General features: G+C 59.6%; 36 protein-coding genes and 3 pseudogenes. 20 read left to right on the top strand and 19 right to left on the bottom strand.

Features of this window, described 5'->3' with window-relative positions; genetic code table 11:
• Positions 1-1,041: 1,041 nt before the first annotated feature.
• Both ACOZK9_RS26050 and ACOZK9_RS26045 read right to left on the bottom strand, forming a co-directional pair.
• Entirely contained in the window at positions 1,042-1,332 is a 291-nt protein-coding gene (locus tag ACOZK9_RS26050; RefSeq protein ID WP_099235575.1) for a DUF3077 domain-containing protein, read from the bottom strand.
• Between the two features lie 328 nt (positions 1,333-1,660).
• On the bottom strand, positions 1,661-2,608 hold the full coding sequence (locus ACOZK9_RS26045) for a LysR family transcriptional regulator (RefSeq protein ID WP_099235574.1): 948 nt from the start codon (positions 2,606-2,608) through the stop codon (positions 1,661-1,663).
• Positions 2,609-2,739: 131 nt separating this feature from the next.
• Between ACOZK9_RS26045 and ACOZK9_RS26040 the strand changes: the two genes are divergently transcribed.
• Positions 2,740-4,257 (top strand): CoA-acylating methylmalonate-semialdehyde dehydrogenase, encoded by a 1,518-nt coding sequence (locus tag ACOZK9_RS26040; protein WP_421556889.1) that lies wholly within the window; start codon positions 2,740-2,742, stop codon positions 4,255-4,257.
• 15 nt (positions 4,258-4,272) lie between these two features.
• The gene (gene mmsB, locus ACOZK9_RS26035; protein WP_421556888.1) at positions 4,273-5,160 is read left to right on the top strand and encodes a 3-hydroxyisobutyrate dehydrogenase; all 888 of its coding nucleotides are present in this window, start codon (positions 4,273-4,275) and stop codon (positions 5,158-5,160) included.
• Positions 5,161-5,213: 53 nt separating this feature from the next.
• On the opposite strand, the gene ACOZK9_RS26030 is transcribed toward mmsB, so the two are convergent.
• The 3 genes from ACOZK9_RS26030 to ACOZK9_RS26020 all read right to left on the bottom strand — a co-directional run bounded on the left by ACOZK9_RS26030 (position 5,214) and on the right by ACOZK9_RS26020 (position 9,110).
• Positions 5,214-6,464: an OprD family porin gene (locus tag ACOZK9_RS26030; protein ID WP_421556887.1), complete on the bottom strand. Its 1,251-nt coding sequence runs from the start codon at positions 6,462-6,464 to the stop codon at positions 5,214-5,216.
• A gap of 141 nt (positions 6,465-6,605) precedes the next feature.
• The gene (locus tag ACOZK9_RS26025) at positions 6,606-8,006 is read right to left on the bottom strand and encodes an amino acid permease (protein WP_421556886.1); all 1,401 of its coding nucleotides are present in this window, start codon (positions 8,004-8,006) and stop codon (positions 6,606-6,608) included.
• Between the two features lie 207 nt (positions 8,007-8,213).
• A complete protein-coding gene (locus tag ACOZK9_RS26020) occupies positions 8,214-9,110 on the bottom strand; it encodes a LysR substrate-binding domain-containing protein (RefSeq protein WP_421556885.1) in 897 nt (298 codons plus the stop codon).
• Positions 9,111-9,298: 188 nt separating this feature from the next.
• On the opposite strand from ACOZK9_RS26020, the gene ACOZK9_RS26015 reads away from it, so the two are divergent.
• From ACOZK9_RS26015 to ACOZK9_RS26000, 4 genes are all read left to right on the top strand, one after another.
• Complete coding sequence (locus tag ACOZK9_RS26015) at positions 9,299-10,063, top strand: sulfite exporter TauE/SafE family protein (protein ID WP_058414172.1); 765 nt, start codon at positions 9,299-9,301, stop codon at positions 10,061-10,063.
• 123 nt (positions 10,064-10,186) lie between these two features.
• On the top strand, positions 10,187-10,777 hold the full coding sequence (mdaB, locus tag ACOZK9_RS26010) for an NADPH:quinone oxidoreductase MdaB (RefSeq protein ID WP_058414173.1): 591 nt from the start codon (positions 10,187-10,189) through the stop codon (positions 10,775-10,777).
• A gap of 30 nt (positions 10,778-10,807) precedes the next feature.
• Positions 10,808-11,704, top strand: a complete 897-nt coding sequence (locus tag ACOZK9_RS26005; protein ID WP_058414174.1) for a LysR family transcriptional regulator — start codon at positions 10,808-10,810, stop codon at positions 11,702-11,704.
• A gap of 78 nt (positions 11,705-11,782) precedes the next feature.
• The gene (locus ACOZK9_RS26000) at positions 11,783-13,228 is read left to right on the top strand and encodes a SulP family inorganic anion transporter (RefSeq protein WP_058414175.1); all 1,446 of its coding nucleotides are present in this window, start codon (positions 11,783-11,785) and stop codon (positions 13,226-13,228) included.
• A gap of 137 nt (positions 13,229-13,365) precedes the next feature.
• Here the strand turns inward: ACOZK9_RS26000 and ACOZK9_RS25995 are convergent, their stop codons facing one another.
• Complete coding sequence (locus tag ACOZK9_RS25995) at positions 13,366-13,746, bottom strand: lysozyme inhibitor LprI family protein (protein WP_421556884.1); 381 nt, start codon at positions 13,744-13,746, stop codon at positions 13,366-13,368.
• Positions 13,747-13,990: 244 nt separating this feature from the next.
• On the opposite strand from ACOZK9_RS25995, the gene ACOZK9_RS25990 reads away from it, so the two are divergent.
• The 4 genes from ACOZK9_RS25990 to ACOZK9_RS25975 are packed head-to-tail and all read left to right on the top strand — an operon-like array spanning position 13,991 to position 18,090.
• Positions 13,991-15,340, top strand: coding sequence for a GntT/GntP/DsdX family permease (locus tag ACOZK9_RS25990; RefSeq protein ID WP_235592441.1), 1,350 nt, complete (start codon positions 13,991-13,993; stop codon positions 15,338-15,340).
• Between the two features lie 26 nt (positions 15,341-15,366).
• Complete coding sequence (locus ACOZK9_RS25985) at positions 15,367-16,227, top strand: MurR/RpiR family transcriptional regulator (protein ID WP_421556883.1); 861 nt, start codon at positions 15,367-15,369, stop codon at positions 16,225-16,227.
• 1 nt (position 16,228) lies between these two features.
• Positions 16,229-17,692: an N-acyl-D-amino-acid deacylase family protein gene (locus tag ACOZK9_RS25980; protein WP_421556882.1), complete on the top strand. Its 1,464-nt coding sequence runs from the start codon at positions 16,229-16,231 to the stop codon at positions 17,690-17,692.
• 29 nt (positions 17,693-17,721) lie between these two features.
• Positions 17,722-18,090, top strand: coding sequence for a glyoxalase superfamily protein (locus ACOZK9_RS25975; protein WP_421556881.1), 369 nt, complete (start codon positions 17,722-17,724; stop codon positions 18,088-18,090).
• Between the two features lie 213 nt (positions 18,091-18,303).
• Here the strand turns inward: ACOZK9_RS25975 and ACOZK9_RS25970 are convergent.
• The 5 genes and pseudogenes from ACOZK9_RS25970 to ACOZK9_RS25950 all read right to left on the bottom strand — a co-directional run.
• Positions 18,304-18,897, bottom strand: a pseudogene (locus ACOZK9_RS25970) (methyl-accepting chemotaxis protein); the annotation flags it as partial.
• Positions 18,898-19,158: 261 nt separating this feature from the next.
• Positions 19,159-20,223 (bottom strand): annotated as a pseudogene (locus tag ACOZK9_RS25965) (methyl-accepting chemotaxis protein); the annotation flags it as partial.
• A gap of 165 nt (positions 20,224-20,388) precedes the next feature.
• Complete coding sequence (locus ACOZK9_RS25960) at positions 20,389-22,218, bottom strand: CocE/NonD family hydrolase (RefSeq protein ID WP_421556890.1); 1,830 nt, start codon at positions 22,216-22,218, stop codon at positions 20,389-20,391.
• Between the two features lie 19 nt (positions 22,219-22,237).
• A complete protein-coding gene (locus ACOZK9_RS25955; protein WP_421556880.1) occupies positions 22,238-23,665 on the bottom strand; it encodes a YfcC family protein in 1,428 nt (475 codons plus the stop codon).
• A gap of 109 nt (positions 23,666-23,774) precedes the next feature.
• On the bottom strand, positions 23,775-24,671 hold the full coding sequence (locus ACOZK9_RS25950) for a LysR family transcriptional regulator (RefSeq protein WP_058414184.1): 897 nt from the start codon (positions 24,669-24,671) through the stop codon (positions 23,775-23,777).
• 183 nt (positions 24,672-24,854) lie between these two features.
• Here ACOZK9_RS25950 and ACOZK9_RS25945 point away from each other — a divergent pair, with 183 nt between their 5' ends.
• Positions 24,855-26,078: an OprD family porin gene (locus ACOZK9_RS25945; protein ID WP_421556879.1), complete on the top strand. Its 1,224-nt coding sequence runs from the start codon at positions 24,855-24,857 to the stop codon at positions 26,076-26,078.
• A 106-nt stretch (positions 26,079-26,184) separates the two neighbouring features.
• Positions 26,185-26,802, top strand: coding sequence for a BamJ family beta-barrel-assembly machinery protein (locus tag ACOZK9_RS25940; protein WP_058414186.1), 618 nt, complete (start codon positions 26,185-26,187; stop codon positions 26,800-26,802).
• 149 nt (positions 26,803-26,951) lie between these two features.
• Here the strand turns inward: ACOZK9_RS25940 and ACOZK9_RS25935 are convergent, their stop codons facing one another.
• The 3 genes from ACOZK9_RS25935 to ACOZK9_RS25925 form a co-directional block, all read right to left on the bottom strand.
• Positions 26,952-27,209 (bottom strand): PA4570 family protein, encoded by a 258-nt coding sequence (locus ACOZK9_RS25935; RefSeq protein ID WP_003194088.1) that lies wholly within the window; start codon positions 27,207-27,209, stop codon positions 26,952-26,954.
• Between the two features lie 160 nt (positions 27,210-27,369).
• Positions 27,370-27,711, bottom strand: coding sequence for a zinc ribbon domain-containing protein YjdM (locus ACOZK9_RS25930; RefSeq protein ID WP_058414187.1), 342 nt, complete (start codon positions 27,709-27,711; stop codon positions 27,370-27,372).
• 214 nt (positions 27,712-27,925) lie between these two features.
• Positions 27,926-28,894 (bottom strand): polyprenyl synthetase family protein, encoded by a 969-nt coding sequence (locus ACOZK9_RS25925; protein WP_058414188.1) that lies wholly within the window; start codon positions 28,892-28,894, stop codon positions 27,926-27,928.
• Between the two features lie 239 nt (positions 28,895-29,133).
• Here ACOZK9_RS25925 and rplU point away from each other — a divergent pair, with 239 nt between their 5' ends.
• From rplU to ACOZK9_RS25890, 7 genes are all read left to right on the top strand, one after another.
• A complete protein-coding gene (gene rplU / locus ACOZK9_RS25920; protein ID WP_003176051.1) occupies positions 29,134-29,448 on the top strand; it encodes a 50S ribosomal protein L21 in 315 nt (104 codons plus the stop codon).
• Between the two features lie 34 nt (positions 29,449-29,482).
• On the top strand, positions 29,483-29,740 hold the full coding sequence (rpmA, locus tag ACOZK9_RS25915; RefSeq protein ID WP_003176049.1) for a 50S ribosomal protein L27: 258 nt from the start codon (positions 29,483-29,485) through the stop codon (positions 29,738-29,740).
• A 195-nt stretch (positions 29,741-29,935) separates the two neighbouring features.
• Positions 29,936-31,159: an Obg family GTPase CgtA gene (cgtA, locus tag ACOZK9_RS25910; protein WP_421556878.1), complete on the top strand. Its 1,224-nt coding sequence runs from the start codon at positions 29,936-29,938 to the stop codon at positions 31,157-31,159.
• A 111-nt stretch (positions 31,160-31,270) separates the two neighbouring features.
• Entirely contained in the window at positions 31,271-32,389 is a 1,119-nt protein-coding gene (proB, locus tag ACOZK9_RS25905) for a glutamate 5-kinase (protein WP_122252464.1), read from the top strand.
• A gap of 15 nt (positions 32,390-32,404) precedes the next feature.
• The gene (locus tag ACOZK9_RS25900; protein WP_058414191.1) at positions 32,405-32,869 is read left to right on the top strand and encodes a CreA family protein; all 465 of its coding nucleotides are present in this window, start codon (positions 32,405-32,407) and stop codon (positions 32,867-32,869) included.
• 101 nt (positions 32,870-32,970) lie between these two features.
• The gene (locus ACOZK9_RS25895; protein WP_058414192.1) at positions 32,971-33,453 is read left to right on the top strand and encodes a glutathione peroxidase; all 483 of its coding nucleotides are present in this window, start codon (positions 32,971-32,973) and stop codon (positions 33,451-33,453) included.
• Between the two features lie 211 nt (positions 33,454-33,664).
• Positions 33,665-34,768: an NADH:flavin oxidoreductase gene (locus ACOZK9_RS25890; protein WP_421556877.1), complete on the top strand. Its 1,104-nt coding sequence runs from the start codon at positions 33,665-33,667 to the stop codon at positions 34,766-34,768.
• Here ACOZK9_RS25890 and ACOZK9_RS25885 read toward each other — a convergent pair.
• The gene (locus ACOZK9_RS25885; RefSeq protein ID WP_421556876.1) at positions 34,737-35,939 is read right to left on the bottom strand and encodes a glycosyltransferase family 4 protein; all 1,203 of its coding nucleotides are present in this window, start codon (positions 35,937-35,939) and stop codon (positions 34,737-34,739) included. The genes ACOZK9_RS25890 and ACOZK9_RS25885 overlap by 32 nt on opposite strands.
• A gap of 54 nt (positions 35,940-35,993) precedes the next feature.
• Positions 35,994-36,758, bottom strand: a complete 765-nt coding sequence (gene cysZ, locus ACOZK9_RS25880; RefSeq protein ID WP_058414195.1) for a sulfate transporter CysZ — start codon at positions 36,756-36,758, stop codon at positions 35,994-35,996.
• 293 nt (positions 36,759-37,051) lie between these two features.
• On the opposite strand from cysZ, the gene trxB reads away from it, so the two are divergent.
• Positions 37,052-38,014 carry a thioredoxin-disulfide reductase gene (gene trxB, locus ACOZK9_RS25875; protein WP_058414196.1) on the top strand — a complete coding sequence of 321 codons (963 nt, stop codon included), beginning with the start codon at positions 37,052-37,054 and terminating at the stop codon, positions 38,012-38,014.
• Between the two features lie 212 nt (positions 38,015-38,226).
• Here the strand turns inward: trxB and ACOZK9_RS25870 are convergent, their stop codons facing one another.
• From ACOZK9_RS25870 to ACOZK9_RS25860, 3 genes and pseudogenes are all read right to left on the bottom strand, one after another.
• Entirely contained in the window at positions 38,227-39,996 is a 1,770-nt protein-coding gene (locus ACOZK9_RS25870; RefSeq protein WP_421556875.1) for a lipase family protein, read from the bottom strand.
• On the bottom strand, positions 39,959-40,432 hold the full coding sequence (locus tag ACOZK9_RS25865) for a hypothetical protein (protein WP_421556874.1): 474 nt from the start codon (positions 40,430-40,432) through the stop codon (positions 39,959-39,961). The genes ACOZK9_RS25870 and ACOZK9_RS25865 overlap by 38 nt, the downstream gene beginning before the upstream one ends.
• Positions 40,433-40,444: 12 nt before the next feature.
• Positions 40,445-40,893 (bottom strand): annotated as a pseudogene (locus ACOZK9_RS25860) (hypothetical protein); the annotation flags it as partial.

Genomic DNA, 40,893 nt, shown 5'->3' with positions numbered 1-40,893 from the left:
GCCCGCTCCCACACTTATTTGAATGTGGCGCAGAATTTTGCAGCTGCCGCAGTTCAACTGTGGGAGGGGGCTTGCTCCCGATGGCGGTGGTTCAGCTACTGATTTATTGACTGACCCACCGTCATCGCGAGCAAGTCCGCTCCCACACTTATTGGAATGTGGCGCAGAATTTTGCAGCTGTCGCAGTTCCACTGTGGGAGGGGGCTTGCTCCCGATGGCGGTGGTTCAGCTACTGATTTATTGACTGACCCACCGTGATCGCGGGCAAGCCCACTCCCACACTTATAGGAATGTGGCGCAGAATTTTGCAGCTGTCGCAGTTCAACTGTGGGAGGGGGCTTGCTCCCGATGGCGGTGGTTCAGCCAAAGATGTATTGACTGACCCACCGTGATCGCGGGCAAGCCCACTCCCACACTTATTGGAATGTGGCGCAGAATTTTGCAGCTGTCGCAGTTCCACTGTGGGAGGGGGCTTGCTCCCGATGGCGGTGGATCAGCTACTGATTTATTGACTGACCCACCGTGATCGCGAGCAAGCCCGCTCCCACACTTATTGGAATGTGGCGCAGAATTTTGCAGCTGTCGCAGTTCAACTGTGGGAGGGGGCTTGCTCCCGATGGCGGTGGTTCAGCTACTGATTTATTGACTGACCCACCGTCATCGCGAGCAAGCCCGCACACACTTATTGGAATGTGACGCAGAATTTTGCAGCTGTCGCAGTTCAACTGTGGGAGGGGGCTTGCTCCCGATGGCAGTGGTTCAGCCAAAGATGTATTGACTGATCCACCGTGATCGCGGGCAAGCCCACTCCCACACTTATTGGAATGTGGCGCAGAATTTTGCAGCTGTCGCAGTTCAACTGTGGAAGGGGGCTTGCTCCCGATGGCGGCGGTTTGGCTACTGATTTATTGACTGACCCAATGCCATCGCGAGCAAGCCCGCTCCCACACTTATTTGAATGTGGCGCAGAATTTTGCAGCTGTCGCAGTTCAACTGTGGGAGGGGGCAAGCCCCTTGCCACATTTTACAAACCGCGTTCGCTTAAGTGCCTGGCGTCATTGCTTGCGTCAGGTCATCCACTACTGCTTTGCCCATCTCACACAGGTAATGCGCGGCCCATGCGTATTGCTCGCCGCGTACATCCATGGCGGCTTCCATTGCGAGTTTCTTGGAGTAAAAAAGCAGGGTGGAGGCGTGCTCCAGGGCTTCGCCGATGGGCATGCCGGAATTGACGCGGAACAATGGTTTTTGATTTTCGCCGTAGTCGCCGAAGGTGACGATGCCGAGGGTAGTGACGGAGGAAAGCGGTGGATCGGGGACGATTTTGCTCATGATGATTGCTCTCTGCTGAAGTAGAGCCGCCACATCACATCGCTAAACATGAAGAGGGTGGCAGCTGTGTGCAGGTTAGCGATCCGGGTTGAGAGCGCCCCGGGTAGACTCAAGGTCTCCCGCACACAGCCGCCATAAAACGCTTAAAGCTGGCGGCTGCCAGCTGATTCGTTTGGTGCGGTGCCTCTCTTGACGTCCGGATCGCTAAACCCGATCGCTGATGTGCAGCGACCCAGAGAGGCTAGAGACCCAAACGGTAAGGCGCAATAGGCTAGAGAGTCTCTAGGAAACGTCCTGCAAGTTAAAGCGAAACGTCGTTGATGGCCCTTTAATCCGCAAACCGCATCTCGCGCGTTTCCCCCATCAGCAACCCCGCGTTCTGCTCCGTCACCTCCCGGATGTAATCCCACAACAACGTGATCCGCTTCAACTTGCGCAGATCCTCCCGGCAATACATCCAAAACTGCCGCGTAATCGCAATCTGCTCCCCCAACACCGGCAACAACCGCGCATCCTGCGCCGCCAAAAAGCACGGCAATATCGCCATCGACCGGCCTTGCTGCGCCGCGACGTACTGCGCGATCACACTGGTACTGCGCAAACTTGCGCTGGCGCCGGGCACCACGTTCGCCAGGTACAACAGCTCCGAACTGAAGGCTAAATCATCCACGTAGCTGATAAACGGATGCTCGGCCAAATCGGCAGGGCGTTGGATGGGCGGGTGTTGGTCGAGGTAATCCTGGGTCGCGTAGAGCTGTAATGTGTAGTCGCACAATTTGCAGCACACGTAAGGCCCGTGTTCCGGGCGTTCCAGGGCGATAACGATGTCGGCTTCGCGCTTGGACAGGCTGATGAAGTGCGGCAGCGGCAGGATGTCGACCGAGATGGCCGGGTAGGTGTCGACGAAATGGCTCAACTGCGGCGTGATGAAAAAGCTGCCGAAACCTTCGGTACAGCCCATGCGCACATGGCCGGAGAGCGCTACGCCGGAGCCGGAGACTTGCTCGCAGGCCATGTGCAAGGTGCTTTCGATAGACTCCGCGTAACCCAACAAACGTTGGCCCTCGGCGGTTAAGACAAAACCGTTGGTCCGCGATTTTTCGAACAGCAAGGTGCCGAGTGATACTTCCAGGGAACTGATGCGCCGCGACACGGTGGTGTAGTCCACCGCCAGGCGCTTGGCGGCGACGCTGGCTTTGCGGGTGCGCGCCACTTCGAGAAAAAACTTCAGGTCATCCCAGTTCAGGGAGCCCAAGGACGTGATGTTTTTTTGCATATAGGACCGGCTTTTATGTGCGTTCTTATTAGAAGTTTGCACATCTATACTCCAAAAACAGTCCGAACGCCTCATTCCCAAGGCGGTTTACGCGCCTTGTCTCTGCATAACTATAAGATTTGGAGACCCTCATGAACGCATCTGCCGACATTGCCGTGCAACAGGTCAAGCTGCTGATCAACGGTGAATGGCTCGAGTCCAGGACCACTCACTGGCAAGACGTCGTCAACCCGGCCACCCAGCAAGTGCTGGCCAAGGTGCCGTTTGCCACGGCCGATGAAGTGAATGCCGCCATCGACGCTGCCCACCGCGCCTTCCAGACCTGGAAGCTGACGCCAATCGGTGCGCGCATGCGCATCATGCTCAAGCTGCAAGCGTTGATTCGCGAACACTCCAAGCGTATCGCCGTGGTCCTCAGCGCCGAGCAGGGCAAGACCATTGCCGATGCCGAAGGCGACATTTTTCGTGGCTTGGAAGTGGTGGAACATGCCTGTTCCATCGGCACGTTGCAGATGGGCGAATTTGCTGAAAACGTCGCCAGTGGCGTCGACACCTACACCCTGCGCCAACCCATCGGCGTGTGCGCGGGCATTACCCCGTTCAACTTCCCGGCGATGATCCCGCTGTGGATGTTCCCGATGGCCATCGCCTGCGGCAACACCTTCGTTCTTAAACCGTCCGAGCAAGACCCGCTGTCGACCGTGCTGCTGGTGGAGCTGGCGCTGGAAGCCGGTGTGCCACCTGGCGTGTTGAACGTGGTGCACGGCGGCAAAGACGTGGTGGATGCGCTGTGCACGCACAAAGACATCAAGGCCGTGTCTTTCGTCGGCTCGACTGCTGTGGGCACGCATGTTTACGACTTGGCGGGCAAACACGGCAAGCGCGTGCAGGCGATGATGGGCGCGAAGAACCACGCCGTGGTGCTGCCCGACGCTAACCGCGAACACACGCTGAATGCGCTGGTCGGTGCCGGTTTTGGCGCGGCGGGCCAGCGTTGCATGGCGACCTCGGTGGTGGTGCTGGTCGGCGCGGCCAAGCAGTGGCTGCCGGACCTTAAGGCGCTGGCGCAAAAGCTCACCGTGAATGCCGGCAGCGAAGCGGGCACCGATGTTGGCCCGGTGATTTCCAGGCGCGCCAAGGCACGCATTTTGGAGTTGATCCAAAGCGGCGTGAAAGAAGGCGCCACGCTGGAGCTGGACGGCCGCGACATCACGGTGCCGGGTTTTGAGCAAGGCAACTTCGTCGGCCCGACGCTGTTCTCGAGCGTGACCACGGATATGCAGATCTACACCCAGGAAATCTTCGGCCCGGTGCTGGTGGTGCTCGAAGTCGCGACGCTCGATGAGGCCATCGCACTGGTCAACGCTAACCCGTTCGGCAACGGCACCGGTTTGTTCACCCAGAGCGGCGCGGCGGCGCGTAAGTTCCAGAGCGAAATTGACGTGGGCCAGGTCGGCATTAACATCCCGATCCCGGTGCCGGTGCCGTTCTTCAGTTTCACCGGTTCGCGTGGCTCCAAGCTCGGCGACCTCGGCCCGTACGGCAAGCAAGTGGTGCAGTTTTACACCCAGACCAAAACCGTCACCAGCCGCTGGTTTGACGACGACACGGTCAATGATGGCGTCAACACCACCATCAACCTGCGCTGAGTTCGGGAGACGACCATGAAAATTGCATTTATCGGCTTGGGCAATATGGGCGCGCCCATGGCCCGCAACCTGATCAAGGCCGGCCACGCGCTTAGCCTGTTCGACCTCAACCAGGCGGTACTCAAAGAGCTGGCCGAACTGGGTGGCCGCATCAGCGACTCGCCGCGTGATGCGGCGCACGGTGCTGAGCTGGTCATTACGATGCTGCCGGCCGCTGCGCATGTGCGCAGTGTGTGGCTGAATGACGACGGCGTTTTGGCCGGTATCGGCGAAGGCGTACCGGCGGTGGATTGCAGCACCATCGACCCGCAAACCGCGCGCGATGTGGCCGCTGCCGCCGTCAAACAAGGCGTGGTAATGGCCGATGCGCCGGTGTCCGGCGGCACCGGCGGCGCCAGTGCCGGCACGCTGACGTTTATGGTCGGCGCACCCCCGGAACTGTTCGCCACCTTGCAACCGGTGTTGGCGCAGATGGGCCGCAACATCGTGCATTGCGGTGACGTCGGCACCGGGCAAATCGCCAAGATCTGCAACAACCTGTTGCTCGGCATCAGCATGGTCGGCGTCAGCGAAGCCATGGCGTTGGGCGACGCGCTGGGCATCGACACCCGCGTGCTGGCTGGCATCATCAACAGCTCCACCGGGCGCTGCTGGAGTTCGGACACTTACAACCCGTGGCCCGGTGTGATCGACACTGCGCCGTCGTCGCGGGGTTATACCGGCGGTTTCGGCGCCGACCTGATGCTCAAAGACCTGGGCTTGGCCACTGAGGCCGCGCGCCAGGCCAAGCAGCCGGTGATCCTCGGCGCCGTGGCTCAACAGTTGTATCAATCGATGAGCCAGCGCGGGGAAGGTGGCAAGGACTTCTCGGCGATCATCAACAGCTATCGCAAGCCCGTGTAGGCGAATTTGCGAGAGCCCGCGTGGGTGGGCTCTCGTTTTTTACAGGCTACGCGTTACCACAGTGGCCGCTCATAACTGACGATCAAGCGCGTTTCGTCGACATTGCGTTCAAAGTTGGAACGCACCATTGCGTTGCGCAAACGTACCTTCACGTTTTTCAGCGTCGGGTTCTGGAACGCATACGTCACGTCGATATCGCGTTCCCATTCGTGGCCGTCCGAGCGCCCTGGGCCGCGGTCTACGTTGCTGCCCGATGCATAGCGAGTAAACAGCGAAAGGCCAGGCGCGCCGAGTGCGGTGAAGTCATAGTCGTAGCGAGCTTGCCAGGAGTTTTCATCTTTATTGGCGAAGTCGCTGTATTGGAAAAAATTCACCAGCGACGAAAAGCTTCCTCTCAGGGATGCGTATCCCGTATTGCCTGACATGGTTTGATAAGCGCCGGTCCATTTATGCGACCCCAATGAATAACTGAATAGCGCGCCCAACGCGGTGTTGTCGATGTTGCTGTTGCCGTTGTTGGTCGCGCGCGCGTAACGCAGTTCGCTCTTCAGGCTTTGGTTCTCGGCGATCGGGTAGGTATGTTGAACGGTGGCAGAGTGTTTTGTGTAAAGGTCATCCAGCGCGCTGTAGTAGTAACTGCCGGTGAGTTGTTTAGTGAAGGCGTAACTGCCGCCGGCGAAGTCGAACGCGTTCGATTGGTTCTTGCCCCGCACGACAATGTTCTTGCGTGAGCCGGTACCCACACCCAGCGCTTCATAGTTGGTGGAATTGCCTTGATTGACCTGGGTGATTCTGCCCGCATCCAGCGTCAGGTCTTGCACTTCCTGCGAGCGCAGGTAGCCCCCTTTGAACAGTTGCGGCTGCAAACTGCCGATGTTTTTTTCCAAAAACGGCAGTGGCGGCATCACCAGTGTGCCGATTTTCAGTGTACTTTTTGAGGCCCTCAGTTTGGCGGTAAAACCTACCTCGCCGTAGCTGTCTTCGGCTTTGCCGGATTCTCGCACCGGCAGCAGGCCGCTGCGGGTTCGGCTGGCACTTGAGTCGAGCTTGAACCCGGCCATGGCGAGCACATCGACGCCCACACCCACGGTACCTTCGGTAAAGCCCGACTCCAGTTGCAAGGCGAAACCCTGTGCCCACTCCTCGCGCTTGGATTGCATGGCATCGGGGTCGCGATAGTCGCGGTTGTAGTAGAAGTTTTTCAGTTCGAGCTTGCCGGTACTGTCACTGATGAAGTCAGCGAATACGCTGGGCGCAAGAAAGGAGCAAAGGGTTAAAACGCCTACGTTGATTGTTGTGTTCATTTAAGCAGCCTGCGTGAGTGGAAGTGCTCATCACAGGCTGCTGTAAACCCCTTTTAAACTGACCTAGGACTCGTTTGAAGGAGGGCAGGACTTATCTGATTCTGCGCGCGCCATGTCGCGGCAGAGGTCATGCAAATGGGGTTAGCGCACCACGGCAGAGTTCGCGTTTTTGACCCGCAACCGGTAGGCAATGTAGATAATCCCGATCCAGATGGGCATTGCAAACACCGACTCACGAATGCCCGGGATCGCCAGCATCACGCTGATGATCATTGCCATAAACGCCAGGCACAGGTAGTTGCTGAACGGGAACCAGAAGGTCTTGAACGACGGCACCACGCCTTGCTCGCCCATGGCTTTGCGGAACTTGATGTGGGTGATACTGATCAGCGCCCAGTTGATCATCAGCGATGCAACCGCCAACGCAAACAGCAGCCCGAGCGCATTCTGCGGCGCTATGTAGTTGACCACCACGCACAGCATCGTCACCAACGCCGAAACCGCCAGTGCGCGCAGCGGCACGCCTTGCTTGTTCAGCTTCATCAGCGCTTTGGGCGCATCGCCTTGCTCGGCCAGGCCGAACAGCATGCGGCTGTTGCAGTACACGCCGCTGTTGTATACCGACAGCGCAGCGGTCAGCACCACGAAGTTGAGGATATGCGCGGCGGTGTCGTTGCCGATCAGCGAGAAAATCTGCACAAACGGGCTGCCGCTGTATGCGTCGCCCGACGCGCCGAGGGTTTGCAGCAGTTGGTCCCATGGGTACAACGACAGCAGCACGGTCAGCGCGCCCACGTAGAAAATCAGGATGCGGTACACCACCTGGTTGATGGCTTTGGGGATCACTTTGCGCGGTTCGCTGGCCTCGGCGGCGGTGATACCCACCAGCTCCAGGCCACCAAACGAGAACATGATGAACGCCATCGCCATCAACAGCCCCATGCCGCCATTCGGGAAGAACCCGCCGTGGCTCCACAAGTTGCTGACCGAGGCTTGTGGGCCGCCGGTGCCGCTGAACAGCAGATAGCAGCCGAGCACGATCATGCCGACAATTGCCACCACCTTGATGATCGCAAACCAGAACTCGGTTTCACCAAAGAACTTCACGTTCAGGGTATTGATCAGGTTCACCGCCACAAAAAATACCAGCGCGCTGACCCAGGTGGGGATTTCCGGCCACCAAAACTGGATGTACTTGCCCACCGCCGTCAGTTCGGCCATGCCCACCAGTACGTAAAGTACCCAGTAGTTCCAGCCTGACAAAAAGCCTGCGTAACCGCCCCAATATTTATGCGCGAAGTGGCTGAAGGAGCCGGCCACTGGCTCTTCGACAATCATCTCGCCGAGCTGGCGCATCATCAGGAACGCGATAAAACCCGCAATCGCGTAACCCAGGATCATCGACGGGCCTGCCGACTTGAGCACCCCGGCCGAGCCAAGGAACAACCCCGTGCCAATCGCCCCTCCCAAGGCAATCAGCTGAATATGCCGGTTCTTCAGGCCACGCTTGAGGCCTACCGGTTTAACCATGTCATCCGCCATTAACTTTCCTATCGACTGGTATTTCTTGAGGGGGATTGCACGCCGCACCCGCCCTCAGAAGTGCTGAGGGGGCAGATATTACTCTGCGTAAACTTTTCGTAATACAGCTGAGCGCCATCAAGTGCCTGATCTGCTAGCCATTGCGGGGTCGACTCGACCATTGGCGCGAGCCTTTGGCAGGGCGCAAGCCCCACAGGGATCGCTGTACTACGGGGTTTTCCGCACGGGCAGGGCCAAGGCATCGAACAAGGCTTTGGCGTAACCGGGCAACTGTTCGAACGAACGCGCGCACAGCAGCAGCGTGCGACAGGCCCACGCTTCGCGTAAAGGTTGCACCTTGACGCGGCGTTCCAGCGGCCAACGTTGCAATGCGGCCTGGGGCACGATGCCCAGGCCGGCACCGTGGGCGACCATGCGAATCAGCCCGTCAAAGCCGTCGGCGCGGATTCGTGTTTGCAAGCGAAAGCCCGCGTGCAGCGCCTGTTCTTCCAGGTACACCGCCAGCGCGCTATGCGCGGCCAGGCCCACGTAGTCGTGTTGCAGGCTGTCGACAAAACTCACTGGCCCGCTCGCCAACGGGTGCTCCAGCGGCATGATCAGCACCAGCGGGTCGTCGCGAAAGGCCAGGGTCTGCAGGCCATGGGCGTCTACTGCGTCGGAAATGATCCCGAGGTCTGCCGTGCCCTGGCGCAAGGCTTGGGTAATGCGCAGGCTTGGCAGCGCTTGCAGCTCGATACCGAGGTTGGGGTGTTCGCGCAAAAAATCCGCGAGCAACTCCGGCAGGTATTCGCTGAGGGCGGTGGTGTTGCACAGCAGGCGCACCTGGCCTTTGATGCCATTAGCGTATTCCGCCAGGTCGTGTTGCAGGTGCTCAGCCTGTTGCAGCAGCAAGCGCGCGTGCCTGGCCAGCGCTTTACCGGCGGCAGTGGGCGTGACGCCTCGGCGCCCGCGCTGCAGAAACGCGGTGCCCAGCGACGCCTCCATCGCCCGGATGCGCGCGCTGGCGGCGGCCAGCGACAAATGGCTGCGGCTGGCGCCTGCGGTAATGTTGCCGGTGTCAAGAATATGCAGGTACAAGCGCAGGTCGATCAGGTCAAAGTGCATCGCGGGCTCCTCGGTTGGCTGGGCTGGCCCCATCGTGAGCAAGCCCACTCCCACAGTTTGATGTGTGAATACAGTCAAGTGTGGGAGCGGGATTGCTCGCGATGAGGCCCTCAGCCTCACAAAAAACAAGAGGCTGCCTCAGTATATGGCGAATGTGCGACCGCCTCTAAAACCTGCACACTGCGCGCATGAATACTTCCCTGGCGTTCTACCAAACGATCGGCCCCGCCTTGACCCTGCTGGTGTTCGGCACCTTCCTGCTGGCCGGCACCGTCAAGGGCGTGATTGGCCTAGGCCTGCCCACCGTTGCCATGGGCCTGCTCGGCCTGGCTATGTTACCGGCGCAGGCTGCCGCGCTGCTGATCATTCCTTCGACGGTGACCAACCTCTGGCAACTCACGTTCGGTGGCCACTTGAGGTCGCTGATCAAACGCCTGTGGCCAATGCTGCTGTTGATTTTCCTCGGCAGCGGGTTTGGCAGCGTATGGCTGGGCATGGACGGCGGGCATTGGGTGGTGCGCGCGCTGGGTGCGGCGTTGCTGGTGTATGCGCTGAGTGGGCTGTTGTTGCCCGCGTTCAACGTAAAGCCACACACCGAGCGCTGGCTGGGCCCGGTGTGCGGGTTGATCACAGGCGTCATCACCTCGGCCACCGGCGTGTTCGTGATACCCGCTGTGCCTTATCTGCAAGCGCTGGGTTTGACGCGAGACGAGTTAGTGCAGGCGTTGGGGTTGTCGTTCACAGTGTCTACGCTGGCGCTGGCGGCCGGTTTGGCTTGGCGCGGCACCCTGGGCGGCGGTGAAATAAATGCCTCACTGCTGGCGCTGGTGCCCGCGTTGCTGGGTATGTGGCTCGGCCAGGCGCTGCGCCAGCGTATCAGCGCGCAACTGTTTAAAAGGGTGTTTTTTATCGGCATGGTGTTGTTGGGGGGCCATTTGTTAATCAGCGGATAAATCAAAAGTACCGGTCTATTCGTGCGCTCAGGTCAAGTGTATTTTGCCGCGTCGAGGGTTATTCCGGGGCGCCCATCTCCGTAGTCTGCGGGCATACATTGATAACCCTCTGGACTCGCTCCCATGAAAAAAGTACTCCTGCTTAACGGCGGCAAAAAGTTCGCTCACTCCGACGGCCGCTACAACACCACGCTGCACGACGCCGCCTTGGCGGTGCTGGACCGTGGCGGTATCGACGTCAAAGTCACGCATATCGACGAAGGCTACGACGTGGCCGAAGAAGTCGCCAAATACCTCTGGGCCGACGTGATCATTTACCAGATGCCCGGTTGGTGGATGGGCGCGCCGTGGATCGTCAAAAAGTACATCGACGAAGTGTTCACCGAAGGCCACGGCAGCCTTTACGCCAGCGATGGCCGCACGCGTTCCGATGCGACGCAAAAATATGGCAGCGGCGGCCTGTTGCACGGCAAACAGTACATGTTGTCGTTGACCTGGAACGCGCCGCAGCAAGCGTTTGACGACCCGGCTGACTTCTTCGAAGCCAAGGGCGTGGACGCGGTGTACTTCCCGTTCCACAAGGCCAACGAGTTTCTTGGCATGCGCGCTTTGCCGACCTTTCTGTGCGTGGACGTGATGAAACGCCCAGCCATCGAGGCCGATGTGGCGCGCTACGAGCAGCATCTGGCGCAGGTGTTCACGCTCTCGGTGTAAGCTGCTGCGAACCGTTACCGAGGACCGCCCGTGAAAGCCCGATCCGATGAATTACAGATCTTCGTCAGCGTGATTGAGTGCGGCTCGATTTCTGCGGCGGCGGAGCAGGTCGGGCAGACGCCCTCGGGGGTCAGCCGCACCTTGTCGCGCCTGGAGGCCAAGCTCGACACCACGCTGATCAACCGCACCACGCGGCGCATGGACCTGACCGAGGAGGGCAAGTACTTTTTTGAGCAGGCCAAGGTGATTCTGGCGCAAATGGAGGAGTTGGAAGAGCGCCTGTCGTCACGCCAGAAAACCCCGGCGGGGCGGTTGCGCATCAACGCCGCCGTGCCGTTCATGCTGCATGGCATCGTGCCGTACATCGCTGAATTTCGTCGCTTGTACCCCGAGATCCAGCTTGAGCTGAACAGCGATGACGTGATCATCGACCTGCTGGAGCAGGGCACCGACATCGCGATTCGCATCGGTGCGCTGGCCGACTCGACCTTGCACGCCCGTTCCCTGGGCTGTACGCCGCTGCATATCCTCGCCAGCCCCGGCTACCTCAAACACTATGGCACGCCCGGCACAGTCGCCGAATTGGCGGACCACACGTTGCTGGGGTTCACCCAGACCGAAACCCTCAACCATTGGCCGCTACGTCACGTTGAGGGCGACCGCTGGCTGATTGCGCCAAGCATCGCCGCGTCCAGCGGTGAGACCTTGCGCCAACTGGCGCTGGAGGGGCAGGGCATTTGCTGCCTGTCGAACTTCATGACGGTTGAAGACATCAACGCAGGGCGCCTGGTGCCGGTGTTGGAGGCGTTCAACAGCGGCTATCGCCAGCCGATTCATGCGGTGTTCTACCGTAACTCGCAGTTGGCGCTGCGTATTCAGTGTTTCCTGGATTTCATCCAGACCAAACTGGCGCGGTATGCCTGCTGACCCCATAAGTTCACTGGCCCCACCCGCTGCAATTTCGTACCATTCCCGACCTTATTCCCCGCAATGCCTTGGTACTTCATGAACCTCACCCGTCTGCGCGCCGATGCTCTGGCCGGCCTCACCACGTCCTTTGCGTTGTTGCCCGAGTGCATCGCCTTCGCCCTGGTCGCTCATCTCAACCCGCTGATGGGCCTCTACGGCGCCTTTATCATCTGCACCCTCACCGCGTTGTTCGGCGGCAGGCCAGGCATGGTCTCTGGCGCAGCGGGTTCGATGGCGGTAGTGATCGTCGCGCTGGTAGTGCAACACGGCGTTGAATACTTGCTGGCGACGGTGCTGTTGGGCGGGCTGATCATGGTCGCGTTCGGCCTGTTGCGGCTGGGCAAGCTGGTGCGCATGGTGCCGCACTCGGTGATGCTGGGTTTCGTCAACGGCCTGGCGATCATCATTGCACTGGCGCAACTGGAGCATTTCAAAAGCGGCGACAGCTGGCTCAGCGGCACGCCGTTGTACGTGATGACCGGGCTGGTCGCGCTGACGATGGCCATCGTTTACCTGCTGCCGCGCCTTACCCGCGCCGTGCCGCCTGCGCTGGTGGCTATCCTCGGCGTCGGCCTGGCGGTGTACTTGCTCGGCCTGCCGACGCGCACGCTGGGCGACATGGCCCACATCGCCGGCGGCCTGCCGACGTTCGCGCTGCCGCAGATCCCCTGGTCGATGCACACCCTCAGCATCATCGCGCCTTACGCGTTCCTGATGGCCATGGTCGGCTTGCTGGAAACCCTGCTGACCCTGAACCTCACCGATGAAATCACCGAAACCCGTGGCTACCCCGACCGCGAAAGCGTGGCCTTGGGCGCGGCGAATATGGTCTCGGGGCTGTTCGGTGGCATGGGTGGTTGCGCGATGATCGGGCAAACCGTGATCAACCTGAGTTCGGGTGGGCGCGGGCGATTCTCCGGGGTGTTTGCCGGGGTGATGATCCTGTTGTTCATTTTGTTTCTGTCACCGCTGATTGAGCGCATTCCGCTGGCGGCGCTGGTCGGTGTGATGTTTGTGGTGTCGCAACAGACCTTCGCCTGGGCGTCGTTGCGGGTGATCAACAAGGTGCCGCTCAACGACGTGCTGGTGATTATCGCGGTCACCGTGATCACTGTGTTCACCGACCTGGCCACGGCCGTGCTGTGCGGCATCGTGATTGCGGCGCTGAACTTTGCCTGGCAACAAGCGCGTGAGCTGTATGCCGATGAGCATCTGGAAGCTGATGGCAGCAAGCTCTATCGTTTGCACGGCACCTTGTTTTTTGCGTCGACCACGCCGTTTTTGAACCAGTTCGACCCGGCCAATGACCCGGCCCAGGTGACGCTCGATTGCCGTCACCTGAGCTTTGTCGACTATTCAGCGATTGCCGCGCTGATGACCTTGCGCGAGCGTTACAGCAAGGCCGGCAAGCACCTGCGGGTGCTGCATTTGTCGGAGCGCTGCAAAAAGCTGCTCAAGCGCGCGAAGGTTCATCACGATTGAGTGTGTTTGCGTTGGATTGCGCAGCCGTTGCATTTTTGGGGCTGCTTCGCAGCCCAACGCGAGCAAGCCCGCTCGCCACACAAGCACGTTCACCACGCTTGCCCGCTCGTCACAGGTCCACTTGTGGCTGAGCGCGGTTATGGCCCAACCAGGTTTTCAAGTTCCTCGGCGCGGGTTTGGGTCATGTCCAGCATGCAGCCGGAACCATTGACCCGATCAATAGTGCCGCCAGTGGCACTGCCTATAAACTTGCAATTAGCGTCGCGGTAGGTGATCCACAGGCGCTGCACATCCTGCAGTTGCTTCTTCTGCGCACCCTCTTGGGCGGACAGCGCCGTTTTGTAGGCGCGGTTCAGGCGAGCGTCCTGCACCTTGGTTTCATTGACGTTGCAAGCGACCATATCTCCGGTCGTGTTGGCCGTGTCCATGCATTTGCTCTGTGCGGCGTTGTCGGCGGCTGCAGCGCTGCCACACACGGCAACCAACAGGGCGCTGACGGCGAGGGAGGTACGAAGCATGATCGGTTCCTGTCTGACTGAGTTCGCCTTCTATGACTCGATTGAAGCCATTGAGTTTCCAGCCCCAATTGATGCTGATGTAAGAACACCCCTCGAATTTTCATGCAGTGGCGTTGCACATATCCCCAGGCGACAGCGCGTACCTGTGGACGAAAATTACTTTCATAAAAATTGAAAATACTCATCGGGAATGATTTATGAGTTTCACAACCAATTCGACGTGACCCTTTCCGAGGAGTACCGCATGGCCGCATCACCGGGCTTTGGGCTATTGGCATACGCTGCCATTGCCATCATTGCATTGATCGTGCTGATTGCACGTTACCGGCTCAACCCGTTTATCGTCATCACGCTGGTGTCTATCGGGCTGGCGCTGATGGCCGGGATGCCGGCCGACACCATCATGGGCTCGTATGAGGCCGGCGTCGGTAAAACCCTGGGGCATATCGCCCTGGTCGTGGCGCTGGGCACCATGCTCGGCAAGATGATGGCAGAGTCCGGCGGCGCCGAGCAGGTGGCGCGCACATTGATCAACCGCTTCGGCGAACGCAACGCGCATTGGGCAATGGTGTGTATCGCGTTCCTGGTGGGGCTGCCGCTGTTTTTCGAGGTTGGTTTTGTGTTGCTGGTGCCGATTGCCTTTACCGTGGCGCGGCGGGTGGGCGTGTCGATCCTGATGGTCGGTTTGCCGATGGTGGCCGGTTTGTCGGTGGTGCATGCGCTGGTGCCGCCGCACCCGGCGGCAATGATGGCGGTGCTGGCGTATAACGCATCAGTCGGGCAGACCGTGCTGTATGCGATTTTGATCGGCATTCCCACCGCGATTATCGCCGGGCCCTTGTACGCCAAGTTCATCGTGCCGCGTATTCACCTGCCGGCGGAGAACCCGCTGGAGCGCCAGTTTATCGAGCGTGAACCGCGCGAAAGGTTGCCGAGTTTTGCGCTGACCATGGGCACTATCCTGTTGCCGGTGGTGTTGATGATGATCGGCGGCTGGGCCAACGTGATTGCCACACCGGGCACCGGCTTTAACCAGTTCCTGCTGTTTATCGGCAACTCGGTGATCGCGCTGCTGGTGGCGACCCTGGTGAGCTTCTACACACTGGGCCTGGCCCAGGGTTTTAACCGTGAGTCGATCCTCAAATTCACCAACGAATGCCTGGCGCCGACCGCCAGCATTACCTTGCTGGTGGGCGCGGGTGGCGGGTTGAACCGCATCCTGGTGGACGCGGGCGTTACCCACGAAATTCTCGGCCTGGCCCACGCGTTCCATCTGTCGCCGCTGGTGATGGGCTGGCTGTTCGCCGCGCTGATGCGCATCGCTACCGGTTCGGCCACCGTGGCCATGACCACCGCGTCCGGGGTGGTCGCGCCCGTCGCAATGGCGTTGGGTTATCCACACCCGGAATTGCTGGTATTAGCGACCGGGGCGGGTTCGGTGATCTTTTCCCACGTCAACGACGGCGGCTTCTGGCTGATCAAGGAATACTTCAATATGACGGTCATCCAGACCTTCAAGACCTGGACCGTGCTGGAGACCCTGATTTCAGTAGTCGCCTTCGGTCTCACTTATGGCCTTTCACTGGTTTTATGAGCCTTATCCTGTAACCCGGAGCCCCGATGGACATCCTCTACCAGATCCGCGCCCGCCAGGACTCTTTCAGTGCCGGCGAAGGGCGCATCGCCAAGCTGATGCTCGATGATGTGGGGTTTGCCGCCTCGGCCAGTCTGGACGCGTTATCGCAGCGCGCCGAGGTCAGCACGGCGACGTTGTCACGCTTTGCGCGCAGCGTGGGTTGCCGCGATTTACGTGATTTGCGCTTGCAGTTGGCGCAGGCCAGTGGTGTTGGCAGCCGCTTCCTCGACCCGGCGGGGTTGCCGGAACAGTCGGCGTTTCACCGGCAAATTCTTGGGGACATCGAAGCGACCTTGCGCCAGCACCTATCAGGTTTTAACCAAGCGAGTTTTGCTGATGCGGTCAGCCTGTTGGGCAAGGCACGCATGCTGCACGCGTTTGGCATGGGCGGCCCGTCGAGCGTGTGCAGCGACGAATTGCAGGTGCGGCTGGTGCGTTTGGGTTACCCGATTGCCGCCTGCCATGACCCGGTGATGATGCGCATCACGGCGGCGACGCTGGGCCCTGAGCAAGCGCTGATCGTGTGTTCGTTGACCGGCCTCACGCCTGAACTGTTAGAGGTGGTGACGCTGGCGCGCAACTATGACGCGCCCGTCGTCGCCATCACCCTTGCCGATTCACCGTTGGCGCAACTCGCGGATGTGGTGCTGCCGTTGCAACTGGCCGAAACCAGTTTTATCTACAAACCCACCGCGGCGCGCTACGGAATGCTGCTGGCCATCGACCTGCTCGCTACCGAGCTGGCGCTGACCCTGCCGGACGACAACCAGGAGCGCCTGCGCCGGATCAAACTGGCCCTCGACGATTACCGCGGCGGCCCCGACAGCCTGCCGCTTGGAGACTGATATGCAGTACGACACGCTGATTCGCCAGGCGCTGATCATGGATGGCAGCAACACCCCGGGATATATCGCCGACGTTGGGCTGCGCGGCGGGCGCATCGAGACGATTGGCGACTTGTCCACAGCGCAGGCGCAGCATCAAATCGACGCGCATGGCCGGGTATTGGCGCCGGGGTTTATCGACGTGCACACCCACGATGACACGGTGGTGATCCGCCACCCGCAGATGCTGCCCAAGCTCAGTCAGGGCGTGACCACGGTGATTGTCGGCAACTGTGGCATCAGTGCCTCGCCGGTGAGTTTGCGCAGTGATCCGCCAGACCCGATGAACTTGCTGGGCAAGCGTGAGGCCTTCGTTTATCCGCGTTTTGCCGACTACCGCGCCGCCGTCGAAAGCGCCCATCCGGCGGTCAACGTCGCCGCGTTGATTGGCCACACGGCGCTGCGCAGTAACCATATGGACGATTTGCAGCGCACCGCCACGCCCGAAGAAATCGCGGCGATGCGCGTGCAATTGCGCGAAAGCCTCGACGCCGGCGCGCTCGGTTTATCCACAGGCTTGGCGTATGCCAGCGCGTTCAGTGCCGAGACCGATGAAGTGCTGCAACTCAGTGAAGAACTGACGGCGTTCGGGGCGGTGTACACCACGCATTTACGCAGTGAGTTTGAGCCGGTACTGGAGGCGATGGATGAGGCGTTCCTGATTGGCCGACACGCCAAGGCGCCGGTGATTATTTCTCACCTCAAATGCGCGGGCGCGGGGAATTGGGGGCGTAGCCCGCAGCTGTTAGCGTCGCTGGAGCTGGCTGCGAAAACCCACCCTGTCGGCTGTGATTGTTATCCGTATGCGGCCAGTTCCTCGACCCTGGACCTCAAACAGGTCACCGATGCGTTTCGCATCACCATTACCTGGTCGACGCCGCACCCGCAAATGGGCGGGCGCGACTTGCAGGAAATCGCCGGCGAGTGGCAGGTTTCGCTGATGGAAGCAGCGCGCCGCCTGCAACCTGCGGGGGCGGTGTACTACGGAATGGATGAAGCCGATGTGCGACGCATCCTTGCGCACCCACTGTCGATGGTCGGCTCTGATGGCTTGCCTGAAGACCCGTTTCCGCATCCCCGGCTATGGGGCGCGTTTCCACGGGTGTTGGGGCATTTCAGCCGCGATGTGGGGTTGTTCCCGCTGCACACGGCGGTGCACAAAATGACCGGCTTGTCGGCGGCGCGGTTCGGCTTGGCCGAGCGCGGTGAAATTCGTCAAGGGTATTGGGCCGACCTGGTGCTGTTCGACCCATTGCGCGTGCGCGATGTGGCAGATTTTGAAGCGCCCGAACGCGCGGCGGAAGGCATTGACGGGGTTTGGATCAACGGGGTGTTGAGCTACAGCGATGGGCAGGCGAATGGTCTGCGGCCGGGGCGTTTTTTGCCGCGCAGTGGGGATTTGCGTCGAGGCTTTTGGTCTTTATAGTGGGCGCTCTCACACACGGAGCGGTCGCGATGCACTTAGGAAAAGTCACCCCCATTTTGCGGATTTTCGACGAGGCCAAGGCGTTGGAATTCTACGTCGACTTTCTAGGCTTCAAGGTGGATTGGCAGCATCGTTTCGAGGCGAATTTCCCGTTGTATCTGCAAGTGTCGTTGGGCGAGTGCGTGCTGCATTTGTCCGAACACCACGGTGATGCGTCGCCAGGCTCGGCGGTGCGGATTCAGGCGCAAGCGGTGGATGCGTACCAGCAGCAATTGCAGGGCAAGGGCTACCGTTATGCCAAGCCTGAAGCAGAGCAAACGCCTTGGGGCTCGCGCGAGATGAGCATCAAGGACCCGTTCGGGAATCGGCTGGTGTTTGTCGAGGAAGGCGAGGGCTGATCGGTAAAGTGCAGGCAATAAAAAACCGCCTTAGTAGGGCGGTTTTTTATTTGGAGGGCCGAGTATGTCTAAGTTTGCCTGTGGCGAGGGGGCTTGCTCCCGTTGGGTTGCGCAGCAGCCCCAAGGCGTTCACTGCGCTCCCTACCCCAAGCCACGATCACCTTCAGCAGGGCCGCGTCGACAAGCCCAATCGCCACTGATAACGCGTTGAGTTTAAACCCGGAAATGGCTGACCATCTGCTGCAACTGGCTACCCAAACGCGCCAGTTCCACGCTCGACTTGGCCGTCTCGTCACTTGCGGTAGCGGTCTGCTCCGACACATCGCGCACGTTCACAATGCTGCGGCTGATCTCTTCAGCTACGGCGCTTTGCTGTTCGGCCGCGGCTGCAATCTGCTGGTTCATCGACTGAATGTTCGACACTGTACGGGTGATGTTTTCCAGCGAGACGCCGGCCTTGCGGGTCAGCTCGACGCTGCTGTCGGTGAGGCTGCGGCTGTTGTTCATCACGCTGGCCACTTGTTGGGTGCCGTTCTGCAAACCGGCGACCAGGCCTTCGATTTCTTCAGTGGATTTTTGTGTGCGCTGGGCCAGGCCACGCACTTCGTCGGCAACCACGGCAAAGCCGCGACCGGCTTCACCGGCACGTGCCGCTTCAATTGCGGCGTTGAGTGCCAGCAGGTTGGTCTGTTCGGCCACGGCTTTGATCACATCCATCACGCTGCCGATCTTGTTGCTCTCTTGCTGCAGGTGCGTCATGGCGTCGGTGGAACGTGCCACTTCGGCAGCCAGGCGCTCGATCTGGGCGATGGCCTCGGCCACCACTTTGTCGCCGGCGCGCGCTTGACCGTCTGCCTCGGCAGCGGCAAGGGACGCCTGCTCGGCGTTACGGGCTACTTCCTGCACGGTGGCCGTCATTTCGTGCATCGCCGTGGCGACTTGATCCGTCTCGATCTTCTGGCTGTTTACGCCGGCGCTGGTCTGCTCGGTAACGGCCGACAGCTCTTCGGCGGCACTGGCGATTTGTGTCACGCCGTCGCGAATACCACTGATCAATTCACGCAGGGTCGTGCCCATGCGCTGGATGCCTTGTTGCAACACGCCCAGTTCATCGCGGCGGGTGATCTGGATGTTGTGGCTCAGATCGCCAGAAGCAATGCGTTCCACCACGGCCAGGGTTTCCTGGATAGGGCGAGTGATCTGGCGAGTAATGACCAGCGCCGCGATGATGCCGACCAGCAATGCCAGCAACGTGCTGATCAATTGCAGGCTGCGGGCCTGGGCGCTTTCGGCGTCGCGGCGATCGAGTTGAATATCGTAGAGCTTCTCACTGATAGACACGATGTCGCTGCCCTGAGTGGTCATCTCGGCGCGAGCAGTAACGATGTTGTTGTTGGCCGCTTTATAGGCCTGTACGGCACTGCGATACGCGCCCAGCGCGGTTTCCAGTGACGCCAGTGCGCTTTGTTGGCTGCTGCCGAACGCGCTGCTGAGGTTTTTCAAACCCGCGATGGCTTTCTCGATTTGCGCCGCGGCGCGGGCTTCGGTCTCGGCGTTGGCGTTAGTGGTGTAGCCACGCACGTCGTAGCGCGCCAATTGGAATTCTTCCTTGGCATTGGTCACGGCCTGGTATTGCGCGAAGCGCTCCGGACTGTCGGGCATCTGCTGCACGCTGGTGTCCAGGGCGTTGATTTGCTCATTGGCGATGGCTGCCTTGTCGCCCATGACTTGGCGTGAGCTATTACCGTTACGGTAGGCTTCGCGCATCTTGTTCAGGGACTGTTGATAGGCGGTGATGACGGCCTTCTGCTGGTTGAGCAGCTTGAGGTTTTCCGGGCTCTTGAAGCTGTCCAACAGCTTCTGTTGCTTGGCGGCAAAAGCATCCAGGTTAGTCTGTACGGTCTGTGCCACCGCTTCGTCGCCATCGGCCAGCATGTATTGCAGGCGCACGATACGCAGCTTGGTCAGGGACGCATTGAGCTGGGTGATGTCGCTCATCCAGTTGCTACGGTCGATCAGGCTGCCCAGGCTGGTCCAGCCGGTAAGGGCCAGGATGGACGTGAGGACCAGCACCAGGCCGAAGCCCAGGCCGAGTTTGAGGTTGACGCTGATGTTGCCGAACCAGCTATTCATCGAATGCTCCGCAAGAATGATGTCTGTCTGCTGGACGGTGTTGTTGTTTGAGCCAGCCAATTGTATGTAGCGCTGTATCGGCGGCAAGCGATGATTCTTAAATACTTTTCTTACGCGGGCGACGAAGGGGCGCCATCGCCGCGTGGCAATGGCGACCCTGCGCGCTCACAGTGCCGAGGCGTCAGGCATCACGGTCAGCCTCAGGTACGACGTGGCCCCGGGGCTCATGTGCACGGTGTTACGTGCGACTCGCGGGTGGTTGGCCTGGCCTGAAGGTTCGCCGCTGTTGGGGTTGACGTCAAAGCGCGGGAAATTGCTACTGGCGATGTCCAGGCGCAGCCGATGGCCGCGCTTGAACAGGTTGCAGGTGGCGAAGGGCTCGATCAGTACTTTGACCCGTTTACCAGGTATGAGGAGCGTCGGCTGTTCCCAGGATTCGCGATAGCGGCAACGGTGGATGCCATCGGTAATATTCATCGCAAAGCCGTCGGGGTAATCGGCACTCGGTGGATACACGTCGATCAGCTTGGCGGTGAAATCGGTGTCGGGCGCATCGCTGTCGATCCACAACTCGATCTGCACGCTACCGACGACAATCAGGTCTGCATCGAGTGGCTCGGTCTGGAAACTCAGCACGTCATCGCGCTCGCTCAATGGGCGGTTGTCGCCTCGGGTGCCGAAGAAGTCGGCGCGTTCACGTTGATCAAAAGCACCGCCCACAAATACCGGGGCGCCGGACGTCAGCGCGCCGCCGAGGGTCGGGACCGGATGAGCGGGGTCGGCGAAGTAACTCAGGTGCGTGTCGACGCCTTCGGGCGCAGTACGCGTCAGCTGCTTTTGCGCATTCAAGTACAAGGTCAATGCCTGGCTGCCCGGCAGTGGCCACTGCGATGATTGCAGCCAGCGGCCGCCGTGGTCCATGCGACCGTTTTGGTCCCGATTGCCAGTGCCACCGCCCATTAGAAACATTTGAACATTGGCTCTGGGGATCGGCGGCGAAGGCTTGAGTGTTTGCTCGAACCACGCCAGGCGGCAACTCAGCCAGTCCTGATCGACCTGGCCATCGAACACGGCCGCAGGCCCGAAATCCACATCGCCACTGTGGCTGATGTTGCGATCGCCATGCAGCCAGGGGCCCATGACCAGGCACTGGTTTGCCGTGCCGTTTTGCCTGAAGGCGGTGTAGTTGGCCAGGGTGGAGCTGACATAAGCGTCGTACCAGCTGGACATGAACAGCACTGGAATATCCGGTAACTGTGAGTAGTGGCCTTCGGCGTAGAGGCCGGACTTCTGCCAGTATTGGCTGAAGGTGCCCTGGGCCCATTGCTCCAGCACGTAGGCTTCGTACTCCGGCACATGGCGCAACGGAGACTGGCCGGGTTGCCACGGCATCCGCGTAAACCACTGATGAATATCCTCCTGCTCCAGCGCCAGGCGAACCTGTGGGTTGGCCAGTGCTGCCGGGCTCTCCTTGGCCTGGCGAAAGGCCCAAGTAGCCTGCTTGAGTTCGAATGCACCGCCCTGGCGGATCCCGCACTGGTAGGCGTTGGCGAATCCGCCACTGTCCAGCACCATACTGCTCAGGCCCGGTGGGTGCAGACAGGCCATCGCTAGCTGTGTATGGGCGGCGTAAGACAGGCCCATGCTGCCGACTTTGCCGTTGCACCAGGGTTGCTGGACGATCCAGGCCAAGGTGTCAAAACCATCTTCGCCTTCAGCGGTGTATTTGGTGAACAGCCCTTCGGAGGCGTAGCGCCCACGACAGTCCTGGAAGATGGCGACAAAACCTTGTTGAGTAAAACGCGTCGCCATCTGTTCGCGGGAGATGTGTTGGCCGTCGAGCTGTTTTTCCGAGCGCGAAGGTTTGCTCTTGTCGTAAGGCGTGCGTTCGATGACGACGGGAAAGGGGCCGTCGCTGCCTGCCGGTAAATAAATATCGGTGGCCAGGTGGATGCCATCGCGCATCGGGATCATTTGGTTGTGCAGGATTTGCATGGGGAAAACACTCATCGACTCAGTACCCGCTCGTAACCGCAATGGCCAGCAACACCATCGCCAGCACGGCGTAGATCAAGAACAGCGGCAGGATGTAGCGCGCCCATTGGCCCCAGCCGACATTGGCCGTCGCCAGCAGCACCAGCAGGCCGCTGGAAGTGGGGGTGATCATGTTGGTCAGGCCATTGCCCATCAAAAACGCGAACACCGTGGTCTGCGGGCTGACGCCGGACAACTGGCCCAGCGGGCCGAAAATCGGCATGGTCACGGCTGCCTGGCCCGAGGTGGACGGGATCAGCACATCCAGGCCCAGTTGCGCGAAGAACATGCCGTAGGCCGACACAATCGGCCCGTGGTCGCCCACCACATTGGCCAGGCTGTTGACGATGGTGTCCAGTACCAGGCCAGTACTGAGGATGATTTCCACTGCAGTGGCCAGGCCGATCAGCACACCGGCAATCAGCACTTTCTTCATGCCATCGACAAAGGCACTGGCGGCGACACTCGCACCCAACCGGGCGATCACACTGAAGGCCACCGTCAGCAGCAGATAAAATGCCGACAGCTCATGGTATTTCCAGGCCCAGCGGTTGGAGGCGTAGACCAAAAAACCGATGCCTGTCAGCAGCACGATCAGGTTGATCAGGTGGCGCGTAGGCAGCGGTTTGCGTTCGAACGTGATCTGCGCCGTCGCATCGAAACCGTGCTTGCGAATGCTCCACAGCACGAAAGCAATACCCACCAGCAGGAAGGTGCAGTAGGCCAATACGCGCATGCTCAAGCCACTGAATATCGGCAGCCCGACCATCGGCTGGGCGACCGAGAGCGCCACCGGATTGGAGATCGATGCCAGGTAGCCGATCTTTACCGAGATGGTGACGATGGCCAGCCCGATCAGGTTCGAGAGCCCGAGCCGATTGGCCATGGCGACCATCAGCGGAACGATCAGGATAAATTCCTTGGCCAGCCCCATGAAGGTACTGCCGGCTGAAAACACCAGCATCAGGCTCGGCACCAACACGTAGACATTGCCTCGGGTCAGCCCCAGCAGGCGCTCCAGCCCGGCGTCGATCACGCCGGCCTTATTGAGCACGCCGAACATACCGCCGATGAACAGCACCATGAAAATCAATGCCGCACGTTTCTCGATGCCCTGGGGAATAGCCATGAAGCCTTCCACCAGTGACACCGGACGGGCCATCGTATCGCCGACCTTGCGCGGCTCCAGTGAGAACAGTTGGCCCAGGCTGTCGTGCTTTTCCAGCACTTGATAGGAGCCCGGTATCACCAGGCCGTTCTGGCGCTCGAACGTGCCCGAGTTCACCGCGTAGGTGAACGCCACGGCGAGCAAGACGATGCTCAGCAGGATGATGGCTGGGTTGATCTGTTTGCGTTGCGCGGGTTTTTCCGCCACCGCCTGGGTGGGGGTGATCTGTGATTCGCTCATGCTGGCTGCCCCGGCGTTCGCCGTTTTTGTTATAGGGGAGTGACGCGTGTGGAGCGGACACTAGGGCAAAGTTTTTGCGCCGACAACGTTATGCGCAGGGCGGGTCGGGCTATGCGTTTTGTGCGTTCAAACGCTGTTTGAGATGCTCGGCAAACGCGATTACCACCGGTGGGCGTGGTTCATTGGCGCGATAGGCCAGGCCGAACGAGTAGGGCAGCGCCGGGCGAAAAGGCCGGGTCACGATTGGCAAATGCAGGAAGTGACTGGCGAGCAAGCCGTTGACGATCGACACGCCCAGGCCTTCAGCGACGAAGCTGCAGGCGGCCCCCACCGAATGCACTTCGACGCGTACTTGCGGCGTGAGGTTGGCGGCGCGAAACACCTGATTCAACTGCGCGCGTAGAGCCCGTTGCCGGCCCAGCATCACCAGCGGCACATTGCGCAGGTGCTGCACCTCGATACATGCGTGACGGGTCAGTGGATGGTCGAGGGGCATCACGCAGACGCCTTCGGTTTCCAGCACCGGTTCGATGTCGAAATCGGTGATTTCCGTCGGCAAGCGCACAAAGCCCAGGTCGGCGGAACGGTCGAGCACAGCGCGTTCGATCATGTCGTAAGAGCCCGTCAGCAACTCGACAACGATGTCGTCATGGCTCTTGAGAAATTCCGCGACGATCCGTGGCAGCAGCTCCTGGGTCATGCTGGTAGGCACGCCGACCTTGAGCAGGCTCTTGCGCGAGCGGCCCACACGCATCTCGTCGGCCAAGCGTTGGATGCGCTGCATACCGTCTACCAGGCCGGCGACTTCGGTCAGCAACTCTTCCGCTTCTGCGGTGGCCATCAGACGGCCCTTCTTGCGCAGAAACAATGCGAAACCCAACGCCTCCTCCAGTTGGCTCAACAGGCGGCTGACCGCCGATTGCGACAGGCCCATGCGCGTCGCTGCGCCGATGGTCGAGCCGGTGGACATGATCGCCTTGAAGGCTTCGAGCTGCTTGAGATTCACCGTGCTCTTCCTGTTGGTTGCGAGGGGCGAGCGGTGCTTTGCGCATAGCCTGATGCGCATCTCGCATAACGTTGTGGGGGGGTGGATGAGCCGTTAGTGTCCGCTCCAACGCGACGTGCCGTCCAGTGTGTCGCGCGGTGCAACTGCCCATAAAAAACCACAATAGGCATTGAGGAAACAGCTATGCGAGCGTTTTTCACGAGGGGCAAAATCGCTTCGGCGGGCTTGGTGGCGAGCCTGTCACCGGCGCTGCTGGCCCAAGGTTTCTGGGAGGATTCCCAGGGGCGATTGACCTTGCGTAACTTCTACTTCAACGACGATTACGGTGACGGCGGCAATGATCGCCGGGAGTGGGCGCAAGGCTTTTTGCTCAACCTGCAGTCGGGTTACACCGAGGGTGCGGTGGGCCTTGGCCTCGATGCGTTGGGGTTGTCAGGGCTGCGGCTGGACTCCAGCCCCACCCACGCCGGTACCGGTCTGTTACCGGTGCACGACGACGGTCACGCGGCCAGCGAGTTCTCAAGCCTTGGCGTCACCGCGAAGCTACGTTGGGGCGATGCCGTGGTGAAAACCGGCACGTTGCTGCCAAAGATTCCGGTGTTGGTGCACAACGATGGGCGCCTGCTGCCGCAGACTTTCCAGGGTACCCAACTGGAGTACACCGGTATTCGCAACCTGTACCTGCACACCGGGCACCTGGACAAATTCAAGTTGCGAAACTCCACCGACAGTGTGGCTATTTATCCACAGGGCTACAGTGGCAAAAAGGGCAGCGACTTCGATTTTGCCGGTGCCACTTATGCCTTCACTCCGCGTCTCAGTGGCACCTGGTATTACGGTGAACTGCGCGAGTTCTATCGCCAGCAATTCTTCGGCCTTGTACATAAACAGCCGGTCGGCAGTGGCACGTTGACCAGCGACTTGCGCTACTTCATCAGCGACGAGGCTGGGGAGGCGCGTAACGGTAAGGTCGACAGTGACCTGTTCAGTGGGCTGTTCACCTACCGCCTGGGCGCGCAGGCGCTCGGTGTCGGTTATCAGAAGGTCAACGGCGAAACGGCATTGCCTTATGCCAGTGTGTCGACCGTGTATTCCTTCAGTAACGCCGGCGTGGGCAAGTTCATCCAGGCTGGTGAGCAAACCTGGATGCTGCGCTACGACTATGACTTTGCCGCGGTATTGCCGGGCTTGAGTTTCATGACCCGTTATTACAAAGGGCAAAACGGCGATTACAAAGGGCGTGAGGCGCGCGAATGGGAGTCCGATACCAATCTGCGCTACGTGGTTCAGAGCAGCACGTTCAAAGGCATGGGCGTGGAGTTGCGCAAAGCAACCTACCGCTCGACCTATGCCAGTGACCGCGACAACTATCGGCTCTACCTGACTTACGACCTGGCACTCTGGTAGCCGGGGCGTGGGGCTGATCAGAAGTCGGTCTTGTGTGCTAGTCTGCTGGCCCTTTTAGTTTTGGATGGCACGGGAAAACTGTGCTGCCCTACAGCGGAGCCTCTTCATGTCCGAAGTTAATCTGTCCACCGACGAAACCCGCGTCAGCTACGGTATCGGCCGTCAGTTGGGCGACCAACTGCGCGACAACCCGCCACCGGGCGTGAGCATTGACGCCATCCTGGCCGGCCTGACCGATGCGTTCGCAGGTAAGCCAAGCCGCGTTGACCAAGAGCAGATGGCGGCTAGCTTCAAAGTTATCCGTGAAATCATGCAAGCCGAAGCGGCTGCCAAGGCTGAAGCCGCGGCGGGTGCTGGCCTGGCGTTCCTGGCTGAAAACGCCAAGCGCGATGGCATCACCACCCTGGCGTCGGGCCTGCAATTTGAAGTGCTGACTGCCGGTACAGGCGCCAAGCCGAGCCGTGAAGACCAAGTGCGTACTCACTACCACGGCACCCTGATCGACGGCACCGTGTTCGACAGCTCTTACGAGCGTGGCCAGCCTGCAGAATTCCCGGTGGGCGGCGTGATCGCCGGCTGGACCGAAGCCCTGCAACTGATGAATGCCGGCAGCAAATGGCGCCTGTACGTGCCGAGCGAGCTGGCTTACGGCGCTCAAGGCGTTGGCAGCATCCCGCCGCACAGCGTGTTGGTATTCGACGTCGAGCTGCTCGACGTTCTGTAACACAGCAGGTTATTGCGGGCCTTGTGCCTGTGTGGGAGCGGGCTTGCTCGCGATGGCGTCGACCCGGTTTAACTGTGAACCGAGTCGCCAGCATCGCGAGCAAGCCCGCTTCCACATAAAGCCTGCATCCACAGGTTTTGCGCGGTCGCTCATGGGTGAAATTTGCCATTGAGCTCCGTTGCCGGGCGCAACGCTCGGGCATAGCAGAACAGAAACAGGTTACGCACCACTTCTTTAAGTACGCCGGGCTCACTCGAACTCAGGCCATTGACGTCCAGGTCGCCCTGGTCCTGCAGCTCATTCAGCGCTTCTTCTTCCAGCACCGCACAGACTTCCCCGGTTTCCCGATGCAGGATTCGCAGGTAAGGGTGTGGGCGGTCCAGCCAGGCATCGATCAAGTACGTCATGGTTCATTCTCCTTGATAAGTTTCAATGAGAATAATTCTTATTCGTAGAATAGCAAGTGCCTATTGGCGGTTTACTGATTTTTCTGTGTGGGTATTGCGCTTGATCAACGCAGAGGGCGAAACGCCATCCCGCGGCGGGCGCGGGATGGAGGCAGCAGGCTCAGACTTTACGCACAAACTCGGACTTGAGTTTCATCGGGCCGATACCGTCGATCTTGCAGTCGATGTCGTGGTCGCCATCGCACAGGCGGATGTTCTTGACCTTGGTGCCGACTTTGACCACCAGCGACGTGCCTTTGACCTTAAGGTCTTTGATCACGGTGATGGTATCGCCGTCCTGCAAGACATTACCTACAGAGTCTTTCTTCACGGTTTCATCGCCGGCCACTTCGGCCTCACCAGTGGCGGACCACTCATGCGCACATTCCGGGCAGATCAACTGGGCGCCGTCTTCGTAGGTGTATTCGCTATTGCATTTCGGGCAGGGTGGCAACGTGCTCACTAAAGCTCCTTCAGAGTCAGGATGGCTAAAAAGCGCACATTATATAGGGTTTTGCAGCGCGAGCGGGGGAGTGGGTTGGCAATGGAATCTAAATGTGGGAGCGGGCTTGCTCGCGAATGCGGTCTATCAGAAACGTATTCAGTGACTAACACTCCGCATTCGCGAGCAAGCCCGCTCCCACACAAGCCCGCTCTGCCCGCTCTGCAGGGAGTCTTCAGTGCGTACGCGCGACCGCGAATTCACTCAGCTCGACCAACGCGTCGCGGTATTCGCTGGCAGGCAGCGCTTCCAGGCATTTGATCGCGCGGGCCACGTAGTCACGCGCCAATTGTGCGGTGTAATCCAGCGAGCCCGAGGCTTCCACGGCAGCGCGAATGCTTTCGAGGTCTTCGATACCGCCTTTCTGGATCGCCTTGCGCACCAGGGCGGCCTGTTCCGGCGTGCCTTCGCGCATGGTGTAGATCAGCGGCAAGGTCGGTTTGCCCTCGGCCAGGTCGTCACCGACGTTCTTGCCCAGGGTTTCAGCGTCGCCACGGTAGTCGAGCAAGTCGTCCACCAACTGGAACGCAACCCCCAGGTGATCGCCGAAAGTGCGCAGCGCTTCGCTTTGCTCAGGCGTCGCTTCGCACAAGGCGGCGGCGCTGTGGGTGGAGGCTTCGAAGAGCATCGCAGTCTTGCCCCGAATCACTTCCATGTAGGTTTCTTCGGTGGTGCTGGCGTCGCGAACCTTGGACAGTTGCAACACTTCGCCTTCGGCGATGATGCGCGTGGCTTGTGAAAGAATCTTCATCACCGGCATCGAGCCCAGTTCGACCATCATTTCGAACGAGCGCGAATACAGGAAGTCGCCCACCAGCACGCTCGGGGCGTTGCCCCACATCGCGTTGGCCGTCTCGCGGCCACGGCGCATGCCGGACATGTCGACCACGTCGTCATGCAGCAAGGTTGCGGTGTGCAAAAATTCGATGGTGGCGGCCAGCAGGCGCAGGTCATCGCCTTCGCGGCCAAGGGCCTTGCCGCACAACAGGACTAATAAAGGCCGCAGGCGTTTGCCGCCCGCCGACGTAATATAGTCGCCAATTTTGGAGACCAGCGGCACTTTAGACGTCAGCTGCTGCTTGATGATGCCGTCGACGGCGCTAAAATCGTCCGCGACCGCGCGGTAGAAAGCTTGGGGTTGCATCAGCGACAGTCGCTCCAGAAGGGTTGCGCGGCATGCTAGGACCCTCTCCCCGTAGTGTCAAGGCGCGATAGACGGCTACTTGCAACACCCATTTACCTTGCGTACAATCGCGCACCCTGAACTTCCTGGGCAGCACCTGCCTTACGCAATTGCATTCGGGACGTCCATCCCATGCAGCCATGCCAGCCAATACCTCTTCTTATAAAGCGCTGGGTGAGCAGGATTATCGGAGAAATACCATGTCGTACGCAGTAATTGTTACTGGTGGCAAGCAATACAAGGTCGCCCCAGGTGAATACCTGAAGATCGAAAAACTGGAAATCGCTACCGGCGAATCCGTTACCTTTGATCGCGTTCTGTTGGTCGCCAATGGCGATGACGTGAACATCGGCGCTCCAGTGGTTGCCGGCGCTACCGTTGTGGCTGAAGTGATCTCCCAAGGTCGTCACGATAAAGTCCGCATCATCAAGTTCCGTCGTCGTAAGCACCACATGAAGCGTATGGGCCACCGCCAGTGGTACACCGAGATCAAAATCACCGGTATTCAGGCTTAATTTCAGCCTAATTCCTCACTAGGAGAATTGACTCATGGCACACAAAAAAGCTGGTGGTAGTACCCGTAACGGTCGCGACTCAGAAGCCAAACGCCTTGGCGTTAAGATGTATGGCGGCCAGAAAATCATTCCGGGCAACATCATCGTGCGTCAGCGCGGCACCCAATTCCACGCCGGTTACGGTGTTGGCATGGGTAAAGATCACACCCTCTTCGCGAAAATCGAAGGCGTGATCAAGTTTGAAGTAAAGGGCGCGTTCAACCGCCGTTACGTGAGCGTTGTCGCCGCTTAATTGCGCGATCGCTGGAAAAGCCCTGTCTCGCGACGGGGCTTTTTCGTTTGTGGGGTGAGTCTCTTGCAAAGCTGTTTGTGATGGGCGAAAGCAACGGGTTTTGCAGTCATTGCTTGAGGTCGCTGCGCTCATTTTTGCAAGAGTCTTATGTCTTGGTTTTTTTAAGCTCGTCCGTGCGACGAGAGGCGTTTTGTTATGAAGTTCGTTGATGAAGTTTCCATCCGAGTAAAAGCAGGCGACGGCGGTAACGGTTGCATGAGTTTCCGTCGCGAAAAATTCATCGAAAACGGTGGCCCGAACGGCGGCGACGGCGGTGACGGCGGTTCCATCTACTTGATGGCCGACGAAAACCTCAACACCCTGGTCGACTACCGTTACACCCGGCACTTCGATGCCGAGCGTGGCTCCAACGGCGGCAGCACCGACTGCACCGGTAAAAAAGGTGAAGACATGGTGCTGCGCGTACCGGTCGGCACCACGATCATCGACTCCGCCACTCAGGAAGTGATTGGCGACCTGACCAAGGCCGGTCAAAAGCTGATGGTTGTGCAGGGCGGCTGGCACGGTTTGGGTAACACCCGATTCAAGTCCAGTACCAACCGTGCACCGCGCCAGACCACGCCGGGCAAACCGGGCGAGCAGCGTGACCTCAAGCTGGAGATGAAAGTACTCGCCGATGTCGGCCTGTTGGGCCTGCCAAACGCCGGTAAAAGTACCTTCATTCGCTCGGTCTCGGCCGCCAAGCCGAAAGTCGCCGACTACCCGTTCACCACCCTGGTGCCAAACCTGGGCGTGGTCAGCGTAGACCGCTGGAAAAGCTTCGTGATCGCCGACATTCCAGGCCTGATCGAAGGGGCATCCGATGGCGCAGGCTTGGGCATTCGTTTCCTCAAGCATTTGTCGCGTACGCGCTTGCTGTTGCACCTCGTCGACATGGCGCCGCTGGATGACACCAGCGCACCAGACGCTGCCGAAGTGATCGTCAGCGAACTGACCAAGTTCAGCCCGGCCCTGGCCGAGCGTGACCGCTGGTTGGTACTGAACAAGTGCGACCAGATCCTCGAGGAAGAACACGAGGAACGCGTCAAGGAAATCGTCGATCGCCTGGAATGGACCGGCCCGGTTTATGTGATCTCGGCCATCGCCAAAGAAGGCACCGAGCGCCTGACCCGCGACATCATGCGCTACCTTGAAGACCGCGCCGACCGCCTGGCGGCCGACCCGGTGTTCAAGGCCGAACTGGCCGAGCTCGACCAGCAGATCGAAGACGAAGCCCGCGCCCAGTTGCAGGCGCTGGACGACCAGCGTGCCCTGCGCCGCAGCGGCGTGAAGTCGGTGCATGACATCGGCGACGACGATTGGGACGAGGAAGACGTGGATGATGAGGATGGCCCGGAAATCATTTACGTGCGCGACTGAGTCGTTGCGATAAACTTGAACGCCGCTCCTTTTAGAGCGGCGTTTTGGTATCCGGGTATAACGTTACGGGCGGCGCTGGGTCGCGCAGCCCTCAATCTAAGGTTGAAGATGATGCGGAGCAAAGTGACAGGTGCGCAGCGCTGGGTCGTAAAGATCGGAAGCGCGCTGCTGACGGCAGATGGTAAAGGGCTTGATCGCGCAGCCATGAGCGTCTGGGTCGAGCAGATGGTGGCCTTGCATGAGGCCGGTGTTGAGTTGGTGCTGGTGTCGTCCGGGGCCGTCGCTGCCGGCATGAGCCGCCTCGGCTGGACCGCGCGACCCAGCGCGATGCACGAGCTGCAAGCCGCTGCCGCCATCGGCCAGATGGGCCTGGTGCAAGCCTGGGAATCCAGCTTTGCCGAGCATGGCCGCCACACGGCGCAGATCCTGCTGACCCACGACGACCTGTCTGACCGCAAGCGCTACCTCAACGCCCGCAGCACCTTGCGCGCGCTGGTGGACCTTAAGGTTATCCCGGTGATCAACGAGAACGACACGGTGGTCACCGACGAAATCCGCTTCGGCGACAACGACACCCTGGCCGCGCTGGTCGCCAACTTGGTGGAAGCCGACCTGTTGGTGATTCTCACCGACCGCGACGGCATGTTTGACGCCGACCCGCGCAACAACCCCGATGCCCAGTTGATCTACGAAGCCCGCGCCGATGACCCGGCGCTGGACGCCGTGGCTGGCAGCGTCGGCGGCGCGCTGGGCCGTGGCGGCATGCAGACCAAGCTGCGTGCTGCACGTTTGGCCGCGCGCTCCGGCGCCCACACCATCATCGTCGGCGGGCGCCTGGAACGCGTGCTCGACCGTCTCAAGGCCGGTGAGCGCATCGGCACGTTGCTGTCGCCGGAGCGCGGGCTGCTGGCGGCGCGCAAGCAATGGCTGGCCGGACACCTGCAAACCCGTGGCACCCTGGTGCTGGACGAAGGCGCCGTGTCGGCGTTGTCCCAAGGCAACAAGAGCCTGCTGCCGGTGGGCGTCAAATTGGTGCAGGGCAGCTTCCGCCGTGGCGAGATGGTGGTGTGCGTCGCGCCCGACGGTCGCGAGATCGCCCGTGGCCTGGCCAACTACAGCGCCCTTGAAGCGCAGAAAATCATTGGACAATCGTCTGATGCGATTGTCGGACTATTAGGTTACATGGCTGAACCTGAACTGGTTCACCGCGATAACCTGATCCTGGTCTAAACAAAGGAATACACGATGCGCGTGATAAAGGGATTGCTCGGCCTGCTGTTGGCCATGCCACTGGCGGCCTCGGCCGAAGAAATCGGCCAAGTGTCGACGGTGTTCAAGTTTGTCGGCCCCAATGACCGGATCGTGGTCGAGGCGTTTGATGACCCCAAAGTCGACGGCGTAACCTGCTACCTGTCGCGCGCCAAAACCGGCGGCGTAAAAGGCAGCCTGGGGCTTGCCGAAGACCGTGCCGAAGCCTCAATCGCTTGCCGCCAAGTCGGCCCGATCAGTTTTAAGGGCGAACTCAAGGACGGCGACGAGGTGTTCAAGGAGCGTACTTCGCTGGTATTCAAGACCATGCAGGTGGTGCGTTTCCTCGACAAGAAGCGCAATACCCTGGTGTATCTGGTCTACAGCGACCGCCTGATCGAAGGCAGCCCGCAGAATGCGGTCACGGCGATTCCGATTTTGCCCTGGCCGACGGCGCAGTAACCGGCAGGCGCGTTTTTTAATCGGCGTCTATGATTGCAGGCTTGGGGTCTGTAATCTCGACGTGCCGCAATGCGAAGAATATGGGAAATCTGGAGTTCGTCATGAGTGCTTTCCACGACCTGAAACTCAAAGCGTTAGACGGGCAAGAGTTGCCGCTGGCGCCCTTCAAAGGGCACGTTGTGCTGGTGGTCAACGTGGCGTCCAAGTGTGGTTTGACCCCGCAATACGCGGCGTTGGAAAACCTCTACCAGCAATACAAGGGCCAGGGTTTCAGCGTGCTCGGCCTGCCGTGCAACCAGTTTGCAGGCCAGGAGCCGGGCACCGAGGAAGAAATCCAACAGTTCTGCAGCCTCAACTACGGCGTGACGTTCCCGCTGGGCAGCAAGCTTGAGGTCAATGGCCCCGACCGCCATCAGCTCTACCGCTTGCTGGCGGGCGAGGGCGCCGAGTTTCCGGGCGACATCACCTGGAATTTCGAGAAATTCCTGCTCGGCAAAGACGGCCGGGTACTGGCGCGTTTCTCGCCACGTACTGCGCCGGATGACCCCACCATCGTCCAAGCCATCGAAAAAGCGCTTATTTAGCTGCAAGTTTTTAGCTGCAAGCTGCAAGTAGAAGCCCTGCGTACAGCTTGAGGCTTGAGGCTTGAGGCTTAAAGCTTGCAGCTTGCAGCTTGCAGCTTAAGGCTTGCAGCTGCCTTCATACTCCTTTATCACCCAAATCAATAGTGCTACCGCACGCTGCACGCGCGCAATATTATCCACATCATAAAACCCTATGCCGTGGAGTGCTCCCATGCCTGTGCAAGCCTTGTTCAAACCGTTCCAGCTCGGTGCTCTGCAACTCTCGACCCGCGTGGTGATGGCACCGATGACGCGTTCGTTCTCGCCAGGTGGCGTACCCAATTCCAAGGTCATTGAGTACTACCGCCGTCGCGCCGCCGCAGGCGTGGGCCTGATCATCACCGAGGGCACGGTGGTCGATCATCAGGCCTCTAACGGCTACCCGAACGTGCCGCATTTTTATGGTGAGGCCGCGCTGGCCGGCTGGAAGAAAGTGGTCGACGCGGTGCACGCCGAAGGTGGCAAGATCGTTCCGCAGTTGTGGCACGTGGGCAGCGTGCGGCGTATCGGCACTGAGCCGGACGCCAGCGTGCCGGCTTACGGCCCGATGGAAAAACTCAAGGACGGCAAGGTGGTCGTCCACGGCATGACCCGCGCAGACATCAACGACGTGATCAACGCCTTTGCCCAAGCCGCCAAGGATGCCCAACGCATCGGCATGGACGGCGTGGAGATCCACGGCGCCCACGGCTACCTGGTTGATCAGTTTTTTTGGGAAGGCAGCAACCAGCGCACCGACGAATACGGCGGAAGCCTGGCCAACCGTTCGCGTTTTGCCATCGAGCTCATCCAGGCTACCCGCGCTGCGGTAGGCCCGGACTTCCCGATCATCTTGCGTTTCTCGCAGTGGAAGCAACAGGACTACACCGCGCGCCTGGTGCAAACCCCGCAGGCGTTGGGTGAGTTTCTGCAGCCGTTGTCCGACGCCGGTGTGGATATTTTCCACTGTTCCACGCGGCGTTTCTGGGAGCCGGAATTCGAAGGCTCCGACCTCAACCTGGCCGGCTGGACACGCAAGCTCACTGGCAAACCGACCATCACCGTGGGCAGCGTCGGCCTGGACGGCGAGTTCCTGCAGTTCATGGTCAACACCGACAAGGTCGCGCAACCGGCCAGCCTGGAAAAACTGCTGGAGCGCTTGAACAGCGACGAGTTCGACCTGGTGGCCGTGGGCCGCGCCTTGCTGGTAGATCCAGATTGGGCGTTGAAGGTGCGCGAAGGCCGTGAGGGCGACATTCTGCCGTTCAGTCGTGAGGCGTTGACGACCTTGGTGTAAGCGGTGACAGGGCGGTTACCGGAGGCCCGTCCTTGCACACACCGCGCAACTGGCGTTCAAACTGTTCGATAATTGCCGGCCAACCCTGACGGCTCGCGTGTTGGCGGGCATTCAGGCGAGCCCTGCGCAAGGTCTCGCGCTCTTCGAGCAGCCACACGGCGGCATCGCAAAAAGCCTCCTCATCACCCGGCATCGCTAGCGCGCCGCTATAGCCATGGCGGATATGCTGGGTGGCGGCCGCTTGGTCATAGGCCACCACGCCAAGCCCCGACGCCATGGCCTCCAGCACCACATTGCCGAAGGTTTCGGTCAGGCTGGGGAACAGGAACAGGTCGCCTGAGGCGTAATGCTTTGCCAGTTCCTCGCCGCGCTGGGTGCCGCAGAACAAAGCGTCGGGCAATTCGCTCTCCAGCAGCGCGCGTTGCGGGCCATCGCCAACGATGATCAGCTTCATGCGCCGCTGTGGATAACTACGCTGCAAGGTTTCAAAGCAGCGCTTAAGCAACCCGAGATTTTTCTCCTGCGCCAGCCGGCCGACATGCAGCACCGCGATGTCGTCGTTGCGCAGGCCAAAGCTTTCGCGCAAGGCGTTATCGCGTTTGGCCGGGTGGAACAATTGGCTGTCGACCCCGCGTGACAACATGCCCAGCCGCTCGAAATGCCGACGCTCCAGCTCCAGGCGTTGGCTCGCGCTCGGCACCAGCGTCAACGTCGAACGGTTGTGGAACCAGCGCAGATAGTGCGTGACCATGCGGCTCAGCAGGCTCAAGCCATATTGGTTTGAGTACTGTTGAAAATTCGTGTGAAAGCCGCTGACCACACTGATCCCCAGGCGCCGTGCCGCGCGCAGGGCGGACAACCCCAGCGGCCCCTCGGTGGCGATGTACAGCACGTCCGGGCGCTGACGGGTCCAGCGCCGCAGCAACTTGTGCATCGACGACTGGCCCCATTGCAGGCCGGGGTAGCCTGGCAGTGGCCAGCCACGGCACAGCAGCAACTCGTCGTCGCTGGCGCGGGTCTGGTCGACACCCTGGCGCGGGCGCACCAGTTCGATTTGGTGGCCACGTGCGCGCAAACCTTCACACAAGCGACCAAGGGTATTGGCCACCCCGTTGATCTCGGGCGGGAAGGTTTCGGTGATTAAGGTGATGTGAAGCGAAGCTGTCGTCATGACCCACAGTCTCGCCGTGGGCCATGTCGCCATTGTGGCATTGGGATGATGGATTTATGACGGCGTCACGTTTTTCCGGGCCATCGTCTCGGCGCCTTGCTCGCGCACCCAGAACAGCGTGGCCCCGGCGACCGCTGCCGGCATCATCAGCAGGTTGACCACCGGCACCAGCAACACCAGATACACGATGCCGCCGAAGCTCATGCTCTGCCAGCGTTTCTGGCGCAGCCAGGCGAGCATTTCGTTCCAGCCCAGCTTGTGGTTGTCGGCCGGGTAGTCGATGTACTGGATCGCCATCATCCACACGCCGAACAACAGCCACAGCGGCGCGGCAATCAGGTTGACCACGGGAATGAACGACAGGATAAACAAGCCGATGGCGCGTGGCAGGAAGTAGCCCAGCTTGCGCATTTCGCGCGCCAGGGTGCGCGGCACCATCGCCACCAACTCGCCCCAACTGAACGGCGGGAAGTCATCGGTGCCGCGTATCACCACCTCGACCTTCTCGGCGAGAAACCCGTTAAACGGTGCGGCGATGATATTGGCGAGCATGGTGAAGGTGAAAAACACCATCAGCACCACCAGCACCACAAACAACGGCCATAACAGGTAATTCAAAAAGCTCAGCCAGCTTGGCAGCGTCGGCATCAAATGGTCGACCCACAGGCTGAACTGATGGCCAGCGAAGTAGATCAAACCGACAAACAGCACCAGGTTGATTGCCAGCGGCAGCAGTACAAACAGGCGCAAGCCAGGGCTCAACACCAATTTGAGGCCTTCACGCAGGTATTGCGGGCCGGAAAGAACAGGGGCGGGCATGGAGAACTCCGAGCAAGAGGACGAACGCGCCGACCTTACCGGCTTTGCAATCAAGGCGAAAGCGCCGCCGGTGTAACGACATCAACGGTAACAAAGGCGTCGATTAACCGCGTCGACTGCATAGAGACCACCTATGAGCTGGATTGTTATTGCGTATTTCCTTAATCTTGCGCCCCTCGTTACGCTTCAACCATTATTTTCAGGACCTGCGAGTTCAAGCACTTCCCCAAGTGTTTCGCGGTCCTTTTTTATTCCAGCCGCCTTGTTGTGCGGGCGGTCGATAGGAGTGAGTCATGTCTGATACCCGTCATTCGCGAGTGATTATTCTCGGTTCCGGTCCTGCCGGTTACAGCGCTGCCGTTTATGCTGCCCGGGCCAACCTCAAGCCGTTGCTGATCACCGGCATGCAGGCGGGTGGTCAGTTGACCACCACCACTGAAGTCGACAACTGGCCGGGCGATGTTCACGGCCTGACCGGCCCAGTGCTGATGGAGCGTATGAAAGAGCACGCCGAGCGCTTTGAAACCGAGATCGTTTTCGACCACATCAACCAAGTCGATTTCTCGAAAAAGCCTTACAGCCTGACCGGCGACAACGGCGTCTACACCTGCGACGCGCTGATCATCGCCACCGGCGCCAGCGCCCGTTACCTGGGCCTGCCGTCGGAAGAAGCGTTCATGGGCAAGGGTGTTTCGGCCTGCGCTACCTGCGACGGTTTCTTCTACCGCAACAAGCCGGTCGCCGTGGTCGGTGGCGGTAACACCGCTGTCGAAGAGGCGCTGTACCTGGCCAATATCGCCAGCACCGTGACCCTGGTTCACCGCCGCGAAACCTTCCGCGCCGAGAAGATCCTGATCGACAAGCTGCACGCGCGCGTCGCTGAAGGCAAAATCATCCTCAAGCTCAATGCCACCCTCGACGAAGTCCTGGGCGACACCATGGGCGTGACCGGAGCCCGCCTGAAAAACAACGACGGCAGCTTCGACGAGCTGAAAGTCGACGGCGTGTTCATCGCCATCGGCCACACCCCGAACACCTCACTGTTCGAAGGCGTGCTGGAAGCCAAAGACGGTTATCTGGTCGTACAAGGCGGCCGCGAAGGCAACGCCACCGCGACCAACATCGACGGCATCTTTGCCGCCGGTGACGTGGCCGACCACGTCTACCGCCAGGCCATCACCTCGGCCGGCGCCGGCTGCATGGCGGCGCTGGATGCCGAGCGTTACCTGGATGGTTTGAAGGACGCATCGTTCTAAACCATTGAAATGAAAAAAACCGGCTGCGAGGCCGGTTTTTTTATGTGCTGGATTTAATGACCCGCACAGGTCAACGGTGGGAGGGGGCTTGCTCCCGATGTCGGTGTATTAGCTACAGATAGTCTGGCTGTTACACCGCTATCGGGAGCAAGCCCCCTCCCACATGTTGATCCATGCCGGGCTCAGGCGTTGATTGTCGTCAACTGCCCACGCTAGGTAATCGAATCGATGTCGAATGTATATGGCCCACTGCTGCGGGAGGCGAACATCGAAGCGACATCGTCCGGCTCGGGAATCATCGCAATTTGCACCTGCAGTGTGTTCTCCCGCTGGCCCTTCCAGCGTTGCAGAGCGGCTTCCAGGTTGGGCGAGTGCGCCGCGCTGCCGTAAACATCCACCCGCCTCAGTGCGCGCACGCGTAATCGTTCAAGCCGCTGCAGTGAATCTTGCAGCTTGTAATACTCGCCGGACAACTCGGTCACCGTTTGCAGGTACTCGGGGTCGTTGTTGCAATAGCGCAGCGTGTCCATTGTTCGCTTGCGTTGGTCGTACACCTTGCTGCGCATGGTCGTCAGTGCCGACGCCACCACATCGTATTCACGTTTAGTCACCACCGTGCCCTTGGTTTCCTCGGTTTGTTGCCAGCGTCTAAAGGTCGCCCAGGAAAACGGGATATAGGCCCCCGGTATACTGTGATCAGCAAGGCTCATGGCTTGATCGATAAAACCACCCCGAAACGGCAGGTCGCCGTCCTTGGCCAGCGCACGCGTGCACGCGGCCTCTTCAATGGAGTCACACCCCGGGTTCCAGAGAATCGACGAAATTTGCTTTTCGTTGAAGTTCACCGGCATAAAGTGATGCAACGTGCCGTGATGCTCATAAGGCGCGCCACCCACCCGAACCAGGCCTGCGACGAAAATTAAAATACCTAACACCGGGTTGGTAATAAAAAGTCCCGCAAGCCCGGTAACCCAAATGCTTCGCCGTGCGTTCATCCACGGTGCGGGTACGCCGGGGATCATGTCGTTGTTGTTGACCATGCGGTGGTGCGTCAGCGGCTCGGCAGCGGCGACGAATGTGGCATCACCTACACGCGGCGATCCGTAGGTGTAGAGGAGAACGTCGTAGTTCAAGGTTTCGTCAGATCGCAGTGCTTCGGCCAGTAGTAGTGCAATCGCGCCGCCCAGGCTGTGGCCGCTGATAATGATTTTTTGGCCGATATGAAATCTATCCAAATAGTTCTGAACAAACGTCTTCAACGCCTTATACGCATCGTAAAAACCGTGATGTACGTTGCCTTTACCCTCGCTGAAAGGTACTTGCGCCGCATCCGCGTCACGCCACCAATCTGACAACTCCAATGTTCCGCGGATAGCGATCAAAATCACCTCATCATGATGGGTAATGAACGCTTGCGTGCTCTTGCCGCTTAGCCAGTACTCGCTGGTGTCATCAAAAAAATGCTGATTGGCAGGGTGTTCCTGATTTTCGCCCGGCTTGTTTTGTTCATATAGGGTTGGGTCGAACGGTAAAATCTCAAAGCGCTTCGAGTAAGGAACTTCCTCATACAGTGGGTAAAAACGGTGAACCGGCGACTGCGAACTGTCTACCTTCCAGCTTTCTCGATAGTTGGGAAGCGCTTCACCAAAAAAGTTACCAACACTGGGTTCCAGTGGGAAGCTCACGGTGTCCACTGGTTTTTTGGCGGGTTTTTGGCCGAAATCGTTATAGCTCAGGTTCGACATGATTGCGAGCTGGTACAGGTTGAGTGCGCTAAAGGCATTGTCGGTTGAGAGCATGGGCCTGAATGCACGCAGGGGGCGCACCTGTAGTAGCGTGTGCCGGTTAGACAGCAACCCGACACCCTTCAGAGATAACGGCTCTGGACTAAGCCTCAGTTCATCAAGTGCTCTGATTAAGAGGTCATTCGGCGGGTATTTACGTTTAAGGGGAGGCGGTAAATGCGCGCGGTGCTTGACCAAGTCCCGCACTTCCACATTGGATAAATGTGTCTCCCGCTTTTAACGCGGGGTTGTGTTCGGCAGGGAATCCGTCTTTGTGAAAGAAACGGGTTTGTTCGGCGCGGACTTGGAGTTCGGTGATTGGGAGTTTGTACGAGGGACGCTCTGCTAGTCTCTTGTATGGATGTTCTCCTCCCGTATACGCCGTATCTAGCGATAATACGCTTGGCCCTCGATGACAGTTGTCAATTTTGGCGAAACCTTCGGCGTCCAGCGCTCCGCTATATTTTTGTTCTGCGCTATCTTGGAGGGTATAGGTAAGACCAGCGTAGGGTTTGCCATCACCGAATTCGTCCACTAGCTGAAAACTTACCGAATGACCTTTTAATGGGCAGGCAAACATCCTGTCGTTAAAAGAAGGCTTATGCACATCTTCCAGCGGTTTATACGAACCCATTTTTTCATGTCCTTATTCGGTGCAGTTGGGGTAGACGGTGCAGTCACGACCATCAGGCATTTTGAACATTTTGAAATCGGTAGTATTCCCAAAGCAGAAAGCATCTAGGTCATCAAGTCCTTTCCCCATACATCGCTTCCAACCAGTTGGGAACTTAACCCAGTTGTCACCAACTGCTGGCAGCTCTTCTTCCGCCACCGTCAGCACCATTTTCACTGTCTTGCCCGCTAACTGATCACGTTGCAACGCTGCACCCGCAAGCTGTTTTTGCACAACTCCATTTGCGTCTAGCGCTCGGCACTCTAGGATTTTCCTGATATACCGTTTCGGTCCTGCCGTGCGGAAAAACCACTGGCACTGCGCCTGAAAGACAAACGGTCCCGAAATAGGGAAAGGGCGAACTGTTTCTGAAGGCTCGTCGCGTATTAATATACTGGCCTGTTGTAGACTCATGTCCAGTT

The sequence above is a fragment of the Pseudomonas kitaguniensis genome (genome assembly GCF_049199985.1).
Taxonomy (GTDB): Bacteria; Pseudomonadota; Gammaproteobacteria; order Pseudomonadales; family Pseudomonadaceae; genus Aquipseudomonas; species Aquipseudomonas kitaguniensis.
This window is presented reverse-complemented; position numbering and strand designations above follow the sequence as displayed.

What these genes read in the sequence shown, in the direction of transcription:
- ACOZK9_RS25980 (WP_421556882.1), top strand. Translation starts at nt 16,229, where the DNA reads ATGCAGTACGACACGCTGATTCGCCAGGCGCTGATCATGGATGGCAGC.
- cysZ (WP_058414195.1), bottom strand. Translation starts at nt 36,758, where the DNA reads ATGCCCGCCCCTGTTCTTTCCGGCCCGCAATACCTGCGTGAAGGCCTC.
- ACOZK9_RS25995 (WP_421556884.1), bottom strand. Translation starts at nt 13,746, where the DNA reads ATGCTTCGTACCTCCCTCGCCGTCAGCGCCCTGTTGGTTGCCGTGTGT.
- ACOZK9_RS25925 (WP_058414188.1), bottom strand. Translation starts at nt 28,894, where the DNA reads ATGCAACCCCAAGCTTTCTACCGCGCGGTCGCGGACGATTTTAGCGCC.
- ACOZK9_RS25890 (WP_421556877.1), top strand. Translation starts at nt 33,665, where the DNA reads ATGCCTGTGCAAGCCTTGTTCAAACCGTTCCAGCTCGGTGCTCTGCAA.
- ACOZK9_RS26015 (WP_058414172.1), top strand. Translation starts at nt 9,299, where the DNA reads ATGAATACTTCCCTGGCGTTCTACCAAACGATCGGCCCCGCCTTGACC.
- mdaB (WP_058414173.1), top strand. Translation starts at nt 10,187, where the DNA reads ATGAAAAAAGTACTCCTGCTTAACGGCGGCAAAAAGTTCGCTCACTCC.
- ACOZK9_RS25865 (WP_421556874.1), bottom strand. Translation starts at nt 40,432, where the DNA reads ATGGGTTCGTATAAACCGCTGGAAGATGTGCATAAGCCTTCTTTTAAC.
- rpmA (WP_003176049.1), top strand. Translation starts at nt 29,483, where the DNA reads ATGGCACACAAAAAAGCTGGTGGTAGTACCCGTAACGGTCGCGACTCA.
- ACOZK9_RS25940 (WP_058414186.1), top strand. Translation starts at nt 26,185, where the DNA reads ATGTCCGAAGTTAATCTGTCCACCGACGAAACCCGCGTCAGCTACGGT.
- ACOZK9_RS25985 (WP_421556883.1), top strand. Translation starts at nt 15,367, where the DNA reads ATGGACATCCTCTACCAGATCCGCGCCCGCCAGGACTCTTTCAGTGCC.
- ACOZK9_RS26030 (WP_421556887.1), bottom strand. Translation starts at nt 6,464, where the DNA reads ATGAACACAACAATCAACGTAGGCGTTTTAACCCTTTGCTCCTTTCTT.
- ACOZK9_RS26050 (WP_099235575.1), bottom strand. Translation starts at nt 1,332, where the DNA reads ATGAGCAAAATCGTCCCCGATCCACCGCTTTCCTCCGTCACTACCCTC.
- ACOZK9_RS25960 (WP_421556890.1), bottom strand. Translation starts at nt 22,218, where the DNA reads ATGCAAATCCTGCACAACCAAATGATCCCGATGCGCGATGGCATCCAC.
- ACOZK9_RS25885 (WP_421556876.1), bottom strand. Translation starts at nt 35,939, where the DNA reads ATGACGACAGCTTCGCTTCACATCACCTTAATCACCGAAACCTTCCCG.
- ACOZK9_RS26040 (WP_421556889.1), top strand. Translation starts at nt 2,740, where the DNA reads ATGAACGCATCTGCCGACATTGCCGTGCAACAGGTCAAGCTGCTGATC.
- proB (WP_122252464.1), top strand. Translation starts at nt 31,271, where the DNA reads ATGCGGAGCAAAGTGACAGGTGCGCAGCGCTGGGTCGTAAAGATCGGA.
- ACOZK9_RS26045 (WP_099235574.1), bottom strand. Translation starts at nt 2,608, where the DNA reads ATGCAAAAAAACATCACGTCCTTGGGCTCCCTGAACTGGGATGACCTG.
- trxB (WP_058414196.1), top strand. Translation starts at nt 37,052, where the DNA reads ATGTCTGATACCCGTCATTCGCGAGTGATTATTCTCGGTTCCGGTCCT.
- ACOZK9_RS25935 (WP_003194088.1), bottom strand. Translation starts at nt 27,209, where the DNA reads ATGACGTACTTGATCGATGCCTGGCTGGACCGCCCACACCCTTACCTG.
- rplU (WP_003176051.1), top strand. Translation starts at nt 29,134, where the DNA reads ATGTCGTACGCAGTAATTGTTACTGGTGGCAAGCAATACAAGGTCGCC.
- mmsB (WP_421556888.1), top strand. Translation starts at nt 4,273, where the DNA reads ATGAAAATTGCATTTATCGGCTTGGGCAATATGGGCGCGCCCATGGCC.
- ACOZK9_RS25955 (WP_421556880.1), bottom strand. Translation starts at nt 23,665, where the DNA reads ATGAGCGAATCACAGATCACCCCCACCCAGGCGGTGGCGGAAAAACCC.
- ACOZK9_RS25990 (WP_235592441.1), top strand. Translation starts at nt 13,991, where the DNA reads ATGGCCGCATCACCGGGCTTTGGGCTATTGGCATACGCTGCCATTGCC.
- ACOZK9_RS26020 (WP_421556885.1), bottom strand. Translation starts at nt 9,110, where the DNA reads ATGCACTTTGACCTGATCGACCTGCGCTTGTACCTGCATATTCTTGAC.
- ACOZK9_RS25975 (WP_421556881.1), top strand. Translation starts at nt 17,722, where the DNA reads ATGCACTTAGGAAAAGTCACCCCCATTTTGCGGATTTTCGACGAGGCC.
- ACOZK9_RS25945 (WP_421556879.1), top strand. Translation starts at nt 24,855, where the DNA reads ATGCGAGCGTTTTTCACGAGGGGCAAAATCGCTTCGGCGGGCTTGGTG.
- ACOZK9_RS26025 (WP_421556886.1), bottom strand. Translation starts at nt 8,006, where the DNA reads ATGGCGGATGACATGGTTAAACCGGTAGGCCTCAAGCGTGGCCTGAAG.
- ACOZK9_RS26000 (WP_058414175.1), top strand. Translation starts at nt 11,783, where the DNA reads ATGAACCTCACCCGTCTGCGCGCCGATGCTCTGGCCGGCCTCACCACG.
- ACOZK9_RS25895 (WP_058414192.1), top strand. Translation starts at nt 32,971, where the DNA reads ATGAGTGCTTTCCACGACCTGAAACTCAAAGCGTTAGACGGGCAAGAG.
- ACOZK9_RS25900 (WP_058414191.1), top strand. Translation starts at nt 32,405, where the DNA reads ATGCGCGTGATAAAGGGATTGCTCGGCCTGCTGTTGGCCATGCCACTG.
- cgtA (WP_421556878.1), top strand. Translation starts at nt 29,936, where the DNA reads ATGAAGTTCGTTGATGAAGTTTCCATCCGAGTAAAAGCAGGCGACGGC.